Here is a 57,671-nt window from a genome sequence, read left to right on the forward strand (position 1 = left end):
CAAAACTCTTAGCTTTGAGATGCTTCGCTATGCAACCTTAGAGAGCGTTAAACTCAGCGGTATGATATTTATGATACTAATCGGAGCGACCGCTTTTTCGCTTGTTTTTAACGAACTTGGCGGAAGTGACTTGATACTGGAGTTTTTCTCTCAGGAGATTGGCGATGTTTGGTTTTTTATCGCATTTTCTATGTTGGTTATCTTTGTTCTTGGATTTTTTATAGATTTTATAGAGATCAGTTTTATCGTTGTTCCCATTTTAGTCCCTGTTATGCACGCTTTTGGCATCGACCCTGTTTGGTTTGGCGTGCTTATCGCACTCAACCTGCAAGCCTCGTTTTTAACACCGCCTTTTGGGCTTTCGCTCTTTTTCTTAAAAGGGGCTGCGGGAGACAGCGTTACAACCATGCAAATCTATAAAGGCATCGTTCCTTTTATAGCTTTGCAGTTTTTGGCGCTTCTCTTGGTGATGTTGTTTCCAAATCTAGTTTTTGCATTTCTATAGATTTGAACGCAAGAGGAAGTGAATTCCTCTTGCTACGCTAGCCGCTATGGCACTAAATTGCCTCATTCGAGGCAGAAATTTTTAATAAAAGGATGATATGATGAAAGATATACTATACGCCCCATGGAGAAGTGAGTACGTGGCAGGCAAAGAGGTGGACGGGTGTGTCTTTTGCCATATCAGCCAAAATGCCCAAGAGGATGAGACGCTTCATGTACTCTACCGTGATGAGCACTGTTTTATGGTTATGAACCGCTACCCCTACACTCCGGGGCATTTTATGATTATCCCCCATCTGCACACCGACAAACTAGAAGAGCTGCCGCAAGAGACATGGCTGCATATGAGCGATTTGGCGCAAAAAGGGGTACGGCTTTTAAAAGAGGGATTTGGTGCGCATGGCGTTAACATAGGCATGAACCTCGGGAGAGCAGGCGGTGCGGGCATAGCCGAACATATCCACATGCATCTGGTTCCACGGTGGGAGAGAGATACCAACTTCATCACCGCTATAGGACAAAACAGAGTTTACTCAACAGACTTTAAGAAGATATACCAAAAAATCAAGAGTTTGGTTCCAACGTATTTATGAGCTAATACAACCTGTTTATATTTTGCTATAATAGTTGAATGAAATATGAATTAACACAACATGCTATGGACGTAATGTTATCAAGAGGCATTCAGAAAGAGTGGATTGAATCAGCTTTAGAGTTCCCATCTTATCATAAAATAATCTCTGATACTGAGGAGCATTTTTTTAAAACAATAAATGAATTTTCAAATAGATGTTTGAAAGTTGTCGTTAATCCAACAAATTTAAAAGTAGTGACTGCATATTTTGATAGAAATATGAGAAAGAAAGGATGTAAAAATGAAAATCAAGTATGATAAAGAAACCGATGCTATTTATGTAATATTGTCATCAGATAAAATAGTTGAAAGTGAAGAAAAATTAAGAGATGTGATAGTTGATTATAACGACAGAGATGAAGTTGTTGCAATCGAGATTTTAAATGTAAAAGAAAACCAGCACGAAATTGAGCTGCCTTTGATTTTAAAAAGCGCGTAATAAACCTAGCTTTGTTTTTGCTATTTTATATGTATGTGTTCCCAAGCTGGAGCTTGGGAACGAGGGAAAACAAAAAGGTATTTGTGTCAAATGCAAAGAGCATTTTGAACTAAGCCAAATGGAAGCTGACCATATCACACCTTGGCATGACGGCGGAAAAACCAATTCTGAAAATTGTCAAATGCTATGCAGAGAATGTAACAGAAGAAAATCTGGAAAATAATCAAAATTTTAACTTATTTTACAAACCTAAATGTTTAGATAATTTTATATCGGTCTCTTTTAGCTCTTCTTGCCTCAAAGATGTTAAAAGTTTGTCTAGTTGTATTCTGCTGATGTCCAAAGTACAAAGTTCATTTATACATATCTCACTTGTTTTTTCAAGATTGTCTCTTGCTTCTATGCGAACTCTCAAATCTCCACCACCCAAGTTGGTAGAGATTGGTATGAGCGTCACACCTTTAAATGCAACTTTATCTATATTTCTATTGGCTACATCATTTTGGATGATAAGAGCAGGTCTGATTTTGCCAAACTCGCTATTGTATTTTTTTCCAAAGTTCACTAAATATATTTCGCCTCTTTTCATCTCAAATATCTTCCACTACAGATTCTATATCTAAAAATTCTTTATATGCACTATCTGATAAAGATTTTTTGTTATTCATGATATAAACTTCATCTTCTATTTTTTCTTTAAGTCTTTCATAAAGCGCATAAGGCAAAACAACACTTTTGGTGATATGCTTTTTTGCATCTTCTATAAATGTTATGTCAATAGGATTTGTCACATGGGATGGTTTCTTTATGACGTCGCTTGAACTAATAGTAATCATTTTTTCAACCTAATTTAGAGGTGCCCTTTAATATATGTTTATATTGTACTATTTTGTAATACTATTGTCAACGAGTATATATAATTCTGGCTAAAGCCACCCACGGTTTTTAAAGTAAAGCAGGGGGATAACTCCTGAGAGCATCATGATACCCAGTGAGAGCGGATATCCTACCGTCCAGCCTAATTCCGGCATAAAATGAAAGTTCATACCATATATGCTTGCTATAAGGGTAGGGGGCATGAGTACTACGTTTGCGACTGTAAAGAGTTTGATGATTTTGTTCTGCTCAATCCCTGTTTGTGCCAAAAAGAGGTTTTGAAGATTTTCAAGCGTGCTGTCGTTCATGGCTATAAACTCAACTAAAGAGTTGATGTCCCTCATCATGATAAAGAGATCTTCTTTGATGGCTTGAGGCGGTTTTGAGGATTTTGCCATGGACGTTAGGATGCGTCTTTTGTCAAAAACTCCCTGTCTGATTTTGAGTGTAAACTCTTGCAGTGTTGCTATTTTTTTAAGTGTTTCGGTAGATTTTACATCTGATTCTAGGAGCAGTTTTTTTCTTATCTCATCACTCTCTCTTGAAGCGTACTCAAGCAAATCGGCATCTTGGTCGATACGTATATCAAAAATCTGCATAAAAATCTCATAACCGCTTGCAAACTCTTTTTGGCTCTGGCTTACCATCTTATGCACCGTATCAAAGGTTCTAAGTTCACTATCACGGATGGTAAAAAGAGTATTTTCTTTGATAACAAATCCAACGCTCTCATTGTAGTGTCCCTTTGCATCCTTGACAAAAAAGAATGAAATAAAAAAATAGGAGTTGATGGTGATGGTGTCGTTGTTTTCCCAGTAACGTGAACTAAGTTCTATCTCTTCTCGCTCGAATTTGTCAGGGACATCCACACCAAACATTGCCTCTACTCTTTCAATCTCCTCTTTTGTCGGCTGGAGAAGATCTACCCACAAAACATCTTTGAGAGTCTCTTTGCCCTCTATCTTATCGAGCGTATGAACTTGAAACCTGTTTTCTTGAAGCGTGTAAAATCGTACCATCCGCTACCTCCTCTCTCTTATTATGTAATTGTAATCTCAATATCTTAAAATTGCAAAAAATAGTATGGAAAAATTTCTTTCAAGCCGCTCTTAGGATAGTGGATGTAGAATTGTTGTAAAAAGAGGAAAAATAGATGAATCTCTTTTCGTATGATATAAGTGAAAAATTTAAAAAAAGTGTTGCCTACTTCTCAATGGAATTTGCCATTGACCAATCACTTAAAATCTACTCGGGTGGGCTTGGCTTTTTAGCCGGCTCGCATATGCGCAGTGCGTATGACCTTAGACAAAATGTGGTGGGAGTGGGGATTTTATGGAGTTTTGGGTACTATGACCAGTCACGCAATGAAGACAGAACGCTCAAGCCGCACTACACAAGAAAGTTCTACTATTTTTTAGAGGAGCTTGAACACAAAGTAGTAGTAAAGATAAATAGCGTAGATGTTACCGTCAAGGGTTTTTTGCTTCGTTCTGAAGTTTTCGGAACGGCTCCCGTTGTCTTGCTCTCAACAGATACCGATGAGAACGACTACCTCTCAAGAACCATTACCCACAAACTTTATGACGGCAATCAGCGTACCCGTGTGGCTCAGGAGATAGTTCTTGGCATCGGCGGAGCAAAAATGCTTGAAGCCATCAACCACAAGCCTGATATCTACCATATGAACGAGGGGCATGCGCTTCCGCTTGTTTATGAGCTTTATGGCAAATATGGCGATATGAATGAGGTACGTAAACATGTCGTCTTTACTACACACACGCCCGAAGCGGCGGGAAATGAGACACATGATATCGGCTTCTTGCATGAGATGGGGTTTTTCAACGGTCTGGATTTGCATCATGTCAGAATGCTTAGCGGCTACAAGCAAGACAACCATTTTAGCCTTACAGTGGGTGCGCTTAGAAGCGCAAAGATAGCAAATGCCGTCTCAAAGATACATGGTATGATAGCAAATGAGATGTGGTCGGGTGTGAATGGGCGATGTGAAATTATCTCTATCACCAATGCGCAAAACAAAAAGTACTGGACGGACAAAACGCTTATCCGTGCGCTTGACGAGCATGAGGATTATGAAGTTTTGGCACGTAAAAAACACCTTAAAAAAGTGCTTTTTGATGTGGTGGCAGACCAGACGGGCAAGATGTTTGACCCTGAAGTTCTTACTATCGTATGGGCAAGAAGATTTGCGGAGTACAAAAGACCCGGGCTTTTAAAGTACGACTATGAACGCTTTGTAAGACTTATAACCGATGCGCAAAAACCTATCCAAGTTATCTGGGCAGGGAAACCTTATCCGACTGATTACGGAGCCATAGAGATGTTTAATGAACTTATCCAAATGAGCCACCACTTTAAAAATATGGCGGTACTCATCGGGTATGAACTCTCCTTGTCAAAACTGCTCAAACAGGGAAGCGATGTGTGGCTAAATACGCCAAGAATTACCCGTGAAGCAAGCGGAACAAGCGGAATGACGGCAAGCATGAACGGCTCCATCCATTTCTCCATAGATGACGGCTGGAATCCGGAGTTTGCAAAACACGGTAAAAATGCCTTTACTATTCCGCCGCTTGACTACAAACTCCCAAACAACGAACAAGACAGAATCGACAATAAAAATATGATGGATATTTTGGAAAATACCATCATCCCGACCTACTACGACAAACCAAAAGAGTGGGTGGTCATCATGAGAAATGCGATGACGGATGTGGAGATAGAGTTTGACTCAGGGCGCATGGCGGCTGAGTATTATGAGAGAATGTTCAACATTTAAGGAGAAAATATGGCATTTGCGATAATGTGTTCAGGCGGCGATGCACCAGGGATGAATCCCGCTATCAAAAAATTTGTGGATTATGTCTATAAAAAAGGGGAGATTCCCTACCTTATCTATGACGGGCTGGAGGGGCTGATAGATAAAAAGATAAAAAGAGCGACCCATTCTGATGTCTCAGGCATACTGCATGATGGTGGAACAATCATCCGCTCTTCTCGCTCCAAGCGCTTTTTTGAGCATAGCTATAGAATGCAGGCATACTACAACCTTAAAGAGTTTGACATCACAAAACTTATAGTGCTTGGCGGCGATGGCTCGTTTCGTGCGATGGAGAGGTTTAGTTCTGAGTTCGATATAAACTTTGTCGGCATTCCCTCAACCATAGACAACGACATATACGGAACGGACTACTGTTTGGGAGTGGACACGGCACTTAATGTTATCCGTGATGCGCTCGATAAGATTCGTGATACTGCATCCTCTTTTAACCGTGCTTTTTTGGTTGAAGTGATGGGCAGAGACTGCGGCTATCTCGCTATCGTCTCTGCTATGATAAGCGGTGCGGAGGTTTGTGTCATTCCTGAAGCTCCATCTATCTCAGACTCTCTTGCAAAACGGCTTAAAAAAGAGGTTGAAGAGGGAAGAAACTATGTCCTTGCCATCGTTGCAGAGGGGACAAAAAAAACGACAGAGGTCTATAACTGGATTCAAGAAGAGATAGGGCTTGAAACTCGGGTAAGTATCTTGGGGCATATCCAGCGGGGCGGCAATCCTACCGTTTATGACAGACTTATGGCATTTGACTTTGTTGTTTTGGCAGTGGATTATTTGATGGAGCATGCAAACTCAAACAAAGTAGCGGTCTATAAAAAAGGCGAATTTGCCCTTATGGAGATAGAAGATGTAGTCTCCGGCAAATACCAACTGCCAAAGCGTTACCTCGATGCTCTGAATTTACTTGATTAGATTAGAAATTACATAAAAAGGAATTATTGAAAATGAAAGCCGTAGTTATGGCGGGCGGATTTGGGACACGAATCCAACCTTTGACACACTCAAGACCAAAACCGATGCTCCCCATAGTCAACCGACCGATGATGGAACACACTATGATGATGCTAAAAGATTTGGGTATCAGCGAGTTTATCGTTTTGCTCTACTTTAAACCTGAGATTATTCAAAACTATTTTGGCGACGGAAGCGCATTTGGCATCAAGATAACTTATGTCGTTCCCGATGATGACTACGGCACGGCGGGAGCGGTAAAGCTTGCCTCGGAGTATATAGGAGATGAAAATTTTATCGTTATCAGCGGTGACCTTGTAACCGACTTTGATTTTCAAAAGATTTTTGATTTTCATGCGCAAAAGGGGGCAAAACTCTCCATCGGTTTGACATCGGTAGAAAATCCGCTCCAATTTGGCGTAGTTATCGCCAACAAAGAGAATGTTATAGAGAAATTTTTAGAAAAGCCAAGCTGGGGCGAGGTCTTTAGCGATACCATCAACACTGGAATTTACATCATAGAGCCTGAGATACTCGACTTTATACCACGAGGCGAGAACTTTGACTTTGCAAAAAACCTCTTTCCATCACTTATGAGCAAAAGCATCCCCCTTATGGGCTGCAACCTTGAGGGCTACTGGCGGGATGTGGGCAATCCAGAGAGCTACCGTGAGGTTTATGACGATATCTTAAACGGCAGAGTGGGGTTTAAGTTCGGCGGTTTTGTAAAACACTATCCAGACGGTGTGCTTTACAGTGAAGAAGCGTACGAGTTTGACCACTCCATAAAGATAGTCGGAAATGTCGTACTTGGCAAAAATGTAAAGATAAAAGACGGCACAAAACTAAGCAATGTCGTTATCGGCGACAATGTCTCCATCGGTGCGGCGTGCAACATCGCAAATACGGTTATCTGGAGTGATGTAAAAATCAAAAAAAATGTCAAACTTGATAACTCTGTTATCTGCAACGACAATGTTATAGAGAAAAATGTCACCGCAAAAGCGGGCGTTATCCTCTCCGAGGGGTGCGAAGTGGGCGAACTTGCATCATTTGAGCAGGATGTTACCATCTGGCCGGACAAAAAAATAGAGCCTGCTTCCATCATCAGCCACAACATAGTCTGGGGAAGCCGCTATAAAAACTCCATCTTCCAAAACGGCACTGTCAGCGGCAAGAGCAATGTCGAACTCTCATGCGAGATGGCAACCAAACTTGCCGAAGCGTTTGCGGCACAACTTCCAGTCGGTTCAAAAGTGGTTGTGGGAAGAGACTACAACAAAAGTTCACGTATGCTTAAGCGTGCCTTTTTAGGCGGACTTCTCTCTGCCGGAGTGAATGTTTTGGATCTCAAAAACACACCGCCTGCCGTTTTGCGCTATACCATAGCAAACAGCGGTAAAATCGCCGGAGGCGCACACTTTAAGCAGAGCATCTTTAACCCCACAGAGTCAGAGATTACACTTTTTAACGATGAAGCGATTCGCATCGACTCTAACAGTGCAAAAAACATCGAAAAAGCGTTCTTTACAGAGAAGTTTCGCAGGGTTGACTTCTCTCGCATCGGAGAGATAAAAGAGAGTATGCACCACCATGAGTGCCACAACTACAAAAGTGCCGTTGAGAGCAGGATAGACCAAAATATCATCAAGTGTTCCGCTTTTAAAGTGGCGGTTGACTTGATGCACGGCTCAACGGCAGACATCTTTCCAAACATATTAAACGATATCGGTGTTGAAAATATCATCTTAAACGCTTATCATGACGAACATAAACTTTCCAACTTTACAGCGCTGAAAAAACGCTCCGAGGAGAATATAAGCAAAATCGTCTCTACTCTTGATTACAACATGGGCGTGATGATTTATCCAAATGCGCAGAGTATCTCTCTAGTCACTGATGATGGAGAGGTGCTTGATATGGTCAAGGGGCTTTTGGCGGTGCTGCATCTTCTTGACATGTACTCAAGCAAGACAAAGAAAAAGGTCTTTTTGCCTACTTGGGCGCCAGATATCATCTCATTTAAAAACCTTGAGATTCAAAGAGGCAAATATGCAAACTTTAAAGCCGCACAGTTGCGGGAGTATGCGCTTATCGCCACAGTGGACGGGAACTTTGCTTTTAGCGATTTTGGCGTTTACAGAGATGCGATGTTTGCAAGCCTCAGAATCATGGAGATGCTAAGTTGCAGCCATCTTAAACTCTCCGAGATTTCAAAGATGATTGCGCATTTTTACTATAAACAAGCAAAGATAGCATGCACTCAGTCACTCAAAGGCAAAATGATGCGCAAGTTTTTAGAGGATGCCAAAGGCAAACGCTCCTCTTCGGAAGACGGCGTGAAAATTTGGGAAAACGACACGGACTGGATTTTGATGATTCCTGACCAGTACGACGACCATCTCAATCTCTACATCCAAGCCAGCAATGAAGCAAGCGGCGAGGCACTTTTAGAGAGTTATACGCAAAAAATCAAAAACTATGCAGGTGAGAAAGAGTGAATATAGCATTTATATGGCATATGCACCAGCCTGATTACAGAAATACCGACGGTATTATGCAGATGCCGTGGGTCTTTTTACATGCTATAAAAGACTACTACGATATGCCGTGGATGTTGGAGCGGCACGGAACGCTTAAAGCAACTTTCAACATCACTCCGCCGCTTATCGCACAGCTCAAACTCTACTACAAAAACCCAGAGGCAAACGACAAATTTCTCTCTCTTTGGCTAAGAGATATCGGTAGCTATACCCCAAGTGAGTACAAATGGATGCTCAAAATCTGCAAAAGTACGCATTTTGAGACAATGGTTGCGGGATTTGAGAATTATGAGAGGCTTTACAAGCAAGAGAGCTACACAAACGCAGAGTTTTTTGACTTGCAGGTCTGGTTTTTGCTCTCATGGTGCGGAGTGTATCTACGCCAAAATAGCAGTGTCATTCAAGAGATGCTCCAAAAAGAGGGGAGTTTTAGCCTTGAAGAGAAACATGCTCTGCTTCATGAACTTACTCTTTTTGTGCGAGGGATTTTTGACTACTGCGCTTTACTTAAGGAGCGAGGCATCATCTCCATCTCTACTACCCCTCTCAACCACCCCATCTTACCGCTTCTGCTTGATATGCAAAATGCAAAAATTGCAAATGAAAGCACAAACACCCCAAAATACGCCATGAGCCTAGAAGAGGATGCGCTGCTGCAAATAAAAAGAGCGCAGAGGCTCTTTTTAGATACTTTTGGATTTGCACCTGATGGTTTTTGGCCTGCCGAGGGTGCGGTGGATGTCAAAAGTGTAGCACTTTTCAAAAAATGCGGCGCAAAGTGGATAGCAACGGACGAGGAGATACTCTTTCGCTCAAGCGGCACAAGAGCAAGAGAGCTTCTTTGCGCACCTTATGAATACAACGGACTTGCCATCGCTTTTAGAGACCATGACTTAAGCGACCTTATAGGTTTTAACTATCGTTTTTTAGAGCCTCGCCATGCCGCCAATGATTTTATCTCTCGTTTGCAGACTATCCACGAAAGGCATGATGACGCAACCGTTTTTATCATCCTTGACGGCGAAAATGCGTGGGAGTTTTACAAAAACAACGGTTTTGATTTTTTTGATGCTCTTTATAGTTCGCTAAAAAGTGCCTCTTTTGTTCAAACGCTTCACATGCAGGATGTTTTAGAGCTTCCAAAAAAACCCCTTGAGCATCTGGCGGCGGGAAGCTGGATAAACGGCGAATTTAACACTTGGGTAGGACACAGGGAAAAAACAAGAGCGTGGGAGTTTCTCTACATCACAAAAAGAGACTATGAACACCACAAAGAGCCGCTTGATGCAGCTACGCAGGCAAAGATTACGGAGCATTTTTTAGCCGCCGAGTGTTCGGACTGGTTTTGGTGGTACGGTGATGACCATTTTACGGAGTTTGGTTTGGAGTTTGATACTCTTTTTCGCTCACACCTTATCGCCATCTACACTCTCATGCAAGTCGCACCGCCACAGGATTTGCTAGAACCCATCATCCAAAACAGAAGCTGTAGCGACTTTTTGCTCCAACCGCAATCTTTTTTATCTCCAAGCATCAGCGGCAAACACGGCTCATTTTTTGAGTGGATAGGCAGCGGCGTCATCAACGAATACAAAAGCGCATCCACGATGGATTTGCCAAAAACCCCCATCAAAAAGATATTTTATGGCTACGATGAGCAAAATATCTATTTTGCCTTTGTACCGCACAAAAAAGCGATAAAAGAGTGCGAAAAAGTACGTATCATCATAGACCCCATAGGTTTTATAGAGGAGATATCCATAAGCGAAAAAAACTCTATAACGGCAAAAAACGGAGATATACTCTATGAAGCGGCATACGATACATGGCTTGAAATAAGGCTGGAAAAAGAGGCGATAAAAGAGAAAAAACTCCTCTTTCGTTTTGAAGTTTTAAAAAAAGATGCAGTCATCCAAACCCTCCCTGCCTTTGGCATGCTGGAGATAAACACAGAGTGTGACTTTAGCGATAGATGGTTTGTGTAGAGATATTTGTTTTGGAAATACAAAAAGATGTGAATTATAGAGTAAAATTGTTCGTAAAATAAAATTTAAGAGAGCTACATGATAAGCCTAAAAGAGATACGAGAAAGAAGTATAAAATTTGCAAAAGAGTGGGAAGATGCCACAAACGAGAAGCAGCAGGCGCAAAGTTTTTGGATAGATTTTTTCAAAATCTTTGATGTAAGCCCAAGAAGTATGCAGTTTGAGTATCCCATCAAAAAGATAGACGGTTCTCAAGGCTACATAGATGTTTTTTGGAGAGGACAACTTCTCATAGAACAAAAAAGCAAAGGCAAAGATTTGGAAAAAGCCAAAGAACAAGCCTTTGAGTATCTTCCAAATCTTAAGCAAAGAGATTTGCCGAAGTTTATTTTGGCATGTGACTTTGTGGAGTTTTATCTGCATGATTTGGATACAAAACAAGATTATAGATTTGTCATCTCCGAGCTACCAAAAAACATAGAACTCTTTATATTTATAGCGGGGTATCAGAAAAAAACCTACAAAGAAGAAGAGCCGACAAACAGAGCTGCCGCCGAACTTATGGGTAAACTTCACGATAAACTGCTTGAAAACGGTTACAGCGGACATCAACTCGAACTCTTTTTGACCAGACTTCTTTTTTGTATGTTTGCAGAAGATACGGGCATATTTCCTAAAAACTCTTTCCGTGAATTTATAGAAAATCAAACTGATGAGAGCGGACGGGATTTGGGTTCGCAAATCAATTATCTTTTTGAGCTTTTTGACACTCCAAATGAGAAAAGACAAAAAAATCTTGATGAGAGCTTTGCTCAGTTTCCATATATCAACGGCTCAATTTTTACAGAACAGCTCAAAACTGCCCATTTTGACCGCTCTATGCGTGAGATGCTCCTTGATGCTTGTGCTTTTGACTGGAGCTTGATAAGTCCTTCCATATTTGGCTCGATGTTTCAAGCCTCCATGGATGTAAGCAAAAGAGGGGAGCTCGGAGCGCATTTCACGAGTGAGACAAATATACTAAAAGCTATCAAACCGCTTTTTTTGGATGAACTAAGTGAAGAGTTTGAGAAAATCAAAAACAACCAAAAACAGCTCCAAATCTTTCATGCCAAAATCTCAAACTTGAAGTTTTTAGACCCCGCATGCGGAAGCGGAAACTTTCTAGTCATCGCATATCGTGAACTTAAACTTTTAGAGTTTGAAGTGTTAAAGGCACTCAAAATTTTAACTCAACTCGTACACATAGACCAATTTTACGGTTTCGAGATAGAAGAGTTGCCAAGCCGCATAACGCAAACCGCGATGCTCCTTTGTGACCATCAAATGAATCTGCTTTTTGCCCAAATGTTTGGAGAACCGCATTTTAACATCCCCATAAAAGATAGTGCAAATATCTTTCATGTAAATGCGCTTAGAGTTGATTGGGAAAATCTTTTAGAGGGTGTTCAGATAGATTTTATCATCGGCAATCCGCCGTTTTTGGGTAAGCAGGAGATGAAAAAAGAACAAAAAGAGGATATGGATTTTGTTTTCAAAGGTATTAAAAATGGCAAAGAACTTGATTTTGTAACTGCTTGGTATATCAAATCTGCTCACTACTCTCAAAATAGAAAAACAAAAGTGGCACTTGTAAGCACAAACTCCATCACGCAGGGCGAACAAGTAGGGATTTTGTGGCAAGAGATGTTTAACCGTTACCATGTAAAGATTCATTTTGCCCACAAAACTTTCAAATGGAGCAATGAAGCGAGAAAAAATGCCGCCGTTTACTGCGTAATCATAGGTTTTGCCTCTTATGATATAAAAGAGAAAAGACTATTTGAGTACGAAAGTGTAAAATCAGAACCACATGAGATAAAAGTGCAAAACATAAATCCATATCTTGTAAATGGGGATGATTTTTTTATAACTTCAAAAAGAAATCACATACAAACTTTTATTCCTCAAATAGTTTTTGGAAGTATGCCAAATGATGGTGGAAATCTGCTGTTTACAGATGAAGAAAAAGAGGAGTTTTTAAAAGCCGAACCAAATTCAGTTAAATATATGAAACCACTTATCTCGGCAAAAGAGTATCTCAATGGTAAAAGAAGATGGTGTTTATGGCTAAAAGAGTGTCCGCCAAATGAACTGAAATCTATGCCTAAAGTTTTAGAGCGAGTAGAAAATATCAGAAAATTAAGAAGTGAGAGTACAAGAGAAGCAACTCAAAAATTGGCAAAATTTCCTGCACTTTTTGGGGAGGACAGACAAGCAGAAAATGATTATATTTTTATACCTTTAACATCATCTGAAAATAGGGATTATATTCCGATGGAGTTTTTTACAAAAGAAAGTATTGCTAATAATACAGCTTCTATTGTTCCAAATGCAACACTTTACCATTTCGGAATATTAACTTCAAAAATGCACATGGATTGGGTCAGGTATGTTTGCGGAAGATTAAAAAGTGATTATAGATATTCCAATGAAATTGTTTACAATAACTTCCCTTTTCCTTTAGAAGTTACCGAAAAACAAAAAGAGCAAATCGAACAACTGGCACAAAATATCCTAGACATAAGAGCCGAATTTGCACAAAGCTCTCTAGCAGATTTGTACAACCCTCTAACCATGCCGCCAAAACTTCTAAAAGCCCATGAAACACTTGACCGTGCAGTAGATAAACTCTACTCAAAAACACTCTTCAAAACAGACATACAAAGAGTCGCCCACTTGTTTGAGCTAAACAGACAACTTACAAGCTTGATTGTGGAAGATGGAAAAAAAGCTAAAAAAAGTTTAAAAAATATTGCAAAATGAAATACTTTTCAATGAAAATAAATTATTTTAGTAGTATAGACAAAATGAATATTTGGAACTTAAAATGACAAGCGAATTACAAACGATAGATAAACAAAATTTGAAGGACAAAATTTACACAGTCCGTGGACTTCAAGTAATGCTTGATAGAGACTTGGCAGAGTTGTATGATGTAGAAACAAAAAGAATCAATGAAGCAGTTAAAAATAATCAAGATAAATTTTTAGATGATTTTTACTTTGAACTTAATGATGATGAGTTTGATATTTTGCGGTCGAAAGTTTCGACCGCAAATTTTGCCAAAACGAGAATAAACCCAAAAGCATTTACCGAACAGGGTGTCTATATGCTTGCGACCATCTTAAAAAGCAAGACAGCATCACAAGTTACCGTGTCGTTAATAAGAGTTTTTTCAGGCATGAGACGGCTTATATCACAAAACTTTATTCCTTATGAACGACTTGAAAGAATTGAGCGAAGGTTGTTCTTACATGATGAAAACTTTGACAGACTTTTTGAAGCGTTGAAAGACAAAACTCAAAAACCGGATGAAGGGATATTTTTTGATGGACAAGTTTATGATGCCTATATTTTTGTAAACAGTTTGTTAAAAAGTGCAAAAAGTGAAGTAGTGCTCGTTGATAACTACTTAGATGATACAGTTTTTACACTCTTTAGCAAATATCCAAACCTAAAAATCAAAATCTACACACAAATCATCTCAAAACAGCTTCGCCTTGACTACCAAAAATATCAAGCACAGTACAAAAATGTTGAGTTAAAAGAGTTTAAAAATGCTCACGATAGATTTCTCATCATTGACCAAAGAGAGATGTATCACATCGGAGCAAGCTTGAAAGATTTAGGTAAAAAATGGTTCGCATTTTCTAAGTTTGAGATAGGTACTTTAGAGATTTTAAAAAAGTTGGAAAAACAGCCATGAAAAAAGAAATTAGGCAAAGCAAAATGACGAGCAAACCAAACGAGGGAAAAAAATGAAAAAAGTAAAACTGCTTTTTGGGGTGCATATGCACCAGCCTGTGGACAATTTCGGTGATGCGGTCGATGAGGCTGTAAAGCTCTGTTATGCTCCTTTTTTTGCTACGATGAGAGAGTATCCCGATTTTAAATTTGCGGTGCACTCCAGCGGATGGCTCTTAGACGAGATAAAGACGAAATATCCGAAAGTATTTGAAGATTTGCTCTATCTTACCAAACAAGGCTCCATCGAGTGGGTCGGGGCAGGGTATTATGAACCGATTTTGAGTGCCATAAGCTCTCTTGATGCGCAGGCGCAGATAAACAAGCTTAGCAACTTTCTTCAAAAAAATCTTAAAACCTCTCCAAAAGGGGCATGGCTCACCGAGAGGGTCTGGGAGAGTTCGGTTATTTCCAACCTTAGGGCGTGCGGTTTGGAGTATGTGGTGGTGGATGATTATCATTTTTTAAGCAGCGGGTTTGAGAGCGATGCGATGGACGGGTACTATGAGAGCGAGGCGGGGGGCGAGAAAATCGCACTCTTTCCCATCTCTGCCGCACTTCGTTACGCACTGCCGTTTTTTAGCGTGGAACGCTCGGTTGAGGCGATTTTAAGTCGTGCAAATGATGAAGAGAGTGTAGCCATCATCTTTGATGATTTGGAGAAGTTCGGGCTTTGGCCAAAAACACATGCGTGGGTTTATGAAAAAGGGTGGCTAAAGAGTTTTGTAGAAGCAGTTTTGGCAAATGAGCAGATAGAGACGATGCACTACAAAGAGTACCTTGGCACGCACCGCTCCAAAGGTTTGGCGTATCTAAACAACACATCCTACTTTGAGATGGGCGAGTGGAGCCTTAAAAGCTCTCAGGGTCTGGCGCTTGAAGCACTTAAAGAGCGTGTCGGGAGTGACTATTTTCAAAAAGAGGGGGTTGCGCTCATAAAGGGCGGGATATGGAAAAACTTTTTTATCAAGTACCATGAGAGCAACTATATCCACAAGCGCATGATGCACCACTCCAAAAATCAAAAAGAACTCAAAAAAGTGGCATTAGAAGCACTCTACAAGCTCCAAACCAATGATGTTTTATGGCATGGCGTCTTTGGCGGGCTTTATCTGCCAAATCTTAGAAACAACGCTTATAGATACCTTTTGGAGATAGAGCGTTCACTTGCAAAGAAAAAAATAGCTACTTCTTTCTTCGATGTTGATATGGACGGCTACGAGGAGTTTAAAGTCTTGACAAGTGAGCTAAGTCTGCTTTTTAGCTCTCGTTACGGCGGGCAGCTTATGGAATTTGGGTCGCTTGAAAAGCTATTCAACTGGCAAAATACGCTGATGCGCCGCCACGAAGCCTATCATGAGAAGATTTTACATCCAAAGGGGAACACACAAAAGATGTATGAAGATGGCGTTGAGAGTATCCATAGTGATGCGGCGGTAATCAACCCTACGCTTAAAGGTGACCTTATCTATGACTGGCATCCAAAATACTCATTTATCGACCATATCAGCACAGAGGCGTTTTCGTTTGAGGCGTTTAAAAGAGCCTCGTTTGACGAAGCGGGTGATTTTGCCAACCAGCCTTTTGTTTTTGATGAACAGCGTATGGCGTTTAAACGAGAGGGTGGCGTTTATCTTGATAAAAAGTATGATACCGTTTGTATAAAAAAATATGGTTTTGAAACAAAAAGTTTCTCGCTTGCGCTAGAGGTGCAGAGCGAATATACCCATGAACTTCACTACGCAGCAGAGTTCAACTTTCACTTTGCACACCCTACGAAGGTGCTTTTAAACGGGCAAAAAGTGGGTGATGGGCTATCTTTGGTCGGGGTAGATACGCTTGTTTTAGAAGATAGCTACACTCAAAAAGCACTCCGCATCTCTTTGGATAAAAAGTGTATGCTCTACGCCTATATCTTAAACACGATTTCACAAAGCGAGAATGGTTTTGAGCGTACCGCACAGCAGATATCGCTGCTCTTTAGTCTCCCTTTTGCTTCACGCCTTGAACTTTTAACAAAAATGGAGGTTTGCGATGTCTGAGATACGAAGAGACCGCATCCACAACGAGTATGTCATCATCGCTCCCGAGAGGCTTCATAGACCAAGAGCGCAAAAACCGTGCAAAGAGCAGACAAAACATATAAAATGCCCATTTTGCGAGGGTAATGAGACACTTACTCCAAAAGAGCTTTTTGCCATACGCCACAATGAGCCAAATGCTAAAGGATGGCGCACAAGAGTTGTTCCCAACCTCTACAAAGCCGTGCAGGTAGAACTTGAAGATCTCTCTCAAAGAGACGGACTTTTTGAGTATATCCCGGGGGTCGGAGCGCATGAGATACTTATCGACACTCCGTGCCATACATGTAAGATGCAGGAGCTTGAGGTTGAAGATATAGAAAATTGGCTAAGAAGCATGATTATCCGCATTGATGATTTGAAAAAAGACAGACGGCTTATCCATCTAAGCATCTTCAAAAACAGCGGCGTGGATGCAGGCGCAACACAGGAGCATCCGCATACGCAGCTGCTTGCGCTCCCCATAACACCACAGAGCGAACAAACTTTTTTAGAGCAAAATATGCGCTACTACCGCCGTCACGGCAGGGGAAAAGTAGAAGATATCGTACATAATGAGATAGAGGCAAAAAAAAGAGTTGTCTATAATGATGGAAATTTTGCCGCATTTTGTCCTTTTGCAAGTGCATATCCTTTTGAAGTGATGATAGCACCCAAAAAAAATATCCAAAGCCTTGAGCGATGTTCAAGAGATGATGTCACGGAACTTGCACGCTGCATAAGGAGTGTTTTTGAAAAACTTGCCGCACAACTGGGCGATTTTGACTATAATATACACTTTATGCTTTCCCCGCTCAACCAAAACTTTGAAAACGAGGCTTACATGTCGCATCTGGATAAAAACTACCGTTTTACCATCCGCATCATCCCCCGCATCTACACGCTAGGCGGATTTGAGACAGCAACAGGCATGACCATAAACCCAGTCGCACCAGAAGAGTGCGCCGCTCTTTTAAACATCAAAGAGACAGAATGAAAACGCTCTTTTGTGCAAGCGAAATCTACCCTTACGCAAAAAGCGGCGGGCTTGCGGATGTCGGGTACTCTCTTGTAAAGGCTCTTGGCAGACATACAAAAGTGCAGAGCGTCATGCCGCTTTACGGTTTTATGCCCAAAGAGGAGTTTGAAAAAACAGACATCTCTTTTAGCATAAATCTCGGCGGTCTTTTTTATAAGGTAAGTATCTATGAAGCTTTTTATGACGGTATCAAAACATACTTTGTGGATGTACCGCTGCTAAGTGCGACGGAGGAGATGTACGGCGATGCAAAAGGAGACTACGCAAACAACGATATCCGTTTTGCGCTCTTTTGTGCCGCCGTTGTGAAACTTGCGCAAATCATAAATGCTGACATCATCCATGCAAACGACTGGCACAGCGCACTTGTACCGCTTATGGTGCGCAGAGCAAAACTAAAGATAAAAACGCTCTTTAGCATCCACAACCTTGCCTATCAGGGGATTTTTGAGAGAGACTCGCTTGCACGGGTGGGGCTTGAAGAGAGCTATTTTCACATGGATGCCTTGGAGTTTTACGGCAGAGTGAACTTTCTAAAAGCGGGCATCATCTACAGCGACGCACTTACCACCGTAAGCCCCACTTATGCCAAAGAGATACAAACCAAAGAGTTTGGATGCGGACTTGAAGGACTTTTGCAACTCTACAAAGCAAAACTCACGGGGATTTTAAACGGGATAGACGAGAGCGTTTTTAACCCGCAAAATGATGCCGCACTTCTCTCTTGCTACAGCTCTGAAACTCTTGCAAAAAAGTATGAAAACAAAAAAGCACTCCAAATGGAGTTTGGTTTGAGCGGGTTAAAAAAACCGCTTTTTGTGATGATTAGCCGTCTTGTGCATCAAAAAGGATTCGACTTGCTCATAGAGTCGCTTGATGCGTTTTTGATGGAGGATGTAAACTTTGTGCTTCTTGCAAACGGAGATGAAAACTATAAAAAAACGCTTCTCCCATATACAAAAAAATATAAAAATTTCAGATTTCTCTGTAACGGCTACGATGAGCCGCTCTCACACCGTATCTACGCAGCAGGCGACTTTTTGCTTATGCCATCACTTTACGAGCCATGCGGGCTAAACCAGATGATAGCCGCACGCTATGGAACTATTCCCGTTGTCCACAGAGTAGGCGGCTTAAAAGACAGCGTGCATGAAAGGGGAGGCAAATGTGCGCATGGGATTGTTATGAGAGAAGCGAGCAAAAAAACACTTATCGGGGCAGTGAAGAGGGCGATTATGCTTTACAATAACAACGCAAAAAAAGAAGAGATGATATCTTTTAATATGAACTGTAACTTCTCCTTTGCTAAAAGTGCACTTCTCTACCATAAACTCTATAAAAAGCTACTCTCATGAATCTAGCCATTGATGCAGGCGGAACGCATCTAAGAGCCGAGATTTGGCATAAAGGGCTACTTGCAGCTTCAAAGGAGGCAAAGAGTACCGAAATAGGGCTTTGTGCTTGGATAGAGGAGCTGCTTTTGGAGTTTTGCGAGGTGCAGACAGTCGGTATCTCATATGCAGGGCAGGTTGAAGATGGCATCATACACTCATCGCCCAACATAAGAGTTGATTGCCACAATATCAAAGAGGTTGTCGAGCAAAAATTTGGCGTAAAACTCTACATACAAAACGACCTAAACTGTGCAGTTTTAGCAGAGGCTAAGGAGTTTGGAGTGCAAAATATATGCGCACTCTATGTCGGAACAGGGCTTGGGCTTGGAGTGGTGGAGGACGGCAGAGTTGTGAGAGGTGCGCACAATGTCGCAACGGAGCTAGGACATATCCCCTACAAAAAAACGGTTCTGACATGCGGATGCGGACGCAACAACTGTTTGGAGCTTTTCGCCTCCGGTTCAGGTATCGCCAAGCAGATAGCATCAAAAAATCTCATTTGCGCTCCGACTTTAGAGGCACTCAAAGCCATAGGCGAAGATGCGATAGCAACATCGTTTGAAGAGGCGCTTTTGGTCGCAGCAGGAACTACGCTTACCCTTTTTAACCCGCAAGTTTTAGTGCTTGGCGGCGGTGTCATAGAGGCAAATCCATATCTTGAAGAACTCATACTAAAAAATATCAACCTATACACACTTTCAAACTCTCTGCAAAATCTTAAAATCTGCAAAAGCAAACTCAAAAACGCCCCGCTTACGGGCGCACTTCTTCTAAAGGACTTAACATGAACATATTATTTGTAGCTTCTGAGGTTGCTTCTTTTGCAAAAACGGGCGGTTTGGCGGATGTTGCGCTCTCTCTTCCAAAGGCGCTGAGTGAGATGGGGCACAGTGTTGTAGTAGTTATGCCCAGATACTACGCCATAGATAAATCAAAACTTACTTATGTGGAGGGAGCTTTAGGCGTGCCGATGGGTGTGATGGGCGAACTTTGGGCGGGAGTTTACCGCACAACACTTCCAAAAAGCAGTGTTTCTATCTATTTTATAGATTATGAGCTGTTTTTTGGAAGGAGCGGGCTTTATGACCATGACGGCAAAGCATACGATGATAACGCCGTGCGCTTTATCTTCTTTAGCAAAGCGGTTTTTTCACTCGCCAAAATGATAGATTTTCACCCCGACATCATCCATGCCAACGACTGGCACACCGCCGCAGTGCCGCTTTTGGCAAAGAGACGCTTTGTTCATGATTTTGGTAATGCAGCTACCGTTTTAACGATTCACAACCTAGAGCATCAAGGCGTTTTTCACAAAAGCGTAATGGAGCTTTTGGAGTGCGGATGGGAGCCTTTTAGACCAGAAGCATTTGAAAGTATGGATTATATCAATCTTCTTAAGGGCGGCATTGCCTATGCGGATGCCGTAACGACCGTCTCCAAACGTTATGCATGGGAGATTCAAACTCCGGAGTTTGGTTTTGGCTTAGAGCGGCACATAAACGCACACGTCCATAAACTTTTTGGGATAGTCAACGGAGTTGATTATGAGGAGTGGAGTCCGAAAAATGACAAAAGAATTGCCGCAAACTACAGCGCAGAGACGCTGGATGGGAAGCTTATTTGCAAAAAAGAGCTTCAAAAACATTTTCATTTAGAGCAAAGAGATGATGTGCCGCTTGTGGGTTTTGTAGGGCGATTTGCCAAACAAAAAGGGATAGAGCTTATAGCCGAGATAATCGAGTGGGTGCTGGGACATGATGTGCAAATAGTGATGTTGGGAGCCGGTGAGAGGTGGGCTGAGAGCTATTTTAGCCATATTGCCCATCGCTACGGTTCTAAATTTGCCGTCCATGTAGGTTACAGCGATGATTTGGCACACAAGATAGAAGCGGGAGCCGACCTCTTTTTGATGCCATCACTCTTTGAGCCATGCGGACTAAACCAAATCTACTCACTAAGCTACGGCACGCTTCCCATCGTTCGCAAAACAGGCGGCTTGGATGACACTATAGAAAACTTTGACGCTATTGCAAACAGCGGTGTGGGCTTTAAGTTTGAATATGCTACACCTCAAGCTCTCTACAACACAATTATGTGGGCGTTAGATGCCTACAAAAACAACAAAGAGGCGTTTGTAGCGATGCAAAAAAGAGCCATGAAGCAACATTTCGGATGGGATGATGCGGCAAAAGAGTATGATGAAGTTTATAGATATGCACTCAAAGAGGTCTTAAAATGAGCGTTTTTTACGATATAAGCAAGTTTAGCGAGTATGATGTTTACCTCTTTAGGGAGGGGAAACATACGAAACTTTATAACCATTTCGGTGCGCACTTGACGCATAGAGAGGGTAAGGACGGTGTTTACTTTGCTCTTTGGGCTCCAAATGCCGAGGGGGTAAGCGTGAGAGGTGATTTTAACGATTACGCTATCCATACCCATCCGCTTCAAAAGAGAGACGATGATTCGGGTATCTGGGAGGGTTTTATAGAGGGGGTGCATATGATGAGTACCTACAAGTATCATATCCGCACAAAAGAGCCAAACGCAAATCCAGACAAAGCCGATCCTTTTGCTTTTTACGCAGAGGTCGCACCTGCTTCGGCTTCAAAAGTCTGCTCTTTAAGCGGTTTTGAGTGGAGCGACAAAGAGTGGATGCACAAGCGCAAACATAACAACTCCCGTCATGCGCCAGTTTCTGTCTATGAGATGCATCTTGGCTCTTGGAAGGCAGGGCTTAGTTACAAAGAGGCAGCACATCAGCTTGCGGAGTATCTGGTTATGATGGAGTTTACGCATATTGAACTGCTCCCCATCACAGAATACCCGTTTGATGGTTCGTGGGGGTATCAGGTAAGCGGATATTTCGCTCCGACGGCACGCTATGGCACTCCGGTAGAGTTTATGGAGTTTGTAAACATCATGCACAATGCGGGTATCGGGGTTATTTTGGACTGGGTACCTTCCCACTTTGTGATGGATGGGCATGGACTTATGAATTTTGACGGTACTTGTCTTTATGAGCATAAAGACCCGCGACTTGGCTACCATCCCCAGTGGGGCAGTGCCATCTTTAACTATGAGAGAGAGGAGGTACGCTCTTTTCTTATCAGTTCGGCGATGTTTTGGCTGGAGATGTACCACATAGACGGTATCCGTGTTGATGCGGTCTCCTCAATGCTCTACCTTGACTATGCAAGAGAGGAGGGGGAGTGGATACCAAACAAATTTGGCGGTAATGAAAACCTTGGTGCGATTCAGTTTTTACAGGATTTAAACAGTTTTGTTTATGCCACACATGAAGATGTTATGATGTTTGCAGAAGAGGCAACGGCATACCCTATGGTAAGCGCTCCCGTGGATGCCGGAGGTCTTGGATTTGGCTATAAATGGAACATGGGGTGGATGCACGATACGCTAAAATACATGAAAAATGACCCCATAGTGCGTAAACATCACCATCATGAACTGACTTTTAGTTTTGTCTATATGAACAACGAAAACTATATTCTGCCTCTCAGCCACGATGAAGTTGTACATATGAAAGGCTCACTCATCAACAAAATGGCAGGGGACTACAATCAAAAATTTGCCAATTTAAGAGCCTTGTACGCTTTTATGTTTGCGCATCCTGGAAAAAAACTCCTCTTTATGGGCGGAGAAATCGCACAATTTAATGAGTGGAACTACCAAAAAAGTCTTGATTGGGAAGTTCTGGATTTTCCTCTGCACAGCGGTGTGCAAAAGCTCATAAAAGAGCTAAACCGACTCTACAAAGCAGAGCGCTCACTTCACATATTTGACAACGACAGCAACGGATTTGAGTGGATAGACGAGAGAGACTATGAGTCCAATGTTATTGCATTTTTAAGAAAAGCAGATAAAGATGAAGAGCTTTTGGTCGTTTGCAACTTCTCAGACTGCCTAAGGGAAAATTATCCTTTGGGCGTACCAAAAAAAGGGAGCTACAGAGAGATTTTCAACTCTCAAAGCAAGGAGTTTGGAGGTTGGGGACCAAAAAATAAAGCAGAAATCAAAAGCGAACCAAAAGAGCAACACGGACGCAAAAACTCCATCCATGTAACGCTTCCGGCTTTAAGTGTTCTCTTTTTTAAAGCAAAATAATCGTTGCAAGCCCTAAAAAGCTGAAAAAACCGACGATATCTGTTACCGTGGTGAGCAAAACAGAAGAACCAACGGCGGGATCGATATCTGCTTTTTGCAACATAAGCGGGATAACAGAGCCAAAAAAACCTGCCGATAGAAGGTTGATAACCATCGACATAGCTATAACAAGACCAAGCAGTGGCATCTTAAACCAAACCCAAGCGATAATCCCCATAACAAGCGCAAATATCATCCCGTTCATCAGTGAGAGATAGACCTCTTTTTTGATGGTTTTTTTCGCATCGTCACTGTTAATCTCCCCAAGCGCCATCTGGCGCACCGTAACCGTAAGCGTTTGCGTTCCCGCATTGCCGCCCATTGAAGCCACTATGGGCATAAGCACCGCAAGTGCAACAAGAGACTGGATGGTAGTATCAAAAAAACCGATAACCACAGAGGCGGCTATAGCCGTAAAAAGATTGATTCCAAGCCAATAAGCTCGGTACTTTCCTATGTGAAAAAGACTCTCTTCCTGCTCCGCTTCATCGTTAACCCCGGCAAGGTTATAGAGCTGTTCGGTATCACGCTCCTCAATAATGTCATAAATATCATCCGATGTGATACGCCCTACAAGCTTTCCCCTCGCATCCACAACAGGGATAACTCCCATATCGTAGTTAGAAGCTATCTCAACAACATCATGGATATCATCAAGCGCATTGACGCACACACGATTCACACCCTCTTTGACAAGTTCGCTATAGTAAACATTTGGTCCAAGCAAAATCAAATCTTCAAGAGCAATAGAGCCTAAAAAGTCCATCTCTCTGGTGATAACATAAACCTGATAGACGCTGTCAAGCTCTTTTTTTGCTTTTAACTCTTTAAGCCTAAGTATCGAATCTCCGACTCTTTCATCCAAAAAAGCAGAAAAAAGCTCGGTTTGCATATACGCACCCGCTTCATACTCGCCATAAGAGATAAGCGTCTCAAGGTTTTCTCTGTCCTCATTTGGAAGGCTTTGCAAAACCTCCTCGGCAACATCTTCATCCACATCTTCTATGTTACGGATAAGCTCCGCCGCATCGTCAGTGTCAAGCGTGTTTGTAAGATCTGCAAGCTCATCGGGAGTAAAGTACTCCACAATCTCCTCATGACAATGGCGAGGCAGCTCAATCATAACAAGTGCCTGAAGCTCCTGAGGAATCTTTGCAAGTTCTTGCAAATAAAGCGTCTCGTCATGTTCTCTAAGCTCTAAAAGAAGTTCGGCAATATCAAAGGGATGTGCGTTTTCGTCTATATTTTGAAGTGCTTCAAGCAACTCTTGTATCGATAATTTCATACTATATTCCTGTTTTGCAAAATTTTCGCTAAATTAGCATATCTTTAAAAATTATAGAATCAGCCCTATTATAATTAATATAAGCGGAATAATCAAAAAATAAAAACCAATATTTAAATTAATATGTGAAAATGTATCCACAAAAACAGATGTTGCAGAAAACCCAGTTAGCAATTTCACAAAAACATTTAATTTTTTATCAGAAATATGTTTTAATTTTGTATCAAATTCTTGAATTAAATTTTCAATTTTTTTATTTTGCTCTTTTAAAATAAGAATATATTTTTCAAACTCCCAACTTTCAAACGCTTTATCATAAATTGAGGCATCAATAGCAAATTCATTTACATTTTGAGGATATGTATCGAATATTAAACTATCTACTTTTTCTCTTATATTTTTTAATATATCAAGATGTTTTTCAATTTCAATATAGCTATTTGATTGAGAGACAACAGTTGAATATTTAATTATGTTCTGTGTTAAAAAATTTAACTCAGGAATGACTGTTGATATCAAATATAAAAAATGATTTGTTGCTTTAATTGAATTAATTTTATTTGTTTCAAGTTGATAATTTTCAAAATAATACACACTTCCCGTAAATCCATGATTTATATATATATTCTCTATTCCACTCTTTTCAAATTCATCTATATTCTTTGATGATTGATGCTCGCCACAAAGTTCAGTAGATATCCTATACATCTCATCTAAATTATTTTTACTTGATGATAAAACAAAATAACTAATTGAAAATGATGTGGTTAAATAAGTATTTTGATTTTTAAACTTTTCATTAAATTTACTTAATAATTCAAAAGTATCATTACTTAAAGCAGCCTCTTTTATATTAATTAAACTACTGTTTAATTTTGATAATTTTATTTTAGAATAATCAATTGCATCTAAAGAGTTTAAAATTATCTCGAAAAATCCAATACCATATCCATAATATATAAATGTTTCTTTTATGGAAAAGTTAATATCATTTATTTTTTTTGTATAATAAGAATTATTACTTATATAACCAAATGCATTTGATTTGCTTTTAGATAAATAATCGTTGAAACCTAAAAAATTACCGCTACATATTTTAAATTCATCACCAAATAATGAGCAGTGTTCATTAATCTCTTCTTTTCTGATTTTATTGTAGTTATTTTCAAAATTTCTCATGAAAACAGGCAGTGTTAATGCTATAAGTAAACTGTCATTTTTTATAAAATAATAATCTTCAAAACCACAATCTTTATAAGGTGTGACATCAATTTTTTGAGGTAAATCATATTCTAACTTATTTGCAGCTTTATCTATATAATATTTCATTTTAGTATATTGATATTCTTCCCAATATATTTTATTTTTCAATGAACTAACAAATAATTCTTCTATTCTCAATGCTATTTGATGAGTTTTAAAATATAAATTATCTCTATTCTTAAATGATTGAAATAATGATTTTTCTATATATTCATGCAATGACAATGCTTGTAAATCAAAACTATTTCTTGGTAAATCTACTATTTTATCAATATATATTGTTTTGCCATCAGCAGAATATCCAGCCAAATAAGGTATGTCATAATCATAACTAATATTCAAGTTTTGTATAGTCAACAATGATTTCTCACTAAAATCTATTTTTGATATTGGCTTAGGCATCTGCTTATTTATTATTTCTTCGTTATGCAAAACATATAAAAATAAACTAAAAAGATATTCAACTATCTGATTAGTTGTATAATCATCAAATTTAAAAATTTTAAATTTTTCAATAAATATTTTTTTATCTATAATAGAAGTATCCATATCAATAAGTTCAACTATTGCACTTGCAAATATTAAATCATTTATCAATATTGCTTTATTTGGATCTAGGTATAATTCTAAAGACTTGCTTTTTAAATCAATTAGTTTAACTTTATTTATTTCATACATTTTATTAACCTATACGCTCCGCATCCATCTGGATAATAGTGTTCAATTTCTTTCCATATTATATATCCCATATTTTTATATCTCCTAAATAAAGCTTTATTATCTTTTCGTATTTCTAATATTATTAAATCTAATTTCAAATCAATTGAAGTTACTTCTATAATATCAAATAATTTTTTTGCGACATTACTATTCTGATATTCCTTTAAAACAGCTAAAGAATTAAACCATATAGCTTTTTTATTTATTATTATCCCCAAAGAATAACCAATAGGTATATTTTTTTCATCACAATAAACATAAAAATATGAAGATTTTTTATTTAAAAGTTTTTCAATTTCTTTTTTACTTAATTTAAAATAGATAGATTCATCAAACATCATTGATTCTATTTTATAAATTGCCTCAATATCACTCTTGTTGGCTAACCTTAGCATTATTTTATCCTCCAAAATCATTTTTGATAAATCGTATATTTTGGCACAAGCTTATAAGGACGGTAAGACATCTTTACCTTGCGCAGATTTTCAAACCCCATATCATCGCCGACATTTATATAATGCGCCCCATAATGCTCTTTTAACATTTTTGAAAACTCTCTAAATATGAATTGCGCGCATCCAAGTATCTCAAAATCTGTTTTTTCGATGATAACGCCAGCCGTATCCTGCGAGATTCTCTCGCCAACCGTAAAGCCTTTAAGTTCGCCGTTTATATAAATAACAAGACCTAAAAGAGAGAGTGCATCATAATTTTTCAGCATCTGCTTAATCGCATGACGCTCTTGATGAATCCCCTCCAAAAACACCTCCGCTTCCTCTTTTGGCATATACTTTACCCGATCGGAGACCCATTTGTTAAAAAGATGCATGATTTCATCCTTATGCTTTACGCTATCAAGCTGCTCAATGGTGTAGTCAGGATACGATTTCATAAATTTATTTATTTCAGTGCGCTTCGTGTGGTAGCTGTTGCCGCGAAGCTCTATAAGTGCATCAACCTCATAAACATAGTCAACAAGCTTTTTTTCGACAATGTACTTTTCAAGCATCTGAAACATACTCTGGGCATCATCTGCCGACTGCACAAACTCTTCAAGCATTGAAGCTTGCACATAGTCAATCCGTGAGTAGTAAGGCGAAGAGTTGTTTGCGTTCATTACTTCAAAGCACTTTATCATTGCCTCGGTTGTATTTTTTTTCTTTCCAAGAGGCGGAAGCAACATAGTAAGCTCTCCGCCCGTCATAACAAAAAGACAGAAACATTTGTTTATGACGGCATAAAAACCGCTGCTGTTGGCAAGCCATATAAAATTTGCGGCAAAGGTGTAGTCACTAAGGTCTGTTTTGAGTTTTGAGAGATAGCTCTCCATGATAGGTTTTGTAGCAATGGTAAAACGTTTTAGCTTCTGTTTGTTAACACTCAAACTTCCCATAAAATTCCTCTATTTATTTTGAATAATAGCGGAATAATACATCTTTTTTTTCTATTTGTAGCGATGATTTTTTGAGCTTTTTTTAATGGGTAAAAATAGAAGATTTTACTCTAAAGCATACAGTAATTAAGTGTGGTATAAGGCTACTATATCTATAATTCCAACCTCTTATTGGGGTATCGCCAAGCGGTAAGGCAACTGGTTTTGGTCCAGTCACCCGGGGGTTCGAATCCCTCTACCCCATCCACCAAGCCGCATACAAACCAAGTCTTCAAAAACTCAGTCTATAAAACCAAAAGCAACATTAGTGATAAGGTATTCTTTGTGTCGTAAGCGAATACGGAACAATCTTTTAAATAAGCGTTTCATAAACCCCAATAAGCAAATAACATTCCTTTTTTAATCCATAAACCTCACAATCATAGGATTGTGGTCTGAAATCTTTTTGCTGTCAACCACGGTTGCAAAAGCAACCCTTAAACCTCTGTAAAAGATATAATCAAGCGAGTTTGAAAAAACCTTTTTTATCTCTTTTTCGCTCTCAAACTCCACCTTTTTTAAACCCAAATCGTTACTGAATGCGTCTAGGTACTGTACCCTCTTTAGGTTCCAAGTGTTGAAATCTCCTGCAACTATCATCGCTCCTTGATGCTCTTTGATAGCCTCGTAAATTTCTCTAAGTTCATTTTGAAAATCGCTGTTATGTACAAAGTTTATGGCGTGTAGGTTTACTATGAGAAGCGATGCGCCGCTAAAGGTTTTGTGGTGCGTGAGGAGTGTGGTTTTGTGTGTCGCATAGCGTAGTTCACGCTTCTTTGTAAGTAAAGAGAGTTCGCCCAGACATGAACTCTTAAATGCGCTTAAAACACCAAAAAGATGCTTTTGTGTCTGGATATTGGGTGATAAAACATAGGAGTAATCATGGAGTTCAAGCTCATGAGAGAGGCTTTTTTTAACTTCTTGAAGCAATAGGATGTCGAGTTTATAACGCTCTATAAGCGTATTTAAAAACTCTTTGTAGTGGCTTTTTAATGTCAGTTTTGCGACATTCCAACATAAAAGCGAGAACTCTCCTTCAAGATGTTTTTCTTGATGCCTGAGTGATTTGATAAGAGTGCTTGGACGAAACATTTTTTAAAGCTGCGGTGCGATGATACGCATAAGATTTTCAAAAACTCTTTTGAGTGCGGAAACATTTTTGGTTCCTAATGATGAGTTTGCCATAAGCCCATCACTCCAAATCTCAATCTCTTGAATGATTTTTGAGCTATAGACAAACGTTGCAACTTCGTAGTTGAGAAAAAGACTTCTGTTGTCGAAATTGACACTTCCGAGCAAAACGCTCTCGTTGTCAAAAAGAATCGCTTTTGCATGGAGCATTGCACCATTGTAGAGATAGATTTTTATCCCTGCCTCTTCAAGCTCTCGCATATAGGAGCTTCTTGCGATGTTTACGATAGTGTGGTTTGCCTCTTTTGGTGTGATAAGCTTGACATCCACCCCTCTGTGATGTGCGATGATAAGCGCTTCCATAAGAGAGCTGTTTGGGATGAAGTAGGGCGTTATGATAGTGATTTTATTATGTGCTTGGTAGATATTTGAGAGAAGCATCTCATATAAAATATCTTGATTCATATCCGGACCCGACGGGATGACTTGTAAAAGATTTTCACCATAATCTTCCTGCTTTTTATGCGTAAAGTGCATCTTTTCGCCGGAGGCATAAAACCAGTCGGATGCAAATATGTCGAAATAGTCTCTTACCGATACCCCCTGAACCAAAAACATGATATCTTCCCAGCGCTCTTTTGTGTGTACCGCCCCCAGATAAGCATCCGAGAGATTTGCTCCGCCGCTTAAAACCTTTTCATTGTCAAAAATATAGATTTTTCTATGGTTGCGAAGATTGATATAGTTTCTCAAAGGCATTTGAAAAATGGGCATAAAAAATTTTACTTTCACACCCGCATTTTTGAGCACTCTTAGCCTGTACCATGTGAAGTAGAGGAAAATAGAGCCTAGAGAGTCAAGAAGTATCTTTATCTCCACGCCCTCATCCGCTTTTTGTACCAGTGCTTTGATAATCTCTTTAGTTGTTTTGTCATATTCAAAGATATAAGCACTGATGGATATGGAGCGTTTCGCCTCTTTGATGCAGTCCATAAATGCCTCATAAAATGCAACTCCATCGGTATAAAGCGTAAATGTTTCATTGCCCATACGGTGTGTAAACGTCTGGCTTTTAAAGAGCGCACTCTTTTTGTATCTATTTTTTCTCTTTCTAAGCCCGATGATAAAGTAAAGAGGCATTGCAATGTAAGGGATGATGGTGATGGAGAGTATCCACGCTATTATGGCGCTAGGCGAGCGTCTATGATAGAGCATATGCACAAGCATAACAAGGCTCAGAAGCGCCCCAAAAGCTATAAAACTATGGTAGAAAAGGAGATTTGCACCTTGGCTGTTTATGGCGTCGTTCATGTGAAAATTATAGCATCTTGTTAACACTCTTTGGTATAATTGCAAAAAAAATAAAGGCTTTCTCTTATGGCAACATATATTTTTGGTCACACAAACCCAGACTCTGATTCTATCGTAGGTGCTATCTCTTTGGCATATCTTAAAAACCAAATCGGCGAGGAGTGCATCGCTACGCGTCAAGGCGAAATCTCTCCTGAGACTGAGTTTATTCTTGAAAAGTTTGGCATGACTGCGCCTGAACTTAAAACTTCTTATGCGGGTGAAAAAGTCTATTTAGTCGATTTTTCAGACCTTGCACAAGCTCCTCACGACATTAAAGAGGCGACTATTTTGGGTATCGTTGACCACCATAAACTAGGCGATATCACGACAGATACGCCGCTTGAGTGCTGGATAAGACCGATAGGATGTTCAAATACTGTTATCAAAGAGATGTACGACTACCACAAAGTTGCTATTCCAAAAGATATCGCAGGGATGATGATGTGTGCGATTCTCAGCGATACCGTCATTTTTAAGTCTCCGACATGTACAAAAGCAGACACAAAAGCGGTAAAAGAGCTCGCAGAGATTTGCGGTATCGAGGACTACAAAGCTCTTGCGATGGAGATGTTTATCGCAAAATCGGCTGTTGAGGGTGCTAGTGCTAGAAACCTAAACACAAGAGACTACAAAGCCTTTGACATGAACGGCACTCGTGTAGGAGTAGGACAGCTTGAGATGGTGGATATCTCTGTTTTAGAGAGCAGAATCCCGGAACTTTTTGCAGATATGCAACTGATGAAGGAGGAAGACGGACTTCATACCATCATTATTCTTTTAACAGACATTATGAAAGAGGGTTCGCAACTTCTCTGCCTAAGTGATGACGCTAGTAAAGTTGAGAGCGCATTTGGTATCAAACTTCAAGAGAACCAGGCATGGCTTGACGGTGTGCTTAGCCGTAAAAAGCAAGTTATCCCGTTCTTGCAACCGCAGTTTTAAGAAAGAGGCGAAGTTGAAACTTCGCCTCTTTAATGATATCAGAACCTCACTCTATCTTATCAACCAACGCAAAAAATGTTCCAACTATTACATTCTTTTCAGTTTCAATACCCTACAATACACAAAAAAATTATACGAGTAATTATGAGAGTAGATAAATTTTTAAACAGCGTCAACATCACCAAAAGGCGTTCTGTTTCGCAAGATATGATAGAAAATGGTGTTGTACTCGTCAACGGTGCAGTTGCAAAAGCCAGCAAAAATGTGGAAGTTGGCTCAATTATCACCATCAACTACCTTGAAGCACCAAAAAAGTACAGAGTGCTTAAAATCCCGACAGCCAAATCAACGCCAAAAAGCTTGCAAAGTGAGTATATCGAGGAGATTGCATGAGTTACGAAGAGGCAAAAAAAGCTTTCACTTCACTCTTTTTACACGAGATGAACGATGAGGAGATGCGGGAGTTTTTGCTCTCTCTCACGCTTGATGCAAGCACCTCAGTAGAGACGATTGCAGCGGCGGCGGCAGTGATGCGCTCTTTTGCGATTCCTCTTCCAATCTCGGAGGATTTACGCACAGAAGTGATTGACATCGTCGGCACGGGTGGCGACAAGATAGGGAGTTTTAACATCTCCTCCACCGTTGCCATCCTCTGTGCATCATGCGGCAGTATGGTTGCAAAGCATGGGAGCCGCTCCGTTACCTCAAAATCGGGAAGTGCAGATATGTTTGAATCTCTTGGCGTGAGGCTTGATTTGGACATAGACAAGAGTGCAAGACTGCTTGAAGAGAGCGGATTTACATTTATGTTTGCCGGGAATCATCATCCTGCTATGCGCTTTATAATGCCGGTGCGCAAAACTATCTCTGAAAAGACTATCTTTAACATCTTGGGACCGCTTACAAATCCGGCGGGAGCGAGAAAGTCGCTTCTTGGCGTGTTTCACAAATCATTTGTTCCAAAAATGGCAGAGGCGCTTAAGATAAACGGTGCGACTTCAACGCTTGTTGTAAGTTCGGAAGAGGGGATGGATGAGATAAGCATAAGTGATGTAACTTATGCTTCACAACTAAGAGACGGAGTTGTACGTGAGTTTGTCATCGACCCGCAAGAGTACGGGATAAAAAGAGCGCCGTTTCAAGCTATCGTAGGTGGAGACGGCAGAGAAAACGCACTGATATTACATAATATTTTTGAGAGCAGAGCGACGGATGCGCAAAGAGATATAGTGATGATAAATGCGGCGGCTGCGCTTATGGTGGACGGTTTGGCAAGAGATATGCAAGATGGTTTGGAGATGGCAGGGCATGCTATAAAAAGCGGGAATGCCAAAGCAAAACTCCAGCAAATTATAGAGATTTCCAACAAACTATGAAAAAATATATCCTCTCTTTAGATAACATAGACGAAGTTGCAAAAGATGTTGCATCACAGTTTCAAAACGGCGTAATCATTCTGCGCGGTGATTTGGCATCGGGAAAGACAACGCTTGTCAAAGCCGTTGTGGCACATCTTGGGATAAATGAAGATGTAACATCACCTACTTTTTCGCTCCAGCACGCTTATGCAAACAGAGTTTTTCACTATGATATCTACAACCACGGGCTTGAACATTTTATGGCTTTAGGGATGCTTGAGGAGCTTGAGCGTGAGGGGCTTCATCTCATAGAGTGGGGTGATGATGCTCTGGTGGCACTCTTAAGAGATGCCGGCATCAATGTAATAAGTGTTGATATAAAAAAAATTTCGGATAAAGAGAGAGAGTACAGCGTATGCATATACTAAAAGCGGTTGACCTAAAGAAAAAAATAAAAGATTTAGAGATAGTAAAAGGTGTAAGCCTTGAAGTCAAAAGCGGCGAGGTTGTGGGGCTTTTAGGACCAAACGGAGCGGGAAAGACCACTACATTTTATATGATTTGCGGACTTGTTGAAGCAAGCGGCGGAGAGGTGTTTTTTGACGATGAAAATCTCTCAGGCAAACCGCTCCATGAGAGAGCACTCAAAGGTATCGGCTATCTGCCGCAAGAGGCTTCCATATTTAAGGATTTGAGTGTTGAGGACAATCTTCTTATCGCCGCAGAGGTAAAGATAAAAGATAAAGAGGAGCAGGAGAAGAGGATTTTAGAGCTACTTGATATGTTCAACATCGAGCCGATTCGCTATCGCAAAGGTGTGAGCCTGAGCGGCGGAGAGCGCCGCCGTGTCGAGATTGCCCGTGCTTTGGTAAACAAACCGAAATTTTTACTTCTTGATGAGCCTTTTGCGGGGGTTGACCCTATAGCCGTGATGGATATCCAAACGGTTATAAAACAACTTGTCTCTTACGGCATCGGCGTGCTTATAACCGACCACAACGTACGTGAAACTTTGGATGTTTGCGATAGAGCCTATGTTATCAAGTCCGGCTCGCTTCTAGCTAGCGGAACAAGTAGAGAGATAGGACAGAATGCCGATGTGCGTAAACACTATCTAGGCGAGGAGTTTAGGCTCTAAAGGGCTTAGTAACCATGGCGCAACTTAGGCAGACACAAAGCGTAGAAAACAAGCACAAACTCTCAAATACCCTGCGTAATTGGCTGCCGATTTTACACTCAAGTCTTAGCGATTTGGGCGAAGCCATGGCACCTTTTGTGGAAGCAAATCCGGTTGTTGAAATCTCTAGCGGATTTGAAGAGGATTTTGAGAGATTCTTACCCAAAAAAATCATCTCCTCATCTGTAGCAAACTCTCGTACAGAGCAGATAGAAGCGCTCACCATCCAGTACCGCTCTCTTTTTGATGTGCTTGATGAGCAGATAGACTCAAACCTTTTTCCCACACCAAAATCAAAAGAGGCGGCGTACTTTGTTGTGGCAAATCTTGATGAAAACGGTTATTATGAGGGAGAAAGCGAGCTTTTTTGCAAATTAAACGGCATGACGCTTGAAGAGTTTGAAAAAATCCGTATGCGTTTCGCACACCTTGATCCTGTCGGAATCGCCGCAAAAAATCTTCAAGAATCTTTCTTATTTCAACTTGAGAGCTCCGATGTAAGCGATGAAGCATACTCACTAGCCACCAAAGTAATTAAGGATTTGGAAAACATCTATGCCTACTCTGATGAGAAAAATTTTGCGGAAGTTATGCGTGTTTTAGGCACTTTCAAAAACCCTCCTGCCATTGAGTACTTAGAAGAGTCGTCTCAGGTAATCCCTGATTTGATGATATTTTTTAACGATGACGACTCTATAGAGGTAAAACTCAATGATGCCTACTACCCGACCATAAACATCGACACAAACTACGGTGTTACACATGAGTATGTCTCACAAAAAATCAAAGAGGCAAAAGGTTTGGTTGATGCTCTTGATATGAGAAAAGCAACGCTCTATAAAGTGGGGCTTATGATAGTGGAGTATCAGTACGAGTTTTTTACGGGTGGAGCGATTATGCCCCTTACGCTTAAAACACTTGCCGATGAGTTCGGACACAACCCATCAACGATTTCAAGAGCTATCGCAAACAAATACATAGCCTGCAACAGAGGCATATATGCCATGAAAGAGTTTTTTACAACCGCCATAGATGAAGATGTCTCAAATGCCGCTATAAAAGAGTTTGTCATAAATCTGGTTAAAAATGAAAACAGAAAAAAACCGCTAAGCGATATGAAGCTCTTGGAGCTTATACAAAACAAGTTCAAAGTAGAGATGGTAAGACGCACCATCGCAAAGTACCGAAAACAGCTAAATATCGCAGGTTCAAGCGAGAGAAAAAAGCTTTATCAGTTGCATTAATAAAGAGGGGTATCATGAAAAACATCGATAAAAAAAGCCTAGAAAAAGCATATAAATTATTTGATAGCGGTACAATAGATACCATTGAAGTAGGTACTCTAAAAGGGCTGCAAGATATTCACAGCTATATTTTTGAGGGATTGTATGATTTTGCAGGAAAAGTTAGAGAAGTCAATATCTCAAAAGGGGGGTTTAGGTTTGCAAACAGTTTGTACCTAAAAGAGATACTTCCAAAAATAGAGCAGATGCCGCAAGATAGTTTCAAAGCCATTATCGCCAAATATGTAGAGATGAATATCGCCCATCCATTTTTGGAAGGCAACGGCAGAACGATGCGAATATGGCTAGATACGATGCTAAAAAGTGAGCTTAAGCAAGTGGTAGATTGGCAATTCGTACCAAAAGAGCTGTACTTACAAGCGATGGAGAGAAGCCCCATTAATGACCTAGAGATAAGGACTTTGCTTTTTGAAAATTTAACCCACAAAATAGATGACAGAGAAGTGATTTTTAAAGGAATTGAACAATCTTACTACTATGAGGGGTATATAAAAGAAGAGAGTTTAAGGCTTGAGAAGTGAGTGATATAAATATAAAAAAACTACTAGATGTTGAGGTCGCAAAACGCAATTGTGAGGGTGAGATTTGTGAAGAGCGGCTAGACCCTATCATGGTTGCACATCGCTACAAAGACCCGACCATCTCTCTTATCTGCGCACTTTTTGCATACGGAAATGTAGCTCAGATAGTGAAGTTTTTAAACTCTCTTGATTTTTCGCTTCTGCAAAAAAGTGATGATGCCATAAGGGAGGAGCTGAAAAACCACTACTACAGATTTCAAAAGAGCGAGGATGTTATAGCTCTTTTTATCGCTCTAAAACGCCTAAACGAAAAAACAACGCTCCAAGAGGTTTTTAAAAACGGTTACGATAAAAAAAGAAGTGTCATAGAGGGCATAAACTCTCTTATAAAAACTTTGCAGGATATTTATCCGCACTCGTCCATGGGATACAACTTTTTAATCTCGCAAGTTAATACAAAAACCAAAGGAGCAGGGGCACTCAAGCGGTGGATGATGTACTTGCGCTGGATGGTTAGGTGTGACAATATCGACATGGGTTTGTGGAGCGGAGTTGACAAAGGCGACCTTATCATCCCGCTTGACACCCACACTTTCAATGTTTCCAAAAAACTCGGGCTTCTGAAGAGAAAAAGCTACGATTTACAAGCCGCAATTGAGCTTACAAACAGACTAAAAGAGTTCGACGCACAAGACCCACTAAAGTACGATTTTGCGCTTTATCGCATCGGACAGGAGAAATTGTCGCTAGGGATGAGCTAGCCGATTTCTCATTACAAAAAGAGCTACGGATAAAACTACTGCGGAAGATGACGCGATCACAAACAAAAGAGTGCTTCCATAACTGTCCCACATCCATCCCGCAGCACTCAAGGAGAGAAGCGTTGCAAGACCTACGGAAGTATAATAAACTCCGTATGCCGTTGCTTTTAGATCATGCGGTGCCGTGTCTGAAATAATCGCTTTAGCCAAAGAGTTAAATCCTCCCGCAAAAAATCCATAGATACCAAAACCAATCCATACTCCCAAAACGCTGCCTGTCGCCATTGCCATTGCTCCCAGTCCAAAAGCCAGATACACAAACGATAGTAGAGCTGCTTTTCCAAGCTTATCTGCCAGTTTGCCTATGGGAATTGCAAAAAGAGCTTGTGTAAGGTTGTAAAGCGTATATGCAAGCGGTATAACGGCTAATGCAAGTCCGTTATCTCCTGCTTTTAAAATCATAAACGAGTAGTTCATTGCAAAGAGACTAAAGAGTGTCTGAAATGCAACAAGAAAGTAAAACTGCACAGGAAGCGCACTTGGACGAAAACGCTTCATAGGAGTTGGGGTAAAAGGTACATCGGTGATTATAAAGACGAGAATAAGCATAGAGATAATCCCGGGGATAATGCTAAGAGCAAAGATTGTTCTAAATGTATCTTCGCTCTCTCCAAGCCACCATAAAAGCCCAAACGCACTCAGCGAACCAACTAATGCCCCCGCGCCGTCCATCATTTTGTGAAAACCAAAAACAAAACCACTGGAACCTTTTGGCGTAGAAGCACTGATAAGTGCGTCGCGCGGAGCAACACGAATCCCTTTGGCAAGCCTGTCGCCTATACGGATGGTCATAATCATAGTCGCACTTTGGGCAAAAAAAGCAAGAGGTTTTATAAGATTTGAGAGACCGTATCCAAATACTACTATTCCCTTTCTTCGTCCGAGCCTATCCGAGTAGAACCCCGAGAGAGCTATAAGCAAAGCAACGGACAGTTCCGCCAAACCCTCTATGAGACCGATTTGCGTTTTTGTCGCATGTAAAAACCGTTCCAAAAAAATCGGCAGCAAAGGAAGAATCATCTCTGTGGAAAAATCCGTAAAAAAGCTGTTGGCTCCCAACCCGAAAATATTTTTGTTTAATGTTGGTTTATTCATTTTGTCCTAATTTTTTACCATTATATACCTATTTGACGAATGTATTTGGTATTATGCTTTAGTTTGCTATAATCTCTAACTATTTTTAAAAAAAGGGTGTCCTATGGAATGCGAATTTCCGACAATTAATTCTAACAAGCAAGAGATACTGGAAATTTTTAATATCACAAAAACTATAGCCGTAGTGGGACTCTCGCCTGATGGGAGCAAAGACAGCCACAGAGTTGCAAAGTATCTTCAAGAACATGGCTTTAAGATAGTACCGATTTATCCGAAAGAGGAGACTATTTTAGGCGAAAAAGTGTATCGCTCGCTTGCAGAAGTTCCTTTTGAGATTGATATGGTAAATATCTTTAGAAAACCGGATATTTTACCGTTGGTGGCGGATGCATGTATAGCAAGAGGGGATGTAAAGATTTTTTGGGCGCAAAAAGGGATTGTCAACAACGAAGCGGCACAAAAAGCAAAAGATGCAGGCATGAGTGTTGTGCAAAATATGTGTACGATGGTAGAACATCGCACACTTTTTTAGGAGATTTTTTTGTTTGATGTAAAAAAAATCTATGAAGCAAGAGAGCGCATCAAAAGTGTCGTTGTTGACACACCGCTCTCTTACGCACCCCATCTAAGCAAACACTCAGGATGTGAGGTTTACCTAAAAAAAGAGAATCTTCAAGTCACGGGCGCATTTAAAATCAGGGGGGCTTACAACAAGATAGCAGCCCTTAATGATGCACAAAGAGCGTGCGGTGTTATCGCTGCAAGCGCAGGCAACCATGCTCAAGGCGTTGCACTCTCCGCTTCTATGTTTGGCATAAAAGCTATTATCGTTATGCCCGAGTCAACACCGCTTACTAAGATAAACGGGGTAAAAAACTATGGTGCAGATGTCATTTTGCATGGGGCAAACTATGATGAGGCGTATGCACATGCCATAAAATACGCCAAATTACATTCACTTACTTTTGTTCACCCTTTTGAGGATGATGAAGTCATAGCCGGGCAGGGAACGCTTGGGCTTGACATCTTAGACAAATGTGCTGACTTGGATGCGGTTGTTATCCCCGCCGGCGGCGGCGGACTTGTCTCAGGAATGGCATGCGCCATCAAGAGTATCAACCCAAACATAGAAGTTATAGCTGTAAGCGCAAAAGGTGCGCCCGCACTTAAAAACTCTTTTGACGCCAAAACCCCCATAGACAGTTTAAGTGTCAGAACCATCGCAGACGGAATCGCCGTACGGGATACCTCGCCTATAACTTTAGGCTATATGTTGGAGAGTGTCGATAGGTTTATCGGCGTGGATGATGAAGAGATAGCAAGTGCGATTTTGTTCTTGCTTGAGAGACAAAAACTTGTAGTTGAGGGTGCGGGAGCAGTTGGCGTTGCAGCACTTTTGCATAACAAACTTGAACATCTCAAGGGCAAAAAAGTGGCTATCGTCCTAAGCGGAGGCAACATGGATGTAACACTTCTTTCCGTTATCATCGAAAAAGGTCTGCTCAAATCCGGCAGAAAGATGAAGTTTACCGTTACTCTTGTCGATAAACCGGGGGCACTTATGCGCTTTACGCAGATACTCCAAGACCTAAATGCAAATATCGTACATATATCGTATGACAGAACTTCCATCTCGCTTGATTACGGGGATGCAAATGTTACCGTGCATCTTGAAACAAAAGGCGAAGAGCATCAAAACATGATTTATAAAGTGCTCAAAGAAGAAAACTATATAAGAGGGTAAAATATAACGTATGACACCCATAAAAAAAAGCAGTTTTGATGAAGCGATTATTTATCTAAAAATTCTTAACTCTCAAACACTTTTAACAGCAGACTCTTTTACGACCATAAGACATCTTGACAAAGAAAAACTTGTAGTAAAAGATGAGATTAAAATGGCTATTTTACATACAAGATACGCCACAAAAGTTATAGATTTTAGCTCTGACGCAGACTATTTTGCCACTTTGTCCCACGATGCAAGAGAGGCAAAACTGTTTGAGACGAAAAGCAGAAAAAATATCGCTTCACTCGACAGACACCAAGGTGAAGTCGCATGCGTAGGCATCGACCCAAAAGATAGGTATATGTTCTCTTGCGGCGATGACGGCGGTACTTTTGGCGTTGATATCCAGACTAAAAAATTGGCACTCACGCTTCCACGCCATCTCGATATTGTCAATGATATAGCATTTAGCAGTGATGGCGATATCGCAGCAACCGCAAGTTACGACAAAAATATATCTCTTTTTAGCCTTAGCTTGATGCTGCCAAAAGGCAAACTCAAACAACACTCCGCTCCGGTTATCAAAGTTGCATTTTTAGACCAAGAGCATCTTTTGAGCATCGATAAAAAAAGCAAAGGCTTTATTTGGAATATCAGCACACTTAAAGTGGTCGGAAAACTTCACGAAATCCACGATGATGTTACACAAATCGCCATTGCGCACCAAAACGGTTTTATCTTTTTAGGAACTAAACTCGGCTATATTTTGGTTTATGATTTGCATACGTATAAACTTATATCAAGAAGATATATCAAGTTTGAACATGCAGTTAGTGCTTTATGTTTTGATGAGCAGACAAACCAACTCATAGTTGCGACAGAGAATGGCGAACTTCTTTTTTACGATATTTTTGCCAATGAAGATGAACTTGCAAAACTTATAAAAGAGAAAAAATATGTACAAATGCTCCAAGAGATAGAGCAAAACCCTCTTTTAAAATACACAAAAGCTTCCAAAGCTTTTGACGCTCTATGGGAAAAGGCGCTAAGTTACGCAAAAGAGTTTCTTGAGAGAAACGACAAAGCAAGCGCTCTTAAAGTACTTGATGGTTTCAGTGCCATCTCCGCTAAAAGACAGTTTGGACAAAAACTTGTTCAAGAGTATGCAGAGTACGATAAGTTTTTGATGTTTGTAAAAAATAAAAAAATCTCTCTAGCCTACAATTTGGCAAATATGCATCCTATCTACAAAGAGACAAAAGTTTACAAAGCGTTAGAGGCGCAATGGGAGAAGAGTTTTGCGCTTGCAAAAAAATACCTGCTTGATGCAAAAATGAGTTCTATGGCGCAAGAGATTTTGATGCCTTATCGCGGCATAAGCGAAAAAACAGTAATGATTCAAGAGCTTGTACTCAACATTCATGTCTATAGAAGATTTCGTACATCTATCGCTCAGCAGGAGTTTAAACTCTCCTTTGAGCTTGTCAAGCAAAACCCATTTTTAAAAGAGTATCCGGAGTATAAAGCTCTGATTCAATACTCCGATTCACTCTATATGAAAGCGCAAACTCTTCTAAGTAACGGCGATACACACTCTGCGGTAAAGATTTTTCGTATTTTGCTCGATTTTGATGATTTTAAAGAAGAAGCAAGAGAGATTATCTCCGATATAGAAAATCAGCATAAATTTTTTCATGCCATAGAGGCTCAAAATATTATTGCGGCATACAATCTTCTTGATATCTCACCGGCTCTTCAAAATACCCAAGACGGAAAAAAACTACAAGCTGCATGGGAAGAAGATTTTGACAAAGCGTATGATTATGCACTCCAAGCAGATGCAGAGATGCTCAAAACAACCTTGCAAAACTACATAAAGATAAGATCAAAAAATGCAGATATCGCAGACCTTTTCTCTCTTTTGCACATTACTCAGCTAAAAAACGCTATCCATCAACATGCAGAACAAAAAACAGTAGAAAACGGAATTAAAAACTATATTTTATACTATGGCTTGAACCAAGAGATAAGAGACTTTTTTCTTCTCTTTCAAGCACAATATCCGGAATCAAAGCTCAATATAGAGTCGCAAGCACGTGGAGACATTTTTAGATGGAGACCATCTATGATAGTTAATTCCATATTATAATAAGAAACTACACCAAAATTTAACTTATAATATAGTTCACTTTAACTATAATTAGCGAATTTTTTAAAAAGGAGACTTTTCATGCAGATAAGTGGCGCACAGATGGTCATTGAAGCTTTAATTGCTGAAGGGGTTGACACAGTTTTTGGTTACCCAGGCGGAGCAATCATGAATGTCTATGATGAAATTTATAAACAAACCAGCTTTAAACATATATTGACCAGACATGAACAAGCTGCCGTACATGCAGCAGAGGGCTATTCAAAAGCAAGCGGCAAAGTCGGTGTTGCGATGATTACAAGCGGTCCGGGATTTACAAATGCAGTTACGGGACTTGCGGATGCCTATATGGATTCTATCCCGCTAGTTATTATCAGCGGACAGGTTCCGATGAGCCTTATCGGTACAGATGCATTTCAAGAGATAGATGCAGTAGGAATCAGCCGTTCATGCACAAAACACAACTACCTTGTAACAGATGCACGTGATTTGGCACGCATCTTAAAAGAGGCGTTTTACATAGCGGCAAGCGGCAGACCGGGTCCCGTACACGTAGATATACCAAAAGATGTTACCGCTCAAATTGCAGAGTTTGACTACTCGGTAGAGCTTGATTTAGAAACCTACAAACCACACACAAAAGGAAATCCTCGCCAGATTAAAAAGGCGATGGAGGCTATAGCAAAAGCGAGACGCCCTCTCTTTTATCTTGGCGGAGGTATCATCAACTCCAATGCGGCTTATGAAGTAAGAGAGCTTGTACAAAAAACAGGTATCCCTGCCGTTGAAACGTTTATGGCACGCGGCACACTAAGTCATGATGATGAGTTGCTTATCTCTATGCTTGGAATGCACGGAAGCTATGCGGCAAATATGGCTATGAGCGAGACTGATTTGGTTATCGGCTTGGGTGCTAGGTTTGATGACAGGGTTACCGGAAAACTCTCAGAGTTTGCTAAAAATGCAGGTGTTATCCATGTGGACATCGACCCTGCAAGTATCTCAAAATTGGTCAAAGCAGACTATCCTATCGTCGGTGATGTCAAAAATATCGTAAACGAGATGCTTGAGTCCGTCTCTTTAATCAATCCCTCACGCTATAGTTCATGGAGAGAGACGATTCGCAATTTTGACGAACTCCATCCGCTTACATACCATGAAGACAGCGAGCGCATCAAGCCTCAATGGGTTATACAAAGAGTAGGCGAGCTTTTGGGCGATAGCGCAAACATCTCTACTGATGTTGGACAGCATCAGATGTGGGCAGCACAGTTTTATCCGTTTTCTCGTCCAAGACAGTGGATAAGCTCAGGCGGACTTGGAACAATGGGATTTGGTTTTCCGGCGGCTATGGGCGTGAAAGTTGCTTCGCCTGAAAAAATCAGCATCAACTTTACGGGGGACGGTTCTATCCTTATGAACTGTCAAGAGTTGATGACGGCGGTAGAGAAGAAATTGCCCGTTATTAATATTATCTTAAACAACAACTATCTTGGTATGGTAAGACAGTGGCAGACACTCTTTTACGATAAGCGTCACAGTGAGACAGACTTGAGCGTTCAACCGAATTTTGTAAAGCTTGCGGAGGCATTTGGCGGTATCGGCTATAGAGTTACCACAAAAGAAGAGTTTGATGCAGCACTTAAAGAGGCAGTTGAGAAAAATGTGGTTACTTTTATCGATGTTGTTGTTGAGAGACTGGAAAATGTTATGCCGATGGTTCCGGCAGGCGGGTCACTTTTTAATATGATGCTTTTAGAGAAGAAGGAGAGAAAATAATGCAAGAAGAAAACGCAAGAAGAGTTATCTCGGTTATCGTGGTAAACGAAGCAAGTGTCCTCTCTCGTATCACAGACCTTTTCTCAGGGCGTGGGTACAACATCACATCACTCACAGTAGCACCGATTCCTGAGAGCAGATATTCAAGACTTACTATCGTTACGTCCGGCTCTATCCGTGTGATAGAGCAAATCACAAAGCAGCTGCATAAGCTCATACCAGTTCTAAAGGTATATGAACACGCTGATTTGGTTGAAAAAGAGATGGCACTTGTAAAGTTTCCTGCCTCTGAAAACATTACAGATATTGCATCGCTCTGTGCGGCATACAACGGTAAGATTGTAAATGTAGGCGAAAACGTTATCATAACTATGGTCGCAGATGAGCCAAAAAGGGTCGATAACTTCTTAAAAATCATCATGAAGTACAATCCAAAAGAGATTGTAAGAAGCGGTGCCGTAGCACTAGAGAGATAAGATATGGATTTAAGAGAGTGCGCAAGAATCATCAATGCGGAGTTTGATGGTAGAAATTTTGAAGTAACCAAAATGAATACACTCAAAGATGCCACACAAAGCGAAATATCTTTTGTTGCAAACGCAAAATATATAAAAGAGATACAAAATTCTCACTCAGGTGCCATTATTGTACATAAAGATATGGCTGAGTTTGTTCCATCAAGCGCTGTTGCACTTGTAGTAGAGCATCCGTACTGGGAGATGGCAACACTCTCAAAATATTTTGCCCCACCCATTGAAGATGCCTCTTTGAACGAACCAAAGATAGGCGAGGGGAGTGTTGTTTCACCAAAAGCAGAGATTGCAAAAGGGGTAATAATAGGTAAAAACTGCACCGTTATGGCACATGTATATGTAGGTGCAAATGCGGTTATAGGAGATAACACCATCCTTTATCCAAGCGTTACCGTTTACAGAGATTGCAAAATCGGAAGTGATTGTATCATCCATGCAAACACCACCATCGGAAGTGACGGTTTTGGTTTTGCAACAAACAAACTCGGCGAACATAGAAAGATTTATCAAAACGGCAATGTTGTCATAGAGGATAATGTAGAGATTGGCAGTTCAAGTGCCGTTGATAGAGCAGTTTTTGGAAGTACGCTTATCAAGTATGGCGTAAGAATCGATAACCTTGTCCAAGTCGGGCATAACTGCATCATCGGAGAACACTCTGTTTTAGTAGCTCAAGCCGGCATATCAGGCTCGACAACAATGGGCAGAAATGTCGTTATGGGCGGACAGAGTGCTACGGCAGGGCATCTCAGCATTGCCCCTTTTACAACTATGGCAGCACGCAGCGGTGTAACCAAAAGCATCAACGAGAGCGGCTTAACATTTGCTGGATTCCCTTTGATGGAACACAGACTATGGCTCAAGCTTCAGGGCAAAATCGCTAGACTTATCAAATAACAAAAAAAGGATAAGCAAATGTCAAAAACGATACCACTTAGCGGGACAAAAAAAGGTCTTATTTCCATAACAAAGATTGACGAACCTTACGGAAAAGGAAGTCATAGTATTGCAAGTATAGGGATATCTTTGGGCGGTGATGCAGAGGAGCCTGATTGGAAGGTTCATATTCCGCTTGAAAATTTAGAGGAAGTTATTGAGGCTCTTAGAGAGCTTTAGTAACAAATGGAAGCGTGATTGAAAAAAAAGTTCTATTTGCTTCTTTTCTTTTCGACGCTTCTTTTTGGAGAAAAACTCCAGCTTATTTTCAGTGGGAATCATCATATCTCGTCAAGCAGTCTTTATGAGTCGTTAGATTTAAGAGAGCCCTCTTTTTATGAGTTTTATAAAGAAAAACCATCTATAGATGAAAGAACTCTTGAACTTATCATACAAACACTCAAAGAGTACTACAAAACAAGAGGCTTTTTTGGTGCAGAAATAGCATCAAAAAAAGAGGATTCAAACATTGTTCTCACCATCAAAGAAAACGAACCTGTCATTATAAAACATATCTCAAATCACGCAGAATTGGATTTTAACGGTGTTATCCCCTTTAAGGTCGGTGATTTTTTCGATTCAAACAAATTTACGCAGAGCAAAAAAGAGATAAGACATTTTTATGCAAACAACAGCTACTGCAATGCATCTGTTGACGCAAAAGCGTGGATTGACAAAGAGCGCAATGAAGCCTACCTTCACTACGAATCTAGCAAAAACAAAGAGTGTTATTTTGGCGATATTGAGGTTGTGCCATCCAAAAACATAGATAAAGAGATTGTACACTCTTTGCTTTTGATACGCAAAGGCGAAGAATTTTCCTCAGAGAGTATCACAAAAAGCTATGAAGAGCTTTATGCTTACGAGGGTGTTTCCAAAGCTATTATTGATACGGAAGTCGTGAAAGAAAACCAAGTCAATGCAACAGTAAGCATTATCCAAAACGAAAATCCGCTACGTTTTGAGTTTGGTATCGGTGCAAGCAGTGACGAGGGTGCAGCGGCATCGGTTGGTCTTTTGCATAGAAATTTTTTAGGAAATCTAAAAACGTTAAGTCTTAAGGGCAAAGTTGCCCAAATCAAGCAAAACGCAATACTTGCCTTTGATATGCCACTTGCCAACCATAACTTCACGGGTTTTGAAACCGGATATGAAAATGAGCGGTTTTTAGGCTTCAAAGAGTACAAATTTTTCTCAACTCTCTACTTAAAACAAAAAAGAGGTGAACACGTTTTAAAAGAGAGTATTATTTTTGACCAAATCAATACCTACCAAAGCGATGATGAAGCTCTTTTTCCACTCAACAAACTCTTTATAGTCTCACCAAAACTTGAGTACGCATACGATACAAGAGATAAGATTTTAGACCCTAGTAGCGGTTATTTTATCAAAGGCGAAATAACTGCCTCACAAAAAAGCACCATTTCAGATGCAACGTACCATAAGTTCAAAGTAGGCGGGGGTAAAATTTACTCTTTAGAGGGCACCATTCTTGCCCTTAGGGCAGAGTATGGGACGCTTAGTCTCACAGATGGCGCACTTCCGACATCATATCGTTTTTTTGCTGGAGGGATGCACAGCAACCGCGGTTACGGGTACAGAGAAATAGGTCCCACAAATAGCTTAGGCGACCCGCTGGGTTTTGACTCCATTATGGAAGCAACCGCCGAACTTAGATTTAAAATTTATGGCGATTTTGGAGGCGTTATTTTCAACGATAACAGCTATGTCGGAGAGAGCAGTGCGCCAAATTATGCAAACGGATACCATAGCGCAGGATTTGGCATCCGCTATAAAACACCCATCGGACCCATCGCCGTTGATATCGGCTGTGACGTTGAAGACCCCCTTGAGCATTATGCATTTCACTTTCATATCGGAGAACTGTTTTGATAAAAAAAATATTTCTCTTTTTCCAAAGCAGCATGCTCTTTTTTGTTGCACTTATTCTATTTACTCTTTTTGTATTTTTTCAAAAAGATGTTCTTCCTTTTTTAGCGCAAAAATATCTTAAAGAGTTTGATGTCACATACAGCTCAATCGAGGGAACGCTTTTTCATGGTGTAGAGGTTTCTGATTTTGCCTACAAAGAGAGTATAAAAGCAAAAAAATTCACTCTTAAGTACAGTTTTTTCTCTCTTTTGCAGCCAACGCCAAGAGTTGCATTTTTGGGCGGTAGTGAAGTTTTTATTGACTTAGATACACTCTTGGCTTCTACAGATGCCAGCACATCTTCTTTTGCTTTTAATCTCTCAAAAGCAGAACTTAAAAATGCTACGCTGCATTATAAAGAAGAGAAGTTTTTGTTTGATTTAGATGCCACAAATCTTAGCTATAGAGAGATGCTGGATATAGAAAAACTGAAACTAAAGGCAAAAACAAGGTATGCCAACGGAACTTTTAATGGAGAGGTAAAGGAGAATGTATTAAGAGGAAAATCTTCTCTACAGCTCTCTAATGAGACAGAAGAAAAATATATAGATTTTTTAGAGTATAACCCAAAAAAACTTCTCCTTGATGTTCTTATCGATGCAAAAAAGATTGATTTGCGTACAACACTTAAAAATGCCAAGATAAAAGATTTTTCAGATTTTTCTATTGCCGATGTCACAGTTCACTTCTCTTATCTCATAGAAGAGGGGAGTTTCAGTATTGATGCGACTTATGATGCACGCTATGAAGAGTATGCGGCAAAAATAAAACAGGACGTTTTTGTAGATGCTGATTTTGTGACGCACTCCAAACTCGAAGCAAAAATGGCCGATACAAAGAAGAAACTTCCCTTTGATACATTTAGTATGAATATCAAGTATGACAAAGGTGCAACAGATATGCACTTTAGCGCAAAAGAGATAGAAGCAGATGTCAAAACTAATGATTTTAAAAAGTTTTTCGTTGATGCCACCACCCGCTATGCAAAGTTTGATGCGGAGATTTTACGAGATAAAAACGAGACATTTATAGAATCAACTATCCATCCAAACAAAGAGTTTTTGTTCTACAAAAAGTATGATTTAAGTAGATTTTCCAAAATTTCTGTTACCGCACATGAGAAAAACAAAGAAATTTCACTCTTTCTCAAATCAGATATCTTATGGTTCTCACTCTTTGGCAATGAAGCAAAAGTAAAAGGCTACGGTGCTTTTGGTCACTCTTTTTATGATTATCGTATTGATTTTCAAAACAAAACCGCTACTATAGACACAAAAATAGAGTCTCTTTTGACTTTTGCAAAAGAGCTTGACGCAAACTTATCCCAAACCTACTTTGATGCCAAAATAGAAGCACAATCAGAGATAGATTTTTCAGACACACTAAAGATTATGACAAAGATGAATGTACCGCTCTATACGCTCAAACTCGACTCAAAAAGCAGTTTTTCAGGTGACGGCACAGCAGAATTTGTCTATAAAGCAAATGAACTCACGCTTAAAAGATACAGTTTTGATGTACAAAACCGTAAAATTTTCTCCGACAAAACATCAAAAATTTTTATCAATGAAAACTCAGATATTGAACTGCAAGAGTTTTGGATATTTGACACACTACTGCTGCAAGGGTTGGTTAAAACAGCAGATTTGAGTGCAGATTTTTCACTTAAGAGCGACAATTTTCCTTACGAATCACCGGAGGCAAATCTATCTTTGAAACTTGATTTGCAAATAGCGCTTGATATGCAAAAACAGCGTATTGACGGTGCAGTTGAGATACTTGATGGCACGGTAATGTACAAACCGAGAAAAACATACAGCATCGGCGATGAGGACATTATCATTATTCAAGACATCAAAGAGAGTGAACAAAAAAGCAACAGAGAGATAAATGTCCTAGTCACCGCATCCAAACCTATATCCTACAAAACCAAAGAGATTTCACTTCTTATGGTTCCAAATCTATTTATCCAGCAAAAAATGAACTCTTTTGTAGAGATATTCGGTATTGTCGCTATAAAAAGCGGTGAAGTTGTTTTAAACGATAAAGTTTTTGAGTTTGACGAAAGCGAACTCTATTTTTACGGAGGAAAAGAGATAAATCCGCATCTAAACCTAAATCTGCACTATTATACACTTGATTATATCGATATAGAGATTTACATCACAAACAAAATGAGTTCGCCCGTCATACTTTTTGCATCAAAACCCGCTATGAACCAAAACGATATCCTCTCCTATATCCTTTTTGGAGAGAGTGCTTCATCTGTTTTTACGGCAGAAGGCACATCCAAAACATCGCTTAACACACTTTTGCTGGGCACTGGGCTCAAAAAAATGCTAAACGAATCCACAAGTGTGAATTTTGATACACTCAACATCCTAACAAACAAAGAGGGAACATTAGGGTATGAAATAGGCGCACGCCTAAACAAAAGAATCCGCATAATATATAAAAATGATACGATTTCAAGTCTTATTTTGCAGTATAGCTTAAGCAAGTCTCTACGTGTAGATGTTGATATAAAAGAGACAGGGCAGGGGGTAAATATTATCTATGCGAAAGATTTTAATCTCCATACGCCATAGCGTATGAAAATATTAAGAGCGTAACTCTTTTACAAACTCTTCGATTCTCTTGATGCCTTTGCGGATGCTCTCTATATCGGTAGCAAAACTAAATCTTACGTAACCCTCGCTTCCAAAACCGACACCCGGAACTAAAGCTACACCTTTTCTCTCTAAAAGCTGCTTACAAAAATCCATAGAGTCGTTAGATACTTTTTTGATGTTGATAAAGAGGTAAAACGCACCGTCAGGTTTATAAACACTTAAACCCTCAATTGCGTTGATAAGCTTTACGGCTTCATCACGGCGCTCTTTAAATGCCACTCTCATCTTCTCGATATCCGCATCCGCATCACCGTTTAAGCCCACAATTGCCGCTTTTTGAGTGATAGAGTTGATGTTTGAAGTGCTTTGGCTTTGAAGTTTTTTAGTCGCTTGGATAATCTCTGTTTGGTGAGCAGCCATATAGCCAAATCTCCAACCCGTCATCGCAACAGATTTGCTAAGACCGTTGATGGTAATGGTTCTTTTATACATATCTTCACTAACAGCCGCAGCGGATGTAAACTCACCGTCATAGATAAGTTTTTCGTACATCTCATCGCTTGCAACCAAAACATCCGTTCCCTCTAAAACTTTGCCAAGAGCAGTAAGTTCTTCTTTTGAGTAAACAGAACCTGTCGGGTTTGACGGGCTTGTAAGTACTATCATCTTTGTTTTTGAAGTAAGCGCATTTTTTAACTGTTCAGGAGTGATTTTAAACGAGCTTTCGTCATTCGTCTCAATCTCTACAACCGTTCCGCCGTGATACAAAACAAGTTCAGGGTATGTTACCCAGTATGGAGACGGGATAATTACCTCGTCGCCTTCTTGAACTACTGCCGCAAAAAGGTTAAACAAAGAGTGCTTTGCACCGTTGTTTGTGATGATTTGATTTGGAGCGTATGTCAAGCCGTTGTCTCTTTTGAGCTTATTTGCTATGGCAGCCTTAAGCGCAGGAATACCCTCAACGGCAGTATATTTTGTAAAGCCTTCATTAATTGCGGCAATAGCAGCATCTTTGATAACTTGAGGTGTATCAAAATCAGGCTCTCCGGCAGAGAAACTAAGTATGTCTTTACCTTGAGCTTTAAGCTCACCAGCAAGCGTTGAAATAGCAATCGTAATTGATTCAGATAGTGTATTTACGCGATCTGTTAGCATAAGAACCCTTTTTCTTTGAAATATTGGGCGAATTATACTAAAAAAAATCTAATTTTTCATTGCTCTGATAAAGGATTCATAAATATTTTCAAGTGCCAAATCTTGCTCCAAAAGCTCTTTGTTGTCTTCAACCAAGATATGCTCAAGTACCGCAACACGCTTAAGCAGATACTCAAACATCTCTTTGTTGATATCCGGAAGCAAGTTGTGCATAAGAGGCTCTTTGCATCTCCCTTTCTCTATCACATGAGCAGGAATGCCAATAGCGGTTGCATTGTCTGGAACCGGTTTGACGACAACGGAGTTTGCGCCAATTTTTGCGTTTTCCCCGATGATGATATTGCCAAGCACTTTTGCTCCTGCACCTATAACGGCACCTTTTTTTACGGTAGGGTGTCTCTTGCCTTGCGTAAGTGACACACCGCCAAGCGTTACGCCTTGATAGATAAGGACATCATCCTCTATGATGGCGGTCTGACCGATAACCACACCGGTCCCGTGATCTATAAAAACTCTCTTTCCTATGACTGCACCCGGATGGATATCTATGTTTGTAAGAATCTGGTTAAGTCCCATGATAACTCTTGCCAGACTTTTAAAGTTTGCCTTATAAAGTCTGTGCGCCACTCTGTACCACGCAACCGCCCAGACACCGGGGTAGTTGAAGAGAAAATCAAATTTTGAGTTAAGTGCCGGATCATTGTTGTAAGCATTTAAAAAATCTTCCCTGATTTCAGCAAAAAGTCCCAAAGATAAACTCCTAGTTAGTGGTTCTTAAATAGCCATTTTGTTGTAAAAACAGCTCTAATTTTGCAAGTGTATCATTTTTTTCTTTTTCTGTTATAAAAGTGGAGTTTGAGAGATCATCTTTAAGCTTGCTGGAAACTTGTGCAGCATCATAACCAAGATCGTCCAAAATATCTAAAATGCTTTTTGATTCTATCTCATTTTTTATCTCATAGCTATACTCATCAATGAGGACGGTGTATTCGCTAGGATGTGTAAAGAGGTTGTGGTTCATACCAAGTGTCTCTTGATATGCGCCGACATTGAAAAAGCCCAAAAAGTACTCCTCTTCGTCTAGGTTTACATCATGTAGATAGAGCGGTTTGTCAGGATTAAACCCGATTTCGCCATCACTATCACATGTGATATCCCAAAGTGAAGCCGCACGCAACGGTGTTGTGTTGAGATGATGCAGAGGCATAACCGGAAAATGCTGCCCAAGCCCCCAATAGTCCGGTAAACTCTGAAAGATGGAAGCGTTTATAAGATAACGCTCTTGAAGTTTTACCTGCAACTGTGCTAGCTCATCCGTAGGGTTTGCAGACTTAAGGTAGAGCGCTCTTTTGATGATATTGTGTACTAAAATCTCCGCATTTGAACGGTCTTGAAGGTCAATGTAGCCCAAATCAAAGAGCGTAAGAACCGACTCCATGTGGTCAAGAGCATCGTGAAGATACTCAATACAGTTTGTGTTGTTGAGAAGTTTGTTCAGTTCTATAAGCTCCTCAATGAGCGGCGGATTGACAGGTTTGAAGTTGAGCAGTTTTTCTTGAAAATCTTGTGTAAAAAGTTCCAAAACAGGAGTGATAAGTACCGCATGGGAAGCAACGATAAACCTGCCGGATTCTGTAAAGATATTTGGATGGGCAACATTTTTTGCATTCATAATCTCGCCGAGCAAGAAAACAACGCTGCTTGAGAACTCATCAATGGAGTAGTTGCGAGAGTTTGAATGTGTGTGTTGATCGTACTCTACTGCCAAACCACCGCCGATATTGATGCTATTTAGCTTGTTTGCTCCCATTTTTTTAAGCTCTGCATAGATATTTCCCGCTTCTCTAAGTGCCTTTTTAAGCGGTGCTATATCTGACATCTGAGAGCCAATGTGAAAGTGAATCATACTTAAGTAGTCCAAAAGCTCCGCTTCTCTAAGCAGTGTGATAGCCTCAATAATCTCTGTGGAAGTAAGACCAAATTTTGCATCCATACCACCGCTTTTTGCCCAGATACCGCTTCCGGCACTGTGAAGTCTCACGCGTATCCCGATATTTGGCACTTTCAAATCACACTCTTTTGCGACTTCAATAATAGTCTCAAGTTCGCCCAAGCCCTCAATCGTAATAGTAATATTATGTCCGCTTTGCGCCGCAATAAAGCCAAGCGTAATCATCTCTTTATCTTTAAAGCCGTTGACCGTAATATTTGCACCGCTAGGCGTTTTACTCATCGCCAAAATAAGCTCAGCCTTAGAACCTGCCTCAAGACCATAGTTATACTGCGCACCTTGCGATGTTACGGCTTCTACTGCATGGGGAAACTGGTTTACTTTAAGAGGAAAGACCGCATTAAAACTTCCCTGATAGCTGTTTTGTTCGATAGCTTTGTCAAAATAGGAGTAGAGCGTACGAATCTGACTTTTGATAAGATGCGGAAAACGGAGTAAAATCGGTCCTCTCACATCTTCCGAGCGGATATCCTCCACTATCTGTAAAAGTGATGGCATGCACTTATAGTTAAGTTTTATCTGACCATCTTCAATAATGAAGTTCTTATTTCCCCAAATATCAATACCAAAATTTTTCATACTCTCCCTTTTTTTTCAAAATCAAATTTAGTGCAGTTCAGCGTTTAGTTTTACTTCTCTCGTACTTCTTTGAACTACATATTCTCCTGTGAGAGAGTTTTGTCTAAAATGAAGTCCATTCAGTCCCGCAAGCTCTTTTCCTTTCATAATAGTGTCAATTTTTGCATCAGGATTTACTGCTTGTATCTCAGTTATCTCTTCATTGTTGATATGAAACTTTGTTCCTGCAAAAATCGCCAAACCGCCATCAAGGATACATCCGTCTCCAAGAGGAATACCGCAAGTTGAGTTTGCTCCCAAAAGCGTGTTCTTGCCGATAGTGATAGGATTGCCGTCTGTTCCGCTAAGTACACCAAGGATGGAAGCGCCACCGCCCACATCACTTCCTGCACCCACAACCGCCGAACTTGAAATTCTTCCCTCAACCATAACAGGACCGGTTGTTCCTGCATTGAAGTTGATGTAAGAAGCTCCAGGCATAACTGTTGTTCCTGCCGCAAGCTGCGCACCGAAACGTACTTTTGATGTATCGAGGATACGAGTATTGTCTGAGGGAATGATATGTTGCAAGAATCTTGGGAATTTATCTACAAAATCAATATGAGGATACTCACCGGAGAGTTTAAGCTCTATCTCGTACTCTCGTAGGTACTCAAGTTCGATTGGTTTACCCGCTGACCATGCAACATTTGGAAGTGTGCCAAAAGCCCCGTTGAGGTTGATGCTTCTGATAGCGACTTTAGCCAAAGAGAGGGCATAGAGTTTGAGATATGCCGCTTCAACACTCTTAAGCGGCTCATCTGCAAAAAGGAAAACCACTTTAAACTCTCCCTCCCTTGCACCGCTTGTTACAAGCTGATTGTAGAGCGCCGAGACAACTTGAATATTTTTGTGTGCATCCCCATAAGCCTCCTCTGCATAAGGAGTAAATGCGTTAAGAGCACTTTTTAAAAATGCGGCATTAACATTACAGACAACTTCACTTTGCATAAAATCTACTTCCACACCTTGTTCTGCAAGTGCTTTGATAAAAATCGCCGCACTTCCGAAATTTTCATTCCAGTTAACTACAGGATAGGTAGCTTGAAGAGTTTTTGAGAGATTTAACTGTCCTAAATCTACTCTACAAATACCAAACGCCAAAGGATCTTTATACCCATTTGTCGTTGTTTTTATATCTTGAATCAATGCCTTAAAAGCATCTGCTGTTTGAATAATTTCCATGGATTCTCGCTTCTGTGTAATTTATTTTTTGAATTATACTTAAACATTATTACATTTAGTATATACTTTTGAGATGAATAAATGGATTGAACTTTTAAAAAATAACGACTTTTTGGGTATTAAAAAACATATCGGCAGTGGTGCTGATATCAATGAATCAAGTGAGAACGGAGAGTCTGTTTTAGCATCATCACTCAGATACAGATGCGACACTGACTTAATTATGCTTTTGATTGAAAGCGGTGCGGATATATTTGACTTTGACGAAGAGGGCGTTACGATTTTTGATATGGCAGTCACTTATGACAACTTAGAGATTGTCAAGTACCTTTTATCCAGAGGTTTTAAAGTTGACGACACTAAAAGAAGAAGCCGTTTTACACCGCTAATGGCAGCTGTTTGCTATGGCAGAGTTGAGATGGTGAAGTTTTTACTAGAACAAGGTGCAAACGCAAACGCTGTAGATATAAAAGGGATAAGCGTTATGGACTTTGCGCGCAAAATGAATAAAAAAACAATATTAAAGATACTCAATTTCAATGAGAACACCCCCATTAATACTGCTTACGCAAGATAGTTTTGTATCTTTTTAAACACAAAAAAAGGAGATTTTTATGCTAGAAGATAAACAAAGATGGAACGAGAGATATTTGGATAATCCTATGCCTCAAGAAGTATCTCCCTTGGTTGCAAAGTACATATCTTACGCAAAAGTAGGGCAGGCGATTGATGTGGCATGCGGAACAGGGCGTAATTCGCACTATTTGGCAGATTTGGGATTTATGGTTGATGCGGTTGATATCTCTGATTACGCACTTAATAAAGTAAAAAAAAGTGCGATGATTAAGAAAATAGATGCAGATTTGGATAAATACAATCTTACGCCAAATCAATATGATCTTATAGTCAATGTAAATTATCTCAATCGTCGCCTTGTTTCTCAAATGAAAGATGCACTCAAGAGCGGCGGAGTTTTGATGTTCGAGACATTTATCGTAGCACACGGCGATTTTAATATGCCTACTACAAATCTTGACTATCTTTTACGCAAAAATGAACTACTGCACTCTTTTATTGGGTTGGATATTGTCTATTATGAAGAGAGAGTTGACATTAACTTGCGAGGAGAAAAGATAAAAGTTGCCTCATTGGTAGCTAAGAAGGCATAATCTCCTTCTTAGCTTTTAAACTCATTTAGGCGTGATTCAAGCGAGTTCGCAACTTGAAGCAGACGGCTTGACTCTTCTTCAATGCTGAGCGCTCTCTCTTTGTTTGAAAGGGAGTGTGTGCTTATTTTATTGATTTTTTCAATAATTTCATCTGTCTGTTTTGTCATTGTTTCTGAATCCTGCACGGATTTTCTTGCTACTTCAATAGAATTTTTCATCTCGAATGAAGTGTTATTGATTTTCTCCTCGACATCTTGAGAGATATTTGTCAGGTTTTCCATTCCCTGCACATTTGTATGCATTTTATCGCTTATATCATTTATAGATTGAACAATAGTGTTCACGCTTATCTCAATCTCTCCAAGCGAGCGCTGCGTTCGTTCTGCAAGCTTACGAACTTCATCTGCAACTACCGCAAAGCCTCTTCCATGTTCACCCGCACGCGCTGCCTCAATCGCTGCATTGAGTGCCAAAAGATTTGTCTGCTCCGCAATATCTTTGATGACATACAAGACATTCTTAACTTCATCTGCATCTTGTTTAAGACCAAGAAGTTGTCCTGAGAGTTCGTTTTCTATCTCAATAAAGTTGTTGAGCTCACCTACAAGTTCATTTAAAACCTTATGTGAAGATTCTAAATTACTATTTGCCTGAGAGACTTTCTGTTGTGTCTCTCGTGCAATAAAAATAGAGTTATCAAGAATCTCTTTGATAGTCTTGCCTTTTTGTGTCGTCTCAAGTACAATATGACCCTCTTCATTAACGCTACTGTGAATCAAAGAAGAAGATTTGGTAATAGTATTTGCAATAAATACATTTTCTCTTCCCAAATACTTAACCTCGTTTACGGTACTTTGAATGTTGCTTACAAAATCGTTGATAGCATAAGCCGATGCGGCAAACTCATTTTTACGCACTACTTCGATGCGTTTTGTCAAATCTCTATCGCCATCCACAAGAGCGCGGATTCGGCTGCGCAACTCATCGATAGGTTTTATAACCTCTTTTTTGAAAAATATGTTCATAATTGCCATAAAAAGAAAAAAGACAAAACCAAGCGTGGCGAGAAGAGTATTTTTTGCCATTTGAATCTCTTTGTCATTGTCATCAAGCGATATAATAAGATTCATAACACCTAAAACATCACCTTCTTTAGCATTAGAGTGACATGCAAGACAGTTTGCTTCAGCTTTCATTGGATTTACAAGCTGAATAGTATGATGATTCTTTTCCTCTTTTTCGATTGTTTTTGATTTTTTTGTTGAAAAAACTTCATCTACTACCGTTTCACTAGAGAAATATTTTCTGCCACCCGAGTAGAGGTCAAGAACAAGTTGAGATTTTATGACATCAAGCTTCTCGATTCCATGAATCTTTTTCGCACTCTCTATCGTCGTTTGTACTACAGCCGGATCGCCGGCAAGCATACTTTGCGTAACAGTTTGAAAGATAGATTGGCTCAACATATCAAGAGATTTTTTTGCAGTTTTATTTGAAAAATCGTTGAATGCATAAGAGGTATAGATATACATAAAACCAACCGCAAGAACACCAAAGAGCAAGATAGTTACAAGAACACGCGATTTAACAGTAGCAAATATATCAAAGATTGCTTTCAAAATAAAATCCTTACATTAGAGTTTAAACATGTCGGGATTCTAACAAAATAATTTTAAATTCCTTCTAAAAGGGTTGTCCAGAGCCTATCAACCTCTGTATCACTTAAAAAAAGTGAAGAGTGTTTTTCAAAAAGCTCTGCAATTGCGACTTTATGAAATCCATAAGCGTAAGAGCAATGCTTGTGCGTCGGCAAATATGCACGGATGAAAGCAACTTCTTCTTGTTCAATGGTCTCAGAACATAAAAAACACTCAAACTCTTTGTGAAGTCTTCCTTCATGCTCAAGCAGTTTTATATAGGACTCTATGGCAACTCTTTTTGGGTTTTGTCTATTCCAATTTTGTGAAGCATTTTCTAAAAGGTCAAAATAAAAAGTATCAAGCGTATCGGTATCTTTAAGATGTTTATAAAAAAGAGAACAAAAATCCTGCCAAAGGCGTAGGAGCTTATAGTCACCAATCCACCTGAATCCTATATGAATAACATCTTTCAATCTATGAATCGTTGCTTTTGAAGAACTGTCTTTTTCATAGTCTATTTTAAATCCAAGATTGATAACTCCATGACGTGCACCGTAAAACCTATAAAGCGTATCTAAGTTTTCTCTTG

The 57,671-nt window shown here is 40.0% G+C and carries 52 protein-coding genes and 1 tRNA gene (2 of these 53 cut by a window edge); 37 read left to right on the forward strand and 16 right to left on the reverse strand.

Going from position 1 to position 57,671, the window contains the following annotated elements; genetic code table 11:
- The 5 genes from PHY84_RS05610 to PHY84_RS05630 form a co-directional block, all read left to right on the forward strand.
- Nucleotides 1-505: the 3' end of a TRAP transporter large permease subunit gene (locus tag PHY84_RS05610; RefSeq protein WP_299858391.1), read on the forward strand. The gene continues 779 nt to the left of window position 1, outside the view; 505 of the gene's 1,284 nt are visible here — the last part of the coding sequence; its start codon lies beyond the left edge, outside the window; its stop codon occupies nt 503-505.
- 100 nt (nt 506-605) lie between these two features.
- Nucleotides 606-1,097, forward strand: a complete 492-nt coding sequence (locus tag PHY84_RS05615; RefSeq protein WP_299858392.1) for an HIT domain-containing protein — start codon at nt 606-608, stop codon at nt 1,095-1,097.
- 38 nt (nt 1,098-1,135) lie between these two features.
- The gene (locus PHY84_RS05620) at nt 1,136-1,396 is read left to right on the forward strand and encodes a DUF4258 domain-containing protein (RefSeq protein WP_299858393.1); all 261 of its coding nucleotides are present in this window, start codon (nt 1,136-1,138) and stop codon (nt 1,394-1,396) included.
- On the forward strand, nt 1,380-1,577 hold the full coding sequence (locus PHY84_RS05625; RefSeq protein ID WP_299858394.1) for a DUF2283 domain-containing protein: 198 nt from the start codon (nt 1,380-1,382) through the stop codon (nt 1,575-1,577). The genes PHY84_RS05620 and PHY84_RS05625 overlap by 17 nt, the downstream gene beginning before the upstream one ends.
- 79 nt (nt 1,578-1,656) lie before the next feature.
- Nucleotides 1,657-1,800, forward strand: coding sequence for an HNH endonuclease signature motif containing protein (locus tag PHY84_RS05630; protein ID WP_299858445.1), 144 nt, complete (start codon nt 1,657-1,659; stop codon nt 1,798-1,800).
- A gap of 18 nt (nt 1,801-1,818) precedes the next feature.
- Here the strand turns inward: PHY84_RS05630 and PHY84_RS05635 are convergent, their stop codons facing one another.
- The 3 genes from PHY84_RS05635 to corA form a co-directional block, all read right to left on the reverse strand.
- Complete coding sequence (locus PHY84_RS05635) at nt 1,819-2,166, reverse strand: type II toxin-antitoxin system PemK/MazF family toxin (protein WP_299858395.1); 348 nt, start codon at nt 2,164-2,166, stop codon at nt 1,819-1,821.
- 1 nt (nt 2,167) lies between these two features.
- On the reverse strand, nt 2,168-2,413 hold the full coding sequence (locus PHY84_RS05640) for a hypothetical protein (protein WP_299858396.1): 246 nt from the start codon (nt 2,411-2,413) through the stop codon (nt 2,168-2,170).
- Nucleotides 2,414-2,503: 90 nt separating this feature from the next.
- A complete protein-coding gene (gene corA, locus PHY84_RS05645; protein WP_299858397.1) occupies nt 2,504-3,472 on the reverse strand; it encodes a magnesium/cobalt transporter CorA in 969 nt (322 codons plus the stop codon).
- Between the two features lie 134 nt (nt 3,473-3,606).
- Between corA and glgP the strand changes: the two genes are divergently transcribed.
- The 12 genes from glgP to glgB all read left to right on the forward strand — a co-directional run bounded on the left by glgP (nt 3,607) and on the right by glgB (nt 23,190).
- Nucleotides 3,607-5,250 carry an alpha-glucan family phosphorylase gene (gene glgP / locus PHY84_RS05650; protein WP_299858398.1) on the forward strand — a complete coding sequence of 548 codons (1,644 nt, stop codon included), beginning with the start codon at nt 3,607-3,609 and terminating at the stop codon, nt 5,248-5,250.
- 9 nt (nt 5,251-5,259) lie between these two features.
- The gene (locus tag PHY84_RS05655; RefSeq protein WP_299858399.1) at nt 5,260-6,219 is read left to right on the forward strand and encodes a 6-phosphofructokinase; all 960 of its coding nucleotides are present in this window, start codon (nt 5,260-5,262) and stop codon (nt 6,217-6,219) included.
- Nucleotides 6,220-6,251: 32 nt separating this feature from the next.
- Complete coding sequence (locus PHY84_RS05660; protein ID WP_299858401.1) at nt 6,252-8,759, forward strand: sugar phosphate nucleotidyltransferase; 2,508 nt, start codon at nt 6,252-6,254, stop codon at nt 8,757-8,759.
- Complete coding sequence (locus PHY84_RS05665; RefSeq protein ID WP_299858402.1) at nt 8,756-10,786, forward strand: glycoside hydrolase family 57 protein; 2,031 nt, start codon at nt 8,756-8,758, stop codon at nt 10,784-10,786. The genes PHY84_RS05660 and PHY84_RS05665 overlap by 4 nt, the downstream gene beginning before the upstream one ends.
- Before the next feature lie 78 nt (nt 10,787-10,864).
- On the forward strand, nt 10,865-13,591 hold the full coding sequence (locus PHY84_RS05670) for a DNA methyltransferase (RefSeq protein WP_299858403.1): 2,727 nt from the start codon (nt 10,865-10,867) through the stop codon (nt 13,589-13,591).
- Nucleotides 13,592-13,655: 64 nt separating this feature from the next.
- A complete protein-coding gene (locus PHY84_RS05675) occupies nt 13,656-14,534 on the forward strand; it encodes an ORF6N domain-containing protein (protein ID WP_299858404.1) in 879 nt (292 codons plus the stop codon).
- Between the two features lie 52 nt (nt 14,535-14,586).
- On the forward strand, nt 14,587-16,614 hold the full coding sequence (locus PHY84_RS05680) for an alpha-amylase/4-alpha-glucanotransferase domain-containing protein (RefSeq protein ID WP_299858405.1): 2,028 nt from the start codon (nt 14,587-14,589) through the stop codon (nt 16,612-16,614).
- Nucleotides 16,607-17,629 (forward strand): galactose-1-phosphate uridylyltransferase, encoded by a 1,023-nt coding sequence (locus PHY84_RS05685; protein ID WP_299858406.1) that lies wholly within the window; start codon nt 16,607-16,609, stop codon nt 17,627-17,629. Before PHY84_RS05680 ends, PHY84_RS05685 begins: the two co-directional genes overlap by 8 nt.
- Nucleotides 17,626-19,026 carry a glycogen/starch synthase gene (locus PHY84_RS05690; RefSeq protein ID WP_299858407.1) on the forward strand — a complete coding sequence of 467 codons (1,401 nt, stop codon included), beginning with the start codon at nt 17,626-17,628 and terminating at the stop codon, nt 19,024-19,026. Before PHY84_RS05685 ends, PHY84_RS05690 begins: the two co-directional genes overlap by 4 nt.
- A complete protein-coding gene (locus tag PHY84_RS05695) occupies nt 19,023-19,853 on the forward strand; it encodes an ROK family protein (RefSeq protein WP_299858408.1) in 831 nt (276 codons plus the stop codon). The genes PHY84_RS05690 and PHY84_RS05695 overlap by 4 nt, the downstream gene beginning before the upstream one ends.
- Nucleotides 19,850-21,304 carry a glycogen/starch synthase gene (locus PHY84_RS05700; protein ID WP_299858409.1) on the forward strand — a complete coding sequence of 485 codons (1,455 nt, stop codon included), beginning with the start codon at nt 19,850-19,852 and terminating at the stop codon, nt 21,302-21,304. The genes PHY84_RS05695 and PHY84_RS05700 overlap by 4 nt, the downstream gene beginning before the upstream one ends.
- Nucleotides 21,301-23,190: a 1,4-alpha-glucan branching protein GlgB gene (gene glgB / locus PHY84_RS05705; RefSeq protein WP_299858410.1), complete on the forward strand. Its 1,890-nt coding sequence runs from the start codon at nt 21,301-21,303 to the stop codon at nt 23,188-23,190. Before PHY84_RS05700 ends, glgB begins: the two co-directional genes overlap by 4 nt.
- Here glgB and mgtE read toward each other — a convergent pair.
- From mgtE to PHY84_RS05725, 4 genes are read right to left on the reverse strand one after another with little or no spacing between them, the layout of a single operon-like run.
- Entirely contained in the window at nt 23,177-24,514 is a 1,338-nt protein-coding gene (gene mgtE, locus PHY84_RS05710; protein ID WP_299858411.1) for a magnesium transporter, read from the reverse strand. The two genes, glgB and mgtE, sit on opposite strands and share 14 nt — an antisense overlap.
- Nucleotides 24,515-24,565: 51 nt before the next feature.
- The gene (locus PHY84_RS05715; RefSeq protein WP_299858412.1) at nt 24,566-26,455 is read right to left on the reverse strand and encodes a hypothetical protein; all 1,890 of its coding nucleotides are present in this window, start codon (nt 26,453-26,455) and stop codon (nt 24,566-24,568) included.
- Entirely contained in the window at nt 26,443-26,892 is a 450-nt protein-coding gene (locus tag PHY84_RS05720) for an N-acetyltransferase (RefSeq protein ID WP_299858413.1), read from the reverse strand. The genes PHY84_RS05715 and PHY84_RS05720 overlap by 13 nt, the downstream gene beginning before the upstream one ends.
- Nucleotides 26,893-26,909: 17 nt before the next feature.
- On the reverse strand, nt 26,910-27,890 hold the full coding sequence (locus tag PHY84_RS05725) for a phosphatidylglycerol lysyltransferase domain-containing protein (protein WP_299858414.1): 981 nt from the start codon (nt 27,888-27,890) through the stop codon (nt 26,910-26,912).
- Nucleotides 27,891-28,062: 172 nt separating this feature from the next.
- Between PHY84_RS05725 and PHY84_RS05730 the strand changes: the two genes are divergently transcribed.
- Nucleotides 28,063-28,137, forward strand: a tRNA-Gln gene (locus tag PHY84_RS05730).
- A 152-nt stretch (nt 28,138-28,289) separates the two neighbouring features.
- Here PHY84_RS05730 and PHY84_RS05735 read toward each other — a convergent pair.
- Nucleotides 28,290-29,021 (reverse strand): endonuclease/exonuclease/phosphatase family protein, encoded by a 732-nt coding sequence (locus PHY84_RS05735; protein WP_299858415.1) that lies wholly within the window; start codon nt 29,019-29,021, stop codon nt 28,290-28,292.
- A gap of 3 nt (nt 29,022-29,024) precedes the next feature.
- Nucleotides 29,025-30,371, reverse strand: coding sequence for a phospholipase D-like domain-containing protein (locus tag PHY84_RS05740; RefSeq protein WP_299858416.1), 1,347 nt, complete (start codon nt 30,369-30,371; stop codon nt 29,025-29,027).
- Nucleotides 30,372-30,437: 66 nt separating this feature from the next.
- On the opposite strand from PHY84_RS05740, the gene PHY84_RS05745 reads away from it, so the two are divergent.
- From PHY84_RS05745 to PHY84_RS05780, 8 genes are all read left to right on the forward strand, one after another.
- The gene (locus PHY84_RS05745) at nt 30,438-31,355 is read left to right on the forward strand and encodes a manganese-dependent inorganic pyrophosphatase (RefSeq protein WP_299858417.1); all 918 of its coding nucleotides are present in this window, start codon (nt 30,438-30,440) and stop codon (nt 31,353-31,355) included.
- Between the two features lie 144 nt (nt 31,356-31,499).
- Nucleotides 31,500-31,748 carry an RNA-binding S4 domain-containing protein gene (locus PHY84_RS05750; RefSeq protein ID WP_299858418.1) on the forward strand — a complete coding sequence of 83 codons (249 nt, stop codon included), beginning with the start codon at nt 31,500-31,502 and terminating at the stop codon, nt 31,746-31,748.
- Entirely contained in the window at nt 31,745-32,731 is a 987-nt protein-coding gene (gene trpD, locus PHY84_RS05755; protein ID WP_299858419.1) for an anthranilate phosphoribosyltransferase, read from the forward strand. The genes PHY84_RS05750 and trpD overlap by 4 nt, the downstream gene beginning before the upstream one ends.
- Nucleotides 32,728-33,141, forward strand: a complete 414-nt coding sequence (gene tsaE, locus PHY84_RS05760) for a tRNA (adenosine(37)-N6)-threonylcarbamoyltransferase complex ATPase subunit type 1 TsaE (protein ID WP_299858420.1) — start codon at nt 32,728-32,730, stop codon at nt 33,139-33,141. The genes trpD and tsaE overlap by 4 nt, the downstream gene beginning before the upstream one ends.
- Nucleotides 33,129-33,851, forward strand: coding sequence for an LPS export ABC transporter ATP-binding protein (gene lptB / locus PHY84_RS05765; protein WP_299858421.1), 723 nt, complete (start codon nt 33,129-33,131; stop codon nt 33,849-33,851). Before tsaE ends, lptB begins: the two co-directional genes overlap by 13 nt.
- 14 nt (nt 33,852-33,865) lie before the next feature.
- Entirely contained in the window at nt 33,866-35,134 is a 1,269-nt protein-coding gene (locus PHY84_RS05770; RefSeq protein ID WP_299858422.1) for an RNA polymerase factor sigma-54, read from the forward strand.
- A 14-nt stretch (nt 35,135-35,148) separates the two neighbouring features.
- The gene (gene fic, locus PHY84_RS05775) at nt 35,149-35,715 is read left to right on the forward strand and encodes a protein adenylyltransferase Fic (RefSeq protein ID WP_299858423.1); all 567 of its coding nucleotides are present in this window, start codon (nt 35,149-35,151) and stop codon (nt 35,713-35,715) included.
- A 5-nt stretch (nt 35,716-35,720) separates the two neighbouring features.
- Nucleotides 35,721-36,476 carry a TIGR02757 family protein gene (locus PHY84_RS05780; RefSeq protein WP_299858446.1) on the forward strand — a complete coding sequence of 252 codons (756 nt, stop codon included), beginning with the start codon at nt 35,721-35,723 and terminating at the stop codon, nt 36,474-36,476.
- Here PHY84_RS05780 and PHY84_RS05785 read toward each other — a convergent pair.
- Nucleotides 36,462-37,631 carry an MFS transporter gene (locus PHY84_RS05785; RefSeq protein WP_299858424.1) on the reverse strand — a complete coding sequence of 390 codons (1,170 nt, stop codon included), beginning with the start codon at nt 37,629-37,631 and terminating at the stop codon, nt 36,462-36,464. The genes PHY84_RS05780 and PHY84_RS05785 overlap by 15 nt on opposite strands.
- Nucleotides 37,632-37,734: 103 nt before the next feature.
- Between PHY84_RS05785 and PHY84_RS05790 the strand changes: the two genes are divergently transcribed.
- From PHY84_RS05790 to PHY84_RS05830, 9 genes are all read left to right on the forward strand, one after another.
- Entirely contained in the window at nt 37,735-38,163 is a 429-nt protein-coding gene (locus PHY84_RS05790; protein ID WP_299858425.1) for a CoA-binding protein, read from the forward strand.
- A 9-nt stretch (nt 38,164-38,172) separates the two neighbouring features.
- The gene (ilvA, locus tag PHY84_RS05795; protein WP_299858426.1) at nt 38,173-39,375 is read left to right on the forward strand and encodes a threonine ammonia-lyase; all 1,203 of its coding nucleotides are present in this window, start codon (nt 38,173-38,175) and stop codon (nt 39,373-39,375) included.
- A 10-nt stretch (nt 39,376-39,385) separates the two neighbouring features.
- Entirely contained in the window at nt 39,386-41,509 is a 2,124-nt protein-coding gene (locus PHY84_RS05800; RefSeq protein ID WP_299858427.1) for a hypothetical protein, read from the forward strand.
- A gap of 81 nt (nt 41,510-41,590) precedes the next feature.
- Nucleotides 41,591-43,288: an acetolactate synthase large subunit gene (locus PHY84_RS05805; RefSeq protein ID WP_299858428.1), complete on the forward strand. Its 1,698-nt coding sequence runs from the start codon at nt 41,591-41,593 to the stop codon at nt 43,286-43,288.
- The gene (gene ilvN / locus PHY84_RS05810) at nt 43,288-43,764 is read left to right on the forward strand and encodes an acetolactate synthase small subunit (RefSeq protein WP_299858429.1); all 477 of its coding nucleotides are present in this window, start codon (nt 43,288-43,290) and stop codon (nt 43,762-43,764) included. The genes PHY84_RS05805 and ilvN overlap by 1 nt, the downstream gene beginning before the upstream one ends.
- A 3-nt stretch (nt 43,765-43,767) precedes the next feature.
- A complete protein-coding gene (gene lpxD / locus PHY84_RS05815) occupies nt 43,768-44,718 on the forward strand; it encodes a UDP-3-O-(3-hydroxymyristoyl)glucosamine N-acyltransferase (protein ID WP_299858430.1) in 951 nt (316 codons plus the stop codon).
- An 18-nt stretch (nt 44,719-44,736) separates the two neighbouring features.
- On the forward strand, nt 44,737-44,937 hold the full coding sequence (locus PHY84_RS05820; RefSeq protein WP_299858431.1) for a hypothetical protein: 201 nt from the start codon (nt 44,737-44,739) through the stop codon (nt 44,935-44,937).
- A gap of 18 nt (nt 44,938-44,955) precedes the next feature.
- On the forward strand, nt 44,956-46,650 hold the full coding sequence (locus PHY84_RS05825; protein WP_299858432.1) for an outer membrane protein assembly factor: 1,695 nt from the start codon (nt 44,956-44,958) through the stop codon (nt 46,648-46,650).
- Nucleotides 46,647-49,277 (forward strand): translocation/assembly module TamB domain-containing protein, encoded by a 2,631-nt coding sequence (locus PHY84_RS05830; RefSeq protein ID WP_299858433.1) that lies wholly within the window; start codon nt 46,647-46,649, stop codon nt 49,275-49,277. Before PHY84_RS05825 ends, PHY84_RS05830 begins: the two co-directional genes overlap by 4 nt.
- Before the next feature lie 12 nt (nt 49,278-49,289).
- On the opposite strand, the gene PHY84_RS05835 is transcribed toward PHY84_RS05830, so the two are convergent.
- The 4 genes from PHY84_RS05835 to PHY84_RS05850 are packed head-to-tail and all read right to left on the reverse strand — an operon-like array spanning nt 49,290 to nt 54,273.
- Entirely contained in the window at nt 49,290-50,459 is a 1,170-nt protein-coding gene (locus tag PHY84_RS05835; protein ID WP_299858434.1) for a pyridoxal phosphate-dependent aminotransferase, read from the reverse strand.
- A 48-nt stretch (nt 50,460-50,507) separates the two neighbouring features.
- Nucleotides 50,508-51,209: a serine O-acetyltransferase gene (gene cysE / locus PHY84_RS05840; protein WP_299858435.1), complete on the reverse strand. Its 702-nt coding sequence runs from the start codon at nt 51,207-51,209 to the stop codon at nt 50,508-50,510.
- 10 nt (nt 51,210-51,219) lie between these two features.
- Nucleotides 51,220-53,049, reverse strand: coding sequence for a biosynthetic arginine decarboxylase (gene speA / locus PHY84_RS05845; RefSeq protein ID WP_299858436.1), 1,830 nt, complete (start codon nt 53,047-53,049; stop codon nt 51,220-51,222).
- A gap of 27 nt (nt 53,050-53,076) precedes the next feature.
- Entirely contained in the window at nt 53,077-54,273 is a 1,197-nt protein-coding gene (locus PHY84_RS05850) for a tetrahydrodipicolinate N-succinyltransferase N-terminal domain-containing protein (RefSeq protein ID WP_299858437.1), read from the reverse strand.
- Nucleotides 54,274-54,346: 73 nt separating this feature from the next.
- Between PHY84_RS05850 and PHY84_RS05855 the strand changes: the two genes are divergently transcribed.
- Together PHY84_RS05855 and PHY84_RS05860 are read left to right on the forward strand one after the other, a co-directional pair.
- A complete protein-coding gene (locus tag PHY84_RS05855) occupies nt 54,347-54,850 on the forward strand; it encodes an ankyrin repeat domain-containing protein (protein ID WP_299858438.1) in 504 nt (167 codons plus the stop codon).
- A 37-nt stretch (nt 54,851-54,887) separates the two neighbouring features.
- The gene (locus PHY84_RS05860; protein WP_299858439.1) at nt 54,888-55,442 is read left to right on the forward strand and encodes a methyltransferase domain-containing protein; all 555 of its coding nucleotides are present in this window, start codon (nt 54,888-54,890) and stop codon (nt 55,440-55,442) included.
- An 8-nt stretch (nt 55,443-55,450) separates the two neighbouring features.
- Here PHY84_RS05860 and PHY84_RS05865 read toward each other — a convergent pair whose 3' ends face one another.
- Together PHY84_RS05865 and recO are read right to left on the reverse strand one after the other, a co-directional pair.
- Nucleotides 55,451-57,061: a methyl-accepting chemotaxis protein gene (locus PHY84_RS05865; protein WP_299858440.1), complete on the reverse strand. Its 1,611-nt coding sequence runs from the start codon at nt 57,059-57,061 to the stop codon at nt 55,451-55,453.
- A 53-nt stretch (nt 57,062-57,114) separates the two neighbouring features.
- Nucleotides 57,115-57,671, reverse strand: partial view of a recombination protein RecO gene (gene recO, locus PHY84_RS05870; RefSeq protein ID WP_299858441.1) — the 3' portion only. Its footprint extends 64 nt past the window's final position; only the last 557 of its 621 coding nucleotides appear in the window; its start codon lies beyond the right edge, outside the window — the gene reads right to left on this strand; the stop codon is at nt 57,115-57,117.

This window comes from Sulfurimonas sp. (assembly GCF_028694605.1).
In the GTDB taxonomy this organism is placed as follows: domain Bacteria; phylum Campylobacterota; class Campylobacteria; order Campylobacterales; family Sulfurimonadaceae; genus Sulfurimonas.

Bases quoted from the DNA above. Each gene is read 5' to 3' on its own strand.
- PHY84_RS05615 (WP_299858392.1), top strand. From the start codon at position 606: ATGAAAGATATACTATACGCCCCATGGAGAAGTGAGTACGTGGCAGGC.
- PHY84_RS05670 (WP_299858403.1), top strand. From the start codon at position 10,865: ATGATAAGCCTAAAAGAGATACGAGAAAGAAGTATAAAATTTGCAAAA.
- PHY84_RS05625 (WP_299858394.1), top strand. From the start codon at position 1,380: ATGAAAATCAAGTATGATAAAGAAACCGATGCTATTTATGTAATATTG.
- PHY84_RS05800 (WP_299858427.1), top strand. From the start codon at position 39,386: ATGACACCCATAAAAAAAAGCAGTTTTGATGAAGCGATTATTTATCTA.
- fic (WP_299858423.1), top strand. From the start codon at position 35,149: ATGAAAAACATCGATAAAAAAAGCCTAGAAAAAGCATATAAATTATTT.
- lptB (WP_299858421.1), top strand. From the start codon at position 33,129: ATGCATATACTAAAAGCGGTTGACCTAAAGAAAAAAATAAAAGATTTA.
- PHY84_RS05785 (WP_299858424.1), bottom strand. From the start codon at position 37,631: ATGAATAAACCAACATTAAACAAAAATATTTTCGGGTTGGGAGCCAAC.
- PHY84_RS05620 (WP_299858393.1), top strand. From the start codon at position 1,136: ATGAAATATGAATTAACACAACATGCTATGGACGTAATGTTATCAAGA.
- PHY84_RS05735 (WP_299858415.1), bottom strand. From the start codon at position 29,021: ATGTTTCGTCCAAGCACTCTTATCAAATCACTCAGGCATCAAGAAAAA.
- trpD (WP_299858419.1), top strand. From the start codon at position 31,745: ATGAGTTACGAAGAGGCAAAAAAAGCTTTCACTTCACTCTTTTTACAC.
- ilvN (WP_299858429.1), top strand. From the start codon at position 43,288: ATGCAAGAAGAAAACGCAAGAAGAGTTATCTCGGTTATCGTGGTAAAC.
- PHY84_RS05745 (WP_299858417.1), top strand. From the start codon at position 30,438: ATGGCAACATATATTTTTGGTCACACAAACCCAGACTCTGATTCTATC.
- PHY84_RS05855 (WP_299858438.1), top strand. From the start codon at position 54,347: ATGAATAAATGGATTGAACTTTTAAAAAATAACGACTTTTTGGGTATT.
- PHY84_RS05640 (WP_299858396.1), bottom strand. From the start codon at position 2,413: ATGATTACTATTAGTTCAAGCGACGTCATAAAGAAACCATCCCATGTG.
- PHY84_RS05820 (WP_299858431.1), top strand. From the start codon at position 44,737: ATGTCAAAAACGATACCACTTAGCGGGACAAAAAAAGGTCTTATTTCC.
- PHY84_RS05740 (WP_299858416.1), bottom strand. From the start codon at position 30,371: ATGAACGACGCCATAAACAGCCAAGGTGCAAATCTCCTTTTCTACCAT.
- PHY84_RS05690 (WP_299858407.1), top strand. From the start codon at position 17,626: ATGAAAACGCTCTTTTGTGCAAGCGAAATCTACCCTTACGCAAAAAGC.
- PHY84_RS05660 (WP_299858401.1), top strand. From the start codon at position 6,252: ATGAAAGCCGTAGTTATGGCGGGCGGATTTGGGACACGAATCCAACCT.
- corA (WP_299858397.1), bottom strand. From the start codon at position 3,472: ATGGTACGATTTTACACGCTTCAAGAAAACAGGTTTCAAGTTCATACG.
- PHY84_RS05860 (WP_299858439.1), top strand. From the start codon at position 54,888: ATGCTAGAAGATAAACAAAGATGGAACGAGAGATATTTGGATAATCCT.
- glgB (WP_299858410.1), top strand. From the start codon at position 21,301: ATGAGCGTTTTTTACGATATAAGCAAGTTTAGCGAGTATGATGTTTAC.
- PHY84_RS05850 (WP_299858437.1), bottom strand. From the start codon at position 54,273: ATGGAAATTATTCAAACAGCAGATGCTTTTAAGGCATTGATTCAAGAT.
- lpxD (WP_299858430.1), top strand. From the start codon at position 43,768: ATGGATTTAAGAGAGTGCGCAAGAATCATCAATGCGGAGTTTGATGGT.
- PHY84_RS05695 (WP_299858408.1), top strand. From the start codon at position 19,023: ATGAATCTAGCCATTGATGCAGGCGGAACGCATCTAAGAGCCGAGATT.
- PHY84_RS05720 (WP_299858413.1), bottom strand. From the start codon at position 26,892: ATGCTAAGGTTAGCCAACAAGAGTGATATTGAGGCAATTTATAAAATA.
- PHY84_RS05770 (WP_299858422.1), top strand. From the start codon at position 33,866: ATGGCGCAACTTAGGCAGACACAAAGCGTAGAAAACAAGCACAAACTC.
- PHY84_RS05835 (WP_299858434.1), bottom strand. From the start codon at position 50,459: ATGCTAACAGATCGCGTAAATACACTATCTGAATCAATTACGATTGCT.
- glgP (WP_299858398.1), top strand. From the start codon at position 3,607: ATGAATCTCTTTTCGTATGATATAAGTGAAAAATTTAAAAAAAGTGTT.
- PHY84_RS05750 (WP_299858418.1), top strand. From the start codon at position 31,500: ATGAGAGTAGATAAATTTTTAAACAGCGTCAACATCACCAAAAGGCGT.
- PHY84_RS05725 (WP_299858414.1), bottom strand. From the start codon at position 27,890: ATGGGAAGTTTGAGTGTTAACAAACAGAAGCTAAAACGTTTTACCATT.
- PHY84_RS05655 (WP_299858399.1), top strand. From the start codon at position 5,260: ATGGCATTTGCGATAATGTGTTCAGGCGGCGATGCACCAGGGATGAAT.
- PHY84_RS05685 (WP_299858406.1), top strand. From the start codon at position 16,607: ATGTCTGAGATACGAAGAGACCGCATCCACAACGAGTATGTCATCATC.
- PHY84_RS05635 (WP_299858395.1), bottom strand. From the start codon at position 2,166: ATGAAAAGAGGCGAAATATATTTAGTGAACTTTGGAAAAAAATACAAT.
- PHY84_RS05700 (WP_299858409.1), top strand. From the start codon at position 19,850: ATGAACATATTATTTGTAGCTTCTGAGGTTGCTTCTTTTGCAAAAACG.
- PHY84_RS05675 (WP_299858404.1), top strand. From the start codon at position 13,656: ATGACAAGCGAATTACAAACGATAGATAAACAAAATTTGAAGGACAAA.
- tsaE (WP_299858420.1), top strand. From the start codon at position 32,728: ATGAAAAAATATATCCTCTCTTTAGATAACATAGACGAAGTTGCAAAA.
- mgtE (WP_299858411.1), bottom strand. From the start codon at position 24,514: ATGAAATTATCGATACAAGAGTTGCTTGAAGCACTTCAAAATATAGAC.
- PHY84_RS05805 (WP_299858428.1), top strand. From the start codon at position 41,591: ATGCAGATAAGTGGCGCACAGATGGTCATTGAAGCTTTAATTGCTGAA.
- PHY84_RS05790 (WP_299858425.1), top strand. From the start codon at position 37,735: ATGGAATGCGAATTTCCGACAATTAATTCTAACAAGCAAGAGATACTG.
- speA (WP_299858436.1), bottom strand. From the start codon at position 53,049: ATGAAAAATTTTGGTATTGATATTTGGGGAAATAAGAACTTCATTATT.
- PHY84_RS05680 (WP_299858405.1), top strand. From the start codon at position 14,587: ATGAAAAAAGTAAAACTGCTTTTTGGGGTGCATATGCACCAGCCTGTG.
- PHY84_RS05715 (WP_299858412.1), bottom strand. From the start codon at position 26,455: ATGTATGAAATAAATAAAGTTAAACTAATTGATTTAAAAAGCAAGTCT.